Source organism: Streptomyces sp. ISL-100, from assembly GCF_018614615.1.
Lineage (GTDB): Bacteria > Actinomycetota > Actinomycetes > Streptomycetales > Streptomycetaceae > Streptomyces.
Map to the genome: position 1 here is coordinate 1 of NZ_JAGGOK010000079.1, position 41,164 is coordinate 41,164.

Annotated in this window: 32 protein-coding genes, 1 tRNA gene and 2 pseudogenes; 17 read left to right on the top strand and 18 right to left on the bottom strand. The window is 69.4% G+C overall.

What is annotated here, in order from left to right:
• The first annotated feature begins 419 nt into the window (after positions 1 to 419).
• Positions 420 to 878 carry a nuclear transport factor 2 family protein gene (locus J7E89_RS32460; protein WP_214978614.1) on the top strand — a complete coding sequence of 153 codons (459 nt, stop codon included), beginning with the start codon at positions 420 to 422 and terminating at the stop codon, positions 876 to 878.
• A gap of 413 nt (positions 879 to 1,291) precedes the next feature.
• On the opposite strand, the gene J7E89_RS32470 is transcribed toward J7E89_RS32460, so the two are convergent.
• A complete protein-coding gene (locus tag J7E89_RS32470; RefSeq protein ID WP_251061401.1) occupies positions 1,292 to 1,915 on the bottom strand; it encodes a TetR/AcrR family transcriptional regulator in 624 nt (207 codons plus the stop codon).
• A 92-nt stretch (positions 1,916 to 2,007) separates the two neighbouring features.
• On the opposite strand from J7E89_RS32470, the gene J7E89_RS32475 reads away from it, so the two are divergent.
• A complete protein-coding gene (locus tag J7E89_RS32475; protein WP_214978616.1) occupies positions 2,008 to 2,421 on the top strand; it encodes a nuclear transport factor 2 family protein in 414 nt (137 codons plus the stop codon).
• A gap of 5 nt (positions 2,422 to 2,426) precedes the next feature.
• Positions 2,427 to 2,912 (top strand): DUF1772 domain-containing protein, encoded by a 486-nt coding sequence (locus J7E89_RS32480; RefSeq protein WP_214978618.1) that lies wholly within the window; start codon positions 2,427 to 2,429, stop codon positions 2,910 to 2,912.
• Positions 2,913 to 3,410: 498 nt separating this feature from the next.
• Here J7E89_RS32480 and J7E89_RS32485 read toward each other — a convergent pair whose 3' ends face one another.
• Complete coding sequence (locus J7E89_RS32485; RefSeq protein ID WP_214978621.1) at positions 3,411 to 4,367, bottom strand: EamA family transporter; 957 nt, start codon at positions 4,365 to 4,367, stop codon at positions 3,411 to 3,413.
• A gap of 113 nt (positions 4,368 to 4,480) precedes the next feature.
• On the opposite strand from J7E89_RS32485, the gene J7E89_RS32490 reads away from it, so the two are divergent.
• Entirely contained in the window at positions 4,481 to 5,014 is a 534-nt protein-coding gene (locus J7E89_RS32490; protein WP_214978623.1) for a MarR family winged helix-turn-helix transcriptional regulator, read from the top strand.
• Between the two features lie 372 nt (positions 5,015 to 5,386).
• Entirely contained in the window at positions 5,387 to 5,899 is a 513-nt protein-coding gene (locus J7E89_RS32495) for a hypothetical protein (protein WP_214978625.1), read from the top strand.
• Here the strand turns inward: J7E89_RS32495 and J7E89_RS32500 are convergent.
• A complete protein-coding gene (locus J7E89_RS32500) occupies positions 5,840 to 6,280 on the bottom strand; it encodes a hypothetical protein (RefSeq protein WP_214978627.1) in 441 nt (146 codons plus the stop codon). The genes J7E89_RS32495 and J7E89_RS32500 overlap by 60 nt on opposite strands.
• A gap of 296 nt (positions 6,281 to 6,576) precedes the next feature.
• On the opposite strand from J7E89_RS32500, the pseudogene J7E89_RS41355 reads away from it, so the two are divergent.
• Positions 6,577 to 7,266 (top strand): annotated as a pseudogene (locus tag J7E89_RS41355) (IS5 family transposase); the annotation flags it as partial.
• Between the two features lie 39 nt (positions 7,267 to 7,305).
• Here the strand turns inward: J7E89_RS41355 and J7E89_RS41360 are convergent.
• The gene (locus tag J7E89_RS41360; RefSeq protein ID WP_251061402.1) at positions 7,306 to 8,817 is read right to left on the bottom strand and encodes a hypothetical protein; all 1,512 of its coding nucleotides are present in this window, start codon (positions 8,815 to 8,817) and stop codon (positions 7,306 to 7,308) included.
• A gap of 513 nt (positions 8,818 to 9,330) precedes the next feature.
• On the opposite strand from J7E89_RS41360, the gene J7E89_RS32515 reads away from it, so the two are divergent.
• Positions 9,331 to 9,807, top strand: a complete 477-nt coding sequence (locus J7E89_RS32515; RefSeq protein WP_214978631.1) for a hypothetical protein — start codon at positions 9,331 to 9,333, stop codon at positions 9,805 to 9,807.
• Positions 9,808 to 10,260: 453 nt separating this feature from the next.
• On the opposite strand, the gene J7E89_RS32520 is transcribed toward J7E89_RS32515, so the two are convergent.
• Genes J7E89_RS32520 through J7E89_RS32530 form a run of 3 tightly spaced genes read right to left on the bottom strand, consistent with a single transcriptional unit; the run spans position 10,261 to position 14,248 of the window.
• Positions 10,261 to 11,526, bottom strand: a complete 1,266-nt coding sequence (locus J7E89_RS32520; protein ID WP_308315674.1) for a VWA-like domain-containing protein — start codon at positions 11,524 to 11,526, stop codon at positions 10,261 to 10,263.
• Complete coding sequence (locus J7E89_RS32525; protein ID WP_214978633.1) at positions 11,523 to 12,785, bottom strand: AAA family ATPase; 1,263 nt, start codon at positions 12,783 to 12,785, stop codon at positions 11,523 to 11,525. Before J7E89_RS32525 ends, J7E89_RS32520 begins: the two co-directional genes overlap by 4 nt.
• A 59-nt stretch (positions 12,786 to 12,844) precedes the next feature.
• Entirely contained in the window at positions 12,845 to 14,248 is a 1,404-nt protein-coding gene (locus tag J7E89_RS32530) for a hypothetical protein (RefSeq protein WP_214978635.1), read from the bottom strand.
• 197 nt (positions 14,249 to 14,445) lie between these two features.
• Between J7E89_RS32530 and J7E89_RS32535 the strand changes: the two genes are divergently transcribed.
• A tRNA-Met gene (locus J7E89_RS32535) sits at positions 14,446 to 14,519 on the top strand.
• Between the two features lie 220 nt (positions 14,520 to 14,739).
• Here J7E89_RS32535 and J7E89_RS32540 read toward each other — a convergent pair.
• The 4 genes from J7E89_RS32540 to J7E89_RS32555 all read right to left on the bottom strand — a co-directional run bounded on the left by J7E89_RS32540 (position 14,740) and on the right by J7E89_RS32555 (position 19,233).
• A complete protein-coding gene (locus tag J7E89_RS32540) occupies positions 14,740 to 15,486 on the bottom strand; it encodes a DUF4232 domain-containing protein (protein WP_214978637.1) in 747 nt (248 codons plus the stop codon).
• Positions 15,487 to 15,889: 403 nt separating this feature from the next.
• Entirely contained in the window at positions 15,890 to 17,113 is a 1,224-nt protein-coding gene (locus J7E89_RS32545) for a GDSL-type esterase/lipase family protein (protein ID WP_214978639.1), read from the bottom strand.
• Positions 17,114 to 17,461: 348 nt separating this feature from the next.
• Complete coding sequence (locus J7E89_RS32550; protein WP_214978641.1) at positions 17,462 to 18,325, bottom strand: ABC transporter permease subunit; 864 nt, start codon at positions 18,323 to 18,325, stop codon at positions 17,462 to 17,464.
• On the bottom strand, positions 18,322 to 19,233 hold the full coding sequence (locus tag J7E89_RS32555; RefSeq protein ID WP_214978643.1) for an ATP-binding cassette domain-containing protein: 912 nt from the start codon (positions 19,231 to 19,233) through the stop codon (positions 18,322 to 18,324). Before J7E89_RS32555 ends, J7E89_RS32550 begins: the two co-directional genes overlap by 4 nt.
• A 133-nt stretch (positions 19,234 to 19,366) precedes the next feature.
• Here J7E89_RS32555 and J7E89_RS32560 point away from each other — a divergent pair, with 133 nt between their 5' ends.
• From J7E89_RS32560 to J7E89_RS32575, 4 genes are all read left to right on the top strand, one after another.
• Entirely contained in the window at positions 19,367 to 20,602 is a 1,236-nt protein-coding gene (locus tag J7E89_RS32560) for a sensor histidine kinase (RefSeq protein ID WP_308315675.1), read from the top strand.
• The gene (locus tag J7E89_RS32565; RefSeq protein WP_214978645.1) at positions 20,599 to 21,255 is read left to right on the top strand and encodes a response regulator transcription factor; all 657 of its coding nucleotides are present in this window, start codon (positions 20,599 to 20,601) and stop codon (positions 21,253 to 21,255) included. The genes J7E89_RS32560 and J7E89_RS32565 overlap by 4 nt, the downstream gene beginning before the upstream one ends.
• Positions 21,256 to 21,531: 276 nt before the next feature.
• A complete protein-coding gene (locus J7E89_RS32570; protein ID WP_214978675.1) occupies positions 21,532 to 22,542 on the top strand; it encodes a M20/M25/M40 family metallo-hydrolase in 1,011 nt (336 codons plus the stop codon).
• A gap of 153 nt (positions 22,543 to 22,695) precedes the next feature.
• Complete coding sequence (locus J7E89_RS32575; RefSeq protein ID WP_214978647.1) at positions 22,696 to 23,133, top strand: hypothetical protein; 438 nt, start codon at positions 22,696 to 22,698, stop codon at positions 23,131 to 23,133.
• 150 nt (positions 23,134 to 23,283) lie between these two features.
• On the opposite strand, the gene J7E89_RS32580 is transcribed toward J7E89_RS32575, so the two are convergent.
• The 5 genes and pseudogenes from J7E89_RS32580 to J7E89_RS32600 all read right to left on the bottom strand — a co-directional run bounded on the left by J7E89_RS32580 (position 23,284) and on the right by J7E89_RS32600 (position 30,632).
• Complete coding sequence (locus J7E89_RS32580; protein WP_214978649.1) at positions 23,284 to 26,085, bottom strand: DUF5682 family protein; 2,802 nt, start codon at positions 26,083 to 26,085, stop codon at positions 23,284 to 23,286.
• Positions 26,082 to 27,194: an AAA family ATPase gene (locus tag J7E89_RS32585; protein ID WP_214978651.1), complete on the bottom strand. Its 1,113-nt coding sequence runs from the start codon at positions 27,192 to 27,194 to the stop codon at positions 26,082 to 26,084. The genes J7E89_RS32580 and J7E89_RS32585 overlap by 4 nt, the downstream gene beginning before the upstream one ends.
• Positions 27,195 to 27,227: 33 nt before the next feature.
• Positions 27,228 to 28,700: a VWA domain-containing protein gene (locus J7E89_RS32590; RefSeq protein WP_251061403.1), complete on the bottom strand. Its 1,473-nt coding sequence runs from the start codon at positions 28,698 to 28,700 to the stop codon at positions 27,228 to 27,230.
• A 1-nt stretch (position 28,701) separates the two neighbouring features.
• A pseudogene (locus J7E89_RS32595) lies at positions 28,702 to 30,117 on the bottom strand (hypothetical protein); the annotation flags it as partial.
• A complete protein-coding gene (locus J7E89_RS32600; RefSeq protein ID WP_214978677.1) occupies positions 30,087 to 30,632 on the bottom strand; it encodes a hypothetical protein in 546 nt (181 codons plus the stop codon). The gene J7E89_RS32600 and the pseudogene J7E89_RS32595, both read right to left, overlap by 31 nt.
• Positions 30,633 to 31,001: 369 nt before the next feature.
• Between J7E89_RS32600 and J7E89_RS32605 the strand changes: the two genes are divergently transcribed.
• The 3 genes from J7E89_RS32605 to J7E89_RS32615 all read left to right on the top strand — a co-directional run bounded on the left by J7E89_RS32605 (position 31,002) and on the right by J7E89_RS32615 (position 36,313).
• Positions 31,002 to 31,934 (top strand): serine/threonine protein kinase, encoded by a 933-nt coding sequence (locus J7E89_RS32605; RefSeq protein WP_251061404.1) that lies wholly within the window; start codon positions 31,002 to 31,004, stop codon positions 31,932 to 31,934.
• A gap of 4 nt (positions 31,935 to 31,938) precedes the next feature.
• Positions 31,939 to 34,134 carry a PQQ-binding-like beta-propeller repeat protein gene (locus tag J7E89_RS32610; protein WP_214978655.1) on the top strand — a complete coding sequence of 732 codons (2,196 nt, stop codon included), beginning with the start codon at positions 31,939 to 31,941 and terminating at the stop codon, positions 34,132 to 34,134.
• Positions 34,135 to 34,231: 97 nt separating this feature from the next.
• Positions 34,232 to 36,313 (top strand): PQQ-binding-like beta-propeller repeat protein, encoded by a 2,082-nt coding sequence (locus J7E89_RS32615; RefSeq protein WP_214978657.1) that lies wholly within the window; start codon positions 34,232 to 34,234, stop codon positions 36,311 to 36,313.
• Positions 36,314 to 36,529: 216 nt separating this feature from the next.
• On the opposite strand, the gene J7E89_RS32620 is transcribed toward J7E89_RS32615, so the two are convergent.
• The gene (locus tag J7E89_RS32620; protein ID WP_214978659.1) at positions 36,530 to 37,024 is read right to left on the bottom strand and encodes a cupin domain-containing protein; all 495 of its coding nucleotides are present in this window, start codon (positions 37,022 to 37,024) and stop codon (positions 36,530 to 36,532) included.
• A gap of 245 nt (positions 37,025 to 37,269) precedes the next feature.
• Here J7E89_RS32620 and J7E89_RS32625 point away from each other — a divergent pair, with 245 nt between their 5' ends.
• Positions 37,270 to 38,157, top strand: coding sequence for a DUF817 domain-containing protein (locus tag J7E89_RS32625; protein WP_251061405.1), 888 nt, complete (start codon positions 37,270 to 37,272; stop codon positions 38,155 to 38,157).
• A gap of 81 nt (positions 38,158 to 38,238) precedes the next feature.
• Here J7E89_RS32625 and J7E89_RS32630 read toward each other — a convergent pair whose 3' ends face one another.
• A complete protein-coding gene (locus J7E89_RS32630) occupies positions 38,239 to 38,670 on the bottom strand; it encodes a VOC family protein (RefSeq protein WP_214978662.1) in 432 nt (143 codons plus the stop codon).
• A gap of 321 nt (positions 38,671 to 38,991) precedes the next feature.
• Here J7E89_RS32630 and J7E89_RS32635 point away from each other — a divergent pair, with 321 nt between their 5' ends.
• Positions 38,992 to 41,073 carry a SpoIIE family protein phosphatase gene (locus J7E89_RS32635; protein ID WP_214978665.1) on the top strand — a complete coding sequence of 694 codons (2,082 nt, stop codon included), beginning with the start codon at positions 38,992 to 38,994 and terminating at the stop codon, positions 41,071 to 41,073.
• The last annotated feature ends 91 nt before the right edge of the window (positions 41,074 to 41,164 follow it).

A 41,164-nucleotide genomic window follows, 5' to 3' on the forward strand; every position in this document is an offset into this window, starting at 1 on the left:
CTTCACGAGCCTTCTAGGGCCCGCCCGGTGATCCAAACGAAACCGCCCAGCCGAGATGCGGCACCAGCTGAAAGCCCCGCTCCTCCCACGCGGGGCCGCCCCACGTCAGTCAGATGACCGGCCGGCTTGAGTCGTCGGGCAGGTAGGAAACCCGGCTGCTGGTGTTGAGTCGGGACTGCGGGTCGGAATGACCGGCCCGCCTTCAGCTCCGTCCTGGGCCGCCCGGCGTGATGATCGTGACGCACGCCAGGAGCCCCGTGGCGACAGGCACCCTCCCCGACCAACCGGAAGTGGATACACCCTCGGCTCAGCCGCTCATTACCCCCGGGGTAATCGACCGCTCTCCCCTCCCCCGGCAGGATCAAGCACATCGACGGGAACCCCCGCCGGGATCCGGCCGCAGCCGCGAGGAGAGCACCATGTCCGTCAAGTCCACTGCCACCCCTGTCAGTTCCGCCACCACCGGGAGTTCCGTCGCCGAGGCCACCCGGGCCGTCGTGCAGGAGTTCCTTGCCGCCCGGATGGCCGGGGACACCGGGCGGCTCGTCGCGCTCTTCGCCGACGAGGTCGACTGGCTGCTCGCCGAGAACCCCGTCGTCCCGTGGATCCGCCCGCGGTCCACCGCCGCAGAATGCGCCGCCCAGTTCACGGCGTTGATGGAGCACACCGTGCCCGAGGACGCGCGCGCCTCCGTCGACAGCTTCCTCGTCGAGGGCACCGGCGCCGTTCTGATGGGGCACCTGTCGGGGACCGTACGCGCGACGGGAAAGTCCTTCGAGGGCCCGTTCGCGCTGCACCTCACCGTCGAAGACGGCCGGATCACCAGGCACCACCTCTACGAGAACAGCCTGTCGATCGCCGAGGCCTGCGCCCCATGAGGGAGCGGGCGACCGAGCCCCGAAGGGCTGTCCTGCGGCCGCTCGGGTCGCGGGCAGCCGCAGGCGGGTTCCGGTCAGCCGCGTAGTGTGCGGCCGCTCTGCAAAGCGTCGACCGGCCTGCGGGGCAGCCGCGGTCACTGCGGAGCGGGTCGTTCTCGACCTCAAGCACGTTCACGACCCGTACGAAGGCAGCGAACGCCAATCGCGTCGTAAAGAGCGTCAGCAGCCGAGGACCCTCCGGTAGTTCGGGCCGTGAGGCCCGCCGACGCGGCATCCGGGCAGTGATCCCCGTACCGGCAGACCAGCGACGCCACCGTCTACGCCGAGGCAGCCAGGGCGGCAGGCCACCCGCCCGTCGACCCGCACGTTGCGGACATCTACCTCTGAGCTGCCCGGTGATCCACGCGAACCGCCTATGGCGCCGAGTTCCGTAGCCTGACCCCCAGGAGGGCGAGTGTGGAAGTCCGTAGCCAGGTTGCCGCCTCTTCCACTGACATGCGGTCCGCCCCGACTTCGTCGCCTGCCGCGTGGCCGAGAGCGGTGACTGCGGCCACCAGCCAGGGAGCCGACGGTGCGGAATCGAACTCGCCTGACGCCTGCCCCTTCTCGATCAGCCGGGTGAGCCGGGCTGCGACGGGCTCATGCCGAGCCCGGTCAACATCGGCGCCGGCGCGGGTGCTTCCGAGCTGAAGGAGCACCGGGTTACGTTCGAACAGTCGCCAGCCGATGTCCTGCAGCCGCAGAATCGCGTCCAGGGCGGTACTGCCGTCCTCTTCCGCCTCGTCCATCGCAGCCATGGCCTCGCCCGTGATCCGGTCGGCGACGGCCTCCAGAAGACCGTCCCGGGTGCCGAAGTGCGCGTAGACGGTCTGGCGGGTGACGTTGGCCGCGCCGGCGATGGCGGCCATGCCGGCATCGGGGCGCTCGGCCAGCAGCCGGACCGCGGCGTCCAGGACGGCGGTCCTGCTCCTCTCGGCGTCGGCGCGGCGGCGAGGCCGAACCCGCGTCGAGTCGCCCGGGGTCTCGAAAGCAGTCAACTCTTACACCCTTGTCAGAAATAGATGCCTTCGCTATATCTTACAGACACGTAAGAGATCGTTGTGGTGCAGTCCGCCTACAGGGCAGGAGCATGGTGAAACCTCTCGACACGAAGTCTCCCGAGCAGTTCGTCGCCGACTTCTTCACGCCCTTCACCCAGGCCGTGGTCCATGGCTCGGAAGACGCCTCGGATGTGATGGCCAGGTACTACACCCGTGACGTCGTCCAGGTGGCCGACGGTGTACGTCTCGACTGGGACCGCCTCGTCGCTCACCTCCGCCCGGTACGCAAAAACCAGCGAGAGTTCCGGTTCGACGTGCACGAGGCGTTCGCGGACGGCGACAGGATCGCGGCCCGTTTCACGATTCACGCCCGGATGCGCAAGGGCGGACCGGTGGTCACACGAATCCACATGTTCGCGGACTTCACCCCGGACGGCCTGCTGCGACGAGCCGAACAGCTCACGCGGACCGTGGCTCCCGCCGAACCGGAGACCTGGGAGTGATCCGCATGCGCATCCGACTCGTACAGGGCGCCGCACTGCTGTCCACCGGCGCCCTGGCAGGCGCATTTGGCTACGGAGCGGCCAACCTCGTCCCCACCTTCAACGCCGTACCGCTCGACATGCGGCTGTCCTTCCACGCCCAGTTGATGCAGATGAACGGCATCACCATGCAAGGCGCTATGGGCATATCCGCGCTGAGCGCCCTCGTGCTTGCCGCCGTGACGCGTGGCGCCTCGCGGTGGCTGGCCGGAGGAGCGGGGCTTCTTGCCCTGGCGTCCTTCCTGATCACCCGTCTTGGCAACGTTCCCATCAACGGCCGTATCAAGCAGTGGGCAGCCACCTCGGCACCCGCCGATCACGCCGAGATCCTGGCTCGCTGGGAGGCGTTCAACTACGCCCGTACAGGCACCGCGTTCGCTGCTTTCGCGCTGCTGATTCTCCTTTCCCTGCGCCGAAGCCACTCTGCCCACGATCCAAACGCCAGACCATAGGCGACGTTCGGGCTCCAGCCCCTCGATGCCGTTCCCGCCGATTCCGGCGCCGGCAGCTTCGCCCTCGAAACCCCTGAACCGCATCGTGATCGAGCGGCAATGAGCCATTTCCAACCTCACGCTGACGCGCGGTGAAGGACGGCCTTCACGAAGTCGGTGATGCGGCTAGTGGCTTCCATCGCCTCACGAGGCACCCCCGGAAGGGAACCGGACCGGGCGGGCCGGCACCCCTGATACGCCTTGTCCGCCAGCAGCGCATGACCGCCCGGCGTGACACGCCGCCATCGGTGCCGATCTCACGACGGCAAGCGGTCAAGTGCCGGCCCGGACTGCCGCCTCCGCCTTCCGGGCGGCCGCCACATTGTCCGAATGCGCCAAGCCGTGGGCTATGACGTTGGATTCCACGCGCTCACCACTCTGGCCAGCGGCAATGGCACTCGAAATCTTTACACTGAACACCGATTGAACGCGAACGCTTCAGGTGTTGCTCACGAGTCATCATGAACGCCTCCCTTCGGCTGTCGACGGTGACTTCGGTTCGGGTACTGCGGGGTGTTGGCTGTTAGGGGAATCATGGGGGCGGTGCCCTCGCGGGTTGACCGGTCGCGGTTGCGCGAGCAGCACGGCGCTGATAATCACCAGGATTCCGACCAGCTGCAGCATCGACAATGTCTGACGCAGAAACAGATATCCGAGGAGGGTTGCGACGATCGGACTGCCCAAGGCAAGGAAGGAGACCGCCAGTGCCGGCAACCTCTCTATCCCGCGGAACCATATTGCATAGCTGATGACAGCACCCAGGGAGACGAGATAGCCAAACCCGATGATGTTCGTTCCACTGATGGTGGTCGGTAGCCCCTCGATGGACAGTGTGAAAGGCAACGACACGAGGCCGCCTGCGGTTAGCTGCCAGCCGGTGAAGGGAAGTAGCCCCACTCCGTCTGGGCGCCCCCACAGTTTGGTCAGTGTGATGCCGACAGCCATGCTGACTGCTGCGGCCACCGCCGCCGCCACACCGACATAATCCAGTGCCGCTGCCCCCTTGAACACAAGCAAAACGACACCGCCTGCGCCGAGCGCGCAGGCCGCCACGTGCGTGTACCGAATCCTGTCCCCGATGAGCAGCGCCGCCAAGAGCAGCACAAGCATCGGCTGTACCGCCATGATCATTGCCGCTATGCCACCCGGTAGACGATAGGCCGCGACGAACAACAGGAAGTTGAACGCGCCGATGTTGAGCGTTCCGAGCACCAGGGCGCGCCACAGCCATACCCCGGTTGGCAGCGTGCGGGCGAAGGTCAGCAGAATCAGGCCCGCGGGGAGCGCCCGCACGGTGCTGGCCAGTAGCGGGCGGTCCGGCGGCAACCACTCAGTCGTGACCAGATAGGTGCTTCCCCAGATCGCCGGTGCCAGCGCCGTCACACCTGAGGTGAGGAATTGCCGGCCGCTCTTCATGGCGCACCGCCGTCCGTACCGAAGTGCCGGTCACCAAATTTCGCTAACAACAGGCAACATGCGATAGTTTCCATGGAAGGTAGATTAGTTTCCATGGAAGAGATGGTCAAGTCATGCCTCAGGACGTCGACTCCGTCGCCTCGCCCTCCGACGCCGACGCCGACGCGGTAGATCTCATCGTCGGCCAGTGGCGCGGGGAGCGGCCCGACCTCGACCCCAGCCCCATGCACGTGGTCGGACGCATCACCCGTTTGCACTGGGCGCTGGACGAGCGGCTGTGCCGGGTCTTCGAGCGCTACGACCTGGGCAGGGGCGAGTTCGACATGCTCGCCACTCTGCGCCGCTCCGGCGCTCCTTTCGAGCTGACCGCCGGTGAGCTGCGCGGGTCGACGATGGTCACCTCGGGCGCGGTGACCAAGCGGGTCGACCGGCTGGAACGCGCCGGGTTGGTCAACCGCCGAGCGGCCGAGGACGACGCGCGAGGCCGACTGATTCGGCTCACCGACCGGGGGCGAGAGCTCATCGACGAAGCGGTCGAACAGCACGTCCGCAACGAGACGCGACTACTCGCCGGACTGACCGCCGATGAGCGGAGCGCCCTGACCGATCTACTGCGCAAGCTGGGCCAGACGTTGCCGAGCGAATAGGGCTGGTGGTGTTGAGGATGGTCCCGGATTTACGAACGCCTTCGTCCGGGCCATCTCCATCGCCTCGGCCAAGTCCGGCGCGAGGGCGGCCCGTACGTCGAAGGCCTCACGAATGTCGCGGTAGACGATCGCGATTCCAACGCCGAACCCGCCGGCGAGTTACCTGACCGGACTCCACATCGCAGGCACCTTCCTGTGATCTGCACGCTGACTTGAAGTCGCCGTCGGAGCAGAACGATCGCATGCTCCCGCCTCGACTACTGGCACGAGGCTGGAGCGCCCCCCTTCCGAGGCCCCGCCCCCGTACGAGGACCCGTATTTCGACGACTACCTGCCCGGCAGCCGCGAGGCGCCTTCTGGCACGATCGAGGTGTGGAAGAGCCCTACCGCTACCCGCCCGTGGAAGCCGACCGTATCGACCCGTTGGACGGTGAGGGCGATGGGGAGACGGCGCCATACCTGATCTACGGCTGGCGCCGGACCACGTACGCGTTCGCCGATCCTGACAAGGACTACGGCGGACATCTGGTCCAGTGGATTCCCATGGGCTACATGGTTCTTCGCCACGCCCAGAAGGTCGCCGCGTACAGGGACGGCGAGAGGGTGCGAGAGTGGCCGGTGCCGCAGGGCGAGCCGCTCGTGGATCCGCCGCGGCGCACGTCGAGCGATCCGTACTACGACGCTCTGCTGAGCAGTTCGGCCGCCTCCCACGCAGCGTGGCAGCGCAGCGCGTGCGGGTACCTGGTCATGACACGGTCCGTGCCGGACAGGAAGCCTCAAGATCCCTACGATCGGGCCGAGGCCTTGGCCATGACGGCCGAGGCCTCACGGACGGAAGGCCTGGCGGCACTCTGGTACGTCTACCGGGCCGAGAACTGGCACTGACCGACGGTCACGAGTCCGGGCCGGCCGCGCAGGGCTGGATCTCGACGCCCGCCGCGGCGAAGGGCCGCAGGAGCACTGGTAGTGCTCCTGCGCGAGGCTTTCGCGGTGGTAAACCGCCCGTGCGGCAATGACGTACGCGGACTTGGCGCCCGAGAGCAGGCCGGAGCGGAACGCGTTCAGTTCGTCGGCACGCGGCAGCAGGGTCGACCTAACCTTGGCCTGCAACTCGGACTCGTGCGAAGCGGAGAGCTTGAGCGCGCGGCTTGCCTCGCGGCCGCCCTGGCCGCGGAGGCGCACCATGTGGTCGTAGACGGCGGCGAGCGCGTCGGGGGCCAGCTTCGCCGCGGTCCCGATGAACCGGATGGTCACCGCGTCCAACATGTGCTCCTCCTCGCACCGGAACCGGCCGAGGGGGCAGCCTATCCTCCGATGTGCAGGACGAGTACGACTGCATGCTCGCCCCTCTCCTCCAGCGGCTCCGTGGTGGCGCTGACCATACGGAGATCGGTGAGTTCCTGCGGCACGAGCTGGAGGATCATTTCGGTCTCGACCCTCTGGGCCTGCGGTCGGACGTGAAGGCCGCCCGAGTGGTGGCTTGGCGGACAGCTGCAGGCGAGGCCGATGGCACCGGCTGCCTGTAGCCGCTCCCTCCAGATCATCTGATCGTTTGTCCTGGTGTGCCGTTGACTGACGCGCAGTGGGCGCGGATCCAGCCGTTGCTTCCGGACCGGACACCGAAGAGGGGTGGCCGGTGGCGGGATCACCGAGAGGTGATCGACGCCATCGCGTGGAAGTTTCGGACAGGGGCACAGTGGGTGCAGCTGCCAGAGAAGTACGGCAACGGGCGGGGCGTCTACAACCGGCTTCGGATGTGGTCCGCCGACCGGCACTTGGGAGCGGGTATTCACCGGGCTTCTGGCACAGGCGGACGCCGACGAGGACCTGAACTGGGTCATCTCGGTGGACTCCACGATCGTGCGAGCCCACCAGCACGCGGCCGGAGCCCGAAAAAAAGCGGCTCCGGCCGACGAGCCGGACGACCACGCCATCGGCCGATCCCCCGGTGGGCTGACCACGAAGATCCATGTCGCGGCCGACGGCAACTGCCGGTCCCTGGCCTTCCACCTCACCGCCGGACAGGCCGGTGAGCACTTGCCTTCGCTGACGTGATGGCCGGCCTGCGTGTTCCCCAAGGGCGTGGGCGGCCCCGGACCCGGCCAGAGGCCGTCCTGGCAGACAAGGCGTATTCGTCACGGGCTATCCGCGAACACCTCCGGCGGCGCGGCATCAGGGCGGTCATCGCCGTTCCGGCCGATCAATGCGGCCACCGCCTGCGGCGCGGCAGCCGGGGTGGCAGGCCGGCTTCACCCCGGGCGGGGGGCCGATCACCGATCCGCTCGGTTCGCTCAGCGCAGTTCCAGGCCGAGTTCCTTCTCCAGCACAGCGGCCTGTTCGGGCGTGGCGAAAACGAAGTAAGTCTCGTAGTTGGCGTCCCTGAGGCGCACGAACTGCACCACGTAAAACCGGCGCGTGTCGTGGCCCGGGTCGGGGTCGACGTGGTCGATGAACTCCACGATCGCCAGGTGGTCGAGGTAGTCGTCCGACGTGTGCTCGGTCTGTTGGGTCACCAAGACGCCGTTGCGCGCAAACTCCAGGACCTCGCCGTTCACCTCGTCCTCACGCAGCCGGACGTCGGTGATGGTGACCGCGCCATCGGTGAGTGCCGCGGCCTCCTTCAGGATGCCCGCATAGCTCTCCTCCAGATCGTCGACATCGTCCCCGTGAGCTGAGATCGCCACACCGAACGCTTCCAGCGCGTCAGGCACTTCATGGGGTGGCAACTCTTGGTATGCGAACTCGGCGTACTTCGCGAGGACGCTGTCGACTTTCTCCCGAGACACCATGGCCAACCGCTGGAGTAGCGCCCCCACGTGTGCGTACGAGGACGACCTGAAGCAGAACAACACGTCGGACAGCCCATCCTTCCCCTTCCCATCGTCCTCCTTGGGGAGCAGCTCACGCAGGCTCTCCAGCGGAACCGCCGCGCCCCCGACCCGCTTGTCCGGCTGATCCACGAACGGCACCTCGGTCCACACGCTCTCCCGCGACCCCGGGACCCCGGGGTCGGCGTCAGAATCGAATGGGATGTACTGCCACACCGCCCCCTTGTTCCGCCGGATCACCTCGCCCATGTACCAGCAGGCGCCCTGCACGAACGGCTCGTCCCGTGAGGCGTCGAATTCCTCCACCGTGGCGAACCGCTGCCTCACCACGGCTTCCAGCCAGTCCAACGTGTCGGGGTGGAAATTCCACCTCCACGCTCCGTCGAACGCGTTCTCGGCCCAGGCAGGGAGCGCCTCCGTCCGCTCGGCCAGCCACGCCGTCAGCGCCGGATCCTCCGGCAGCGGCGCCCTGGGGTCCACGCGCGGCGTGTGCTCCTTGACCGGCTCCCACCCCGGAACGGAGTGCTGTCGCTCCGCCACGGCCTGCCGCAGCCGCTCGATCTCCTTGGCGAACGCTGTCCCGGTGCGGATGCGGAGGGCGTACGAGATCAGCAACATCGGTGCGACGGGCGAGAGTTCCAGTTCCGCGTCCGGCCAGACGACAGGCTGCCCCGGGAGATCGTCGACCGGCCGAGTGTTCCAGCCCCAGGCACCGCCGGCGATGCCGAGCAGGACTTCGCCGAGATAGGCCATCGCGCTCTCGACGAACTCGGTCCGCTTCTTGGTGTCTTGGACGGAGTCGTAGTGCTCCAGCAGGCGGGCCTCCAGAGTGTCCAGCGACTTGGGGGTGTAGTCGAAGGAGAAGCCCTCGAGGAGGAGCACCTTCTCCAGGAGTAGCAGTTGGTACGGCAGGTCGCCCATCCACTTCTGAAGCAGATGTTGTGGCGAGTTCTCCGGCTGTGTCTCAGTGCCCATGCGGAAACTGTAGGGGCGCACACTGACAGCGTCCCATTCGGCAAGTGGGGCCGCGCCGACGGCAGCTGAACTGCCGGACAACAGGCGCAGGTGGCGTGGTCTCAGTGGGGTTGCGCTGTGATCGCACGCCGACCTCCAAGACCTCGGCTACCGCGGCAGCCACCAGACGATCAGCGCAGGTCACTGGGTGGATGATGCGACATCCTGAGCACCTGAGCACTCCATGGACACGTCCGTGCTTTCCAGCATCTGAAAGTCTGGATCTCTGGCACTTGCGCCGACGATCTGCCAGGGCTCCACACCTTCGCCTCAAGGGAGGACTGGGACGCGGCGTTCAGGGCACGACACCTGCTCGAACTCCGGTCCGGCGGAAGGCCGGGGCAAACTCCCACGCCTCCGCAAGCGCGTCCTGCTCACCGCCACCCGCCCCCCGGCACAGCCAGCAACCGCGTGACGTGTCCGGTGATTGAGGGAAATAGAGTGAGTCCCTCGACGACTCGGCGGGGGTACGCCATGGAAATCACCGTCCAGTGGATACGGACGTCCTGGACGAAGGAGTCCCGGGGAGAGGAAGCTGCCTCGCGCAGGAACGCGGCCCCGGGCGGCTTCGCTCTCCCGCACGATGCGGCCCCCTTCGCGCATGTAATTCGCATGCATGAGTGTGACGGCTTCGAGCCGCATTACAGCCGGGAGGACCTGAGCAAGGTCGATGTCCAGTTCCGCGAGGCAGATGGTCTTCGGCTGCGCGTGTTTCCCCGAGTGCAGCCCTTGTTTGGCCTGCCACCTCGGCAGCGGCGGCCTCCCGGTGTCCGGCTCGTCCCTGGCCAGTGGGTGCGCTGGCAGCTCAACTACCGCTTCAGCAGTGCACTGGGGATCCGGGGCTGGTCGTACTGGCTGGACACGTTCAACATCGCCTACGGCCCCGTGAACACCGATGTGTTCCTGTCCACGCCCCCCGTGTTCATCGACGAACACGGACCGCTCCGATAACCCCGTCCTGAACGTCGACCACGGTGCCAGATGGCGTTGCGTCACCGAGGCCGACACCATCGATCGTCCTCACGGAATTTGCGCCTGATCCGATTCCTGGTGCCGCGCGTCAACCAGCCCGGTCTGGTTTCCAGAGATGTGATAACGGACTGGGGGCGGAGCCCTTCAGCGAGGTGCGCCATTTCCACGCACGTGCAGCGCCACGCACGGGCCGTTCAGGACTCGTACGGGCTGTGCCGGCAAGCCGGGCGTGAGCCCCCGGTACGTCGCGATCGTTGGCACCGCAAGCATCCCCAGCACGGCTCGCCGCTATAGCAGTTGAAACAGCCCCGCTCCTCGGAGTACTCGCCACCCCCGCCAGCGCGCCGACCCTTAATCCGGGCGGCGCACCCATCCCTGAGAAGAAGGCCAACCACAAAGCGCAGGGCTCTTGTCCATGCCGTCCTGAGGGGCTCACCGAGCCGCAGAGGACGGCCCGATGTCAACCACTCGCGCCCACGCGGGCGGCGAGTCCGGAACGTACTCGGGATCGTCCTCGTCCCACGACCGGGCCGCATGCTGCCGAGGAAACAGACCCACCACCGTCCGGCACGGTGGTCGCATGCCCGGCCAGGGCGTCTGGCCGTCGGTCAGCACCACGATGACATCGGGGCGGGACTGCGCTCGGAGCGCCTTGGCGAAGCCGGTTCGCAGATCCGTGCCCCCGCCGCCCACCAGCGGTATTCCTTCGGCACGGCACAGCGGGTGCACGATCCGGGCCGCCGCGTCGCACGGCAGCACGGTGACCAGGTCGCGACGGCCGCCCACGGCACGGGAGATCGCGGCAACCTCGAGGAGTGCGCTGCCCAGTTCGGTGTCGCTGACCGAGCCGGATGTGTCTATGACCACGGAGACCCGAGGCGGCCTGCGCCGCAGGCTCGGCAGAACAACGCCGGGCAACCCGGCCGAGCGCCGCGACGGCCGGCCGTACGTGTAGTCCTCGCCCGCGCCGGAGCCCGAAGCCGCCGAGCGGATCGCCGCTCCCAGCAAATCCCGCCACGGTTGCGGCGGGTGGAAAGCCTCCTCCGCCCACCGCTGCCACCCCTTCGCGGCGTTCCCCGGACGGGCGGTGATGCCCTGCGCCACCCGGAACCGGACCGCGTCCTGTTCCTGCTCGCTGAGGCCGTACGCACCGTCCGGTCCCAGCTCCCACTCCCGTTCCAGTCCGTCGGCGCCGCTGCCGCAGTCCAGCCAGGTCATGCTCTGCGTACGCGGCCCGAGCCGGAACTGGCGCAGGTAGTCCTCCATGAGCTCCCCCTCGGGCAGCCCCAAGGAGGCCGGTACGACGGCGCCTTCGGGCCGGACCAACCCGTCACCGAACACGTCGTCGTTGATCTCGCAGTCCGCGGCGATGTTCATCCGCAGCCGCTCCCCCGGGCCCATCAGCCCACGCTCCCGGGCGACCCGGTCGCTGCGCCCGTGGTGGTCGCGCAACAGGTGTGACACCTCGTGCACCCATACGCCGGCCAGTTCCTCCACCGGTGTGTGATCCACGAAGGCCGGCGAGACGTAGCACCGCCAGTGCCGGTCGACAGCCATCGTCGGTACCCGCCGGGACTCGACGGTGTGCAGGGCGAAAAGGGCTGTCGCGAGGTAGAGCCGGACCCGGGCGGCGTGCAGTCGGGCGGCGAAGAGCTTGTCGAGGTCCAGAGCCCCGGTCCCCGGTGCGTCTGGGGTCACCGGCCCGCCTTCGCGGCGACCGCGACCCGCGCGGCAGCGTCGTCCGCTCGCCGGGACAGGGACACCGCTCCGGCGAGCCCCTCGATCGATGCCGGAACGTCCCAGTCCTCCTGGCGCAGCGTGGCGAGGGTGGTCGCGGGCACGACCACCAGGTCCGCGGCTCCGGTCTCCACCGCCCGGACCAGGAGCGCCCACGCCGCGTCCCAACGAGACTTTTCCGGGCGCCGGCGGACCGCCGCCACCACGCCGTCGAGCACTGCTTGGCGTCGATCCCCCCGCTCGGGCAGGACGGCAGCCGCGGGATCGGCGAGAAGCACCTCGGGGTCCGGGAGGTCCATCCGGTCCAGGGCGGCCAGCATCTCCAGCCCCGGACCGTCTCCCACGGTGCCCCTGACCAGCAAGGAAAGCACTTCCCGGGAGGAGCCGGCCGCGGTCGCGAAGGCGATCAGGCACAGTGTCATCTCCCAGCTGCGGGGAGACGGCCAGGGGCCGCCCCGGCGAGTCTCACTGCTGGGCAGCCGGTGCACGAGCGCCGGGCGGGCGGTGAGGAGCCCGCACACCGCGCGGCGGGCGAAGCTCACCGCCTCCGACAACTTCTCGGGGTCGAGCCGTGGCAGTGTCGCCCGGGGCCAGGTCCCGCCGAGGCCGCGCACCACGACCTCGTGGTCATGGGTCCACTGCAGATGAACGAACCGGTTGGCCAGGGGCGGGCTCAACTCCCAGCCGTCGGAGGCGGAGGACCGCGGATTGGCGGCAGCTACGATCCGTACGCCTGGCGGCAGTTGCAGGGAGCCGATCCGCCGCTCGAGCACGAGGCGGAGCAGGGCGGACTGAACGGCCGGCGGCGCCGTGGACAGCTCGTCCAGGAACAGCAGCCCCCGGCCGGCCCGTACCAGACGGACTGCCCAGTCCGGCGGGGCCATCGGGACACCCTGTTCCGCGGGATCGTCTCCGACGATGGGCAGGCCCGAGAAGTCGGACGGCTCATGCACACTGGCGATCACTGTGGTCAGCGGAAGGTCCAGGGCCGCTGCAAGCTGTGTCAGTGCCGCGGTCTTGCCGATCCCCGGCTCACCCCACAGGAGCACGGGCAGGTCGGCAGCCACGGACAGAGTCAGGGCCTCCAGTTGTGTGTCGGGGCGCGGTTCGGTGGTCGTGTCGCGCAGCAGGGTCAGCAACTCGCCGGCGAGGTCGAGCTGCGAGGGGTTGGCTGGGTCGGAGAGGGTGCGGGTGGCAGCGAACGGGGTGTATGTGGGCATGTTTGATCACCTATGGGTTCGTGTAAGTCGAGTGGATGGCAGGGGACGGAGGTCCCCGGTCAGCGAGAGGTCGCCTGGCGCGGGTGTGAGCGGCGGTCACGGGGACGGCGACGATCCGGGCGAGTGGGGCCAGGTCCGCGTCCGATCAGACCTGACCTGTACAGCCCGTATGTGATCCGCCGCAGCGCGGCCCTCTCCAGTTCGTCCCGCAGAGCACCGGCGCGCAGCAGTGCGTCGGGGCCCAGCAGACCCTCGACGACGGCCAGCGCACCTGCTGTGTCGCCGTGATCAAGGCGTTCGCGGACGCCGGTGAGGCAGTCCGGATGACGGTGCGCCTCGTCGATTGCCCGCAGGCAGGGCAGCGGAGTGCCGGTCAGTGCGATCAGCAGTTCCTCCCGGCGGATCTCGGCCGGGTCGTGATCCAGCGGGGCCAGTACTCCGTCGACCAGGGCGATCCGGTGCTGAGCTCCCCGGCACTCCACGAGGCGCGGTTGTCCTGCCCGGTCCGGACTCTGGGACGGACCGGCCGGCGAATGATCCGGTACGAGCGCCGAGGCGACCAGCGGGTGCAGCCGATCGGCCTCGATCGAACCAGTGCGGACCAGTTCCAGGTCGGGCAGCACCCAGGTCGCCGCGTCGGGCAGGACGGGCAGCCCGAAGGCGCCGCCATCTGTTGACGCCGCCGCGATCCTCAATGCGGGCGGCCGTACGCCGTCGCTCTCCGCGACCAGGTCCAGGACCAGCCGATGCCGGGCCCCGAACCGCACGGTGACGGCACCGGTGGACCGTCCTTCGGCGCGGAGGAGAATCCCAGCCTCGGCCGCCCACCGGTCAACGGCGCAGCGGTGCCCCTGAGGCACCGTCTTCAGCAGCTCCGGGGCCGGCACAGGGCGGCCGTCGGCGGGCAGCCGATCGGCCCCGGACCGGATCCGCAGCTCATCGGTCCTGCGCGCGTCCCACAGGTGGCGGTGCAGGTCGAGGCGGAACCGCTGGTTGGGACGGGGGTGCGGATGGCGGGAGGCGCCGGCCTCGGAGTGGGATCCGTCCCACAACGCGAGGCTGATCCGCTGACCCGCATCCGCCCAAGCCGGCGGAGTCCGGGCCACCAGGTGCAACGCGCTTGCGCCGTCGCACTCAGCGGTGTCGTACCGAGCCAGAGCGATGGTCAGACCTGGGCGCAGCAGCCCATCAGGAGCGATCCTCGGCATGTGCCAGCGCAACAGGTCAGGCGCCAGATGACGGAGATCGGCCCGGATGTGGGCTGCGAGCTCCTGGCCATGGGTACGCGCCACGGAACGAAGATTGAGGTCGACATCGATGCCTGCGGCGGCGCACGCCCCCGCCCAGTCCCCGGCACAACGGCGGGCGGTCGCAGTCTCGATCATGGATGGCGGCACGGCGAATTCACGCACGCGCTGCCAGAAGGAAAGGCGGGAATCCCTGTTCGCGGTCTGAGTGAGCATCAGCACTCACCTTGCGCGGACGGGACCCCCAATCTGTCAACAGTATGAGTCGTCATCGCGGCGATCATAACGCTCCTCATCTCGATCGGCCAGGCCAATTGGCGTGCCTAGTGGCCGAGTACAGCGCTAAGTCCCTACGCCGTCCGGAAAAAGGAGCCGTTGCCTGCCCCACAGTGCCGTAGGGTGGTGTTTACCGACGCGGGGTGGAGCAGCTCGGTAGCTCGCTGGGCTCATAACCCAGAGGTCGCAGGTTCAAATCCTGTCCCCGCTACTGCCCAGAAGGGCCCGGATCCTGGTGGATCCGGGCCCTTCTGCCGTGCGGTCGGCGAGCGTGCTGCGCGCGCTCGGCCTTTTCGTCCGAATCCGCATCCAGCTCGCCAGCGCACTGGGCGGTTTCCGGGCTCACCGCACCGAGGTTTTTGAGGCCATGCCCCGACCGAGGTCGGGGCATGGCCTTGTGCGCATTCGGGTCAGTGCGCGAGTGCGCCGGCTTAGAAGTCGTCGGCGCCGTTGCGCAGCTCGTACGTCCAGTAGCCCGTCTTCGCGACCGCGTCGTTGACTGCGATGCCGCCCTTGGGCGCGGTGACTGTCTTGCTGCCCTCGGCGGGGCCGTCGGCGGCGAAGAGGTTCACGTAGAAGGAGCTGACAGCGTGGTTCTTCTCGTCGACGCCGCCCTGGTTGATGCGTACGGCCGCGTACGCCGGGGCGCCTGCGCTCAGCACGATGGGAGCGCCGGGCTTGCTCTTGGCGACGGACGGGACGTCCTTGGCGGTCTGGGGTACGTCGCTGAACGCGATCAGCGGGTACTGGAGCAGCGTGCAGTCCTGGCCCGAGACGTTCGTCGCGGTCAGCGTGATGTGCGTGGTGGGTACGCCGTCCTGCTTGGCCGCGGAGATCCTCACGTCGTCGACGGTGCAGGCCGGGGTCTTTGCGCTGGGCTTCTTGTTGGAACCGGCCTGCGTGGCGGAGCCGGTGGAGCCGGAGGTACCCGAACCGGAGGTGCTCGTGCCGGAGCTACCCGAACCGGAGGTGCTCGTGCCGGAGGTGCCCGTGCCCGCCTTGCTGCCGGCGGCTGTGTCCTGCTTCTCGGCGCCGTCCCCGACGGACTTCGAGACCGAGGCGGACTCGGCGGCCCCGTCGCCCTTGGCGCTGCCGTCACCGCAGGCGGTGAGCGTCAGGCTGAGGGCGGCTGCGGTGGTCGCGGCGAGTACGGCAGGGCGGTGGATGAAGGTACGCATGTGGGGCTCCCCGTGTGATGCGGTCGGTGCGGTCGATGCCATGTGCTGACAACTGATCTGCTCACAGCTTCGGTCCCTGCCCTGCCGTTCCGCTGACGTACCACTGACGTGCCGGTAACGCCGCCCGCTCGTGACGGCAGCGTCGGCTCGGCTCGGTGCGTCCCTCGGCGGCTCGTGGTGAGTTGGCCGGGCCCTGGGCGTGAACCGTGGCCCTTGCATCCCGTTGGAGGGCGGCACGGCGGTCAACGAGACGTCCAGGCGCAACCGTACGAAGGGCAGCAGACGACGCAAGTACCCATGCCGATGGTGGTGTCAACGCTGATCTCGGCGACGAGGTCGAGGGTGTCGTGGATGCCCCGCTGGTGGGGACCGGACGCGGGCGAACCGTCACCGCCGTTACGGTTTAGCCCCGCTGGGCGGCGAACGGGCCGCCGGAGCCGAAGGCCAGGGCGGCGAAGCGTTCGCCGATGCGGCGGTGTGTGGCGGCGTCCGGGTGGAGCTGGTCCGGCAGCGGCAGTTCGGCGAAGTCCGCCTCGCCGTAGAGGTCGCGGCCGTCGAGGTAGTGCAGGTGCGGGTCGTCGGCTGACCGCTGCTTCACGAGGCGGGTCAGTTCGTCCCGGATAACGTTGAGGGTCAGCTTCCCGCCGGCCCGTTCGCTGGGGTCGCCCATGGCCAGGAACTGGAGTCGTCCCGCAGCGAGGTTGCTGAAGTCCGGGGCGCTCGGGCCGGGAGTGTCCTCGTGGATGGGGCACAGGATGGGCGAGACGACCAGGAGTGGAGTGGTGGGGTGGCCCTCGCGGATGGTGTCGAGGAAGCCGTGCACCGCGGGGCCGAAGGCGCGCAGGCGCATCAGGTCGGTGTTGACGAGGTTGATGCCGATCTTGACGCTGATCAGGTCCGCGGGGGTGTCGCGCAGAGCGCGGGCGGTGAACGGGTCGAGCAGGGCGCTGCCGCCGAGGCCCAGGTTGGTCAGTTCCACACCGCCGAGGGAGCCGGCCAGCGCGGGCCAGGTTGTGCTCGGGCTCGCGGCGTCGGAGCCATGGCTGATCGAACTGCCGTGGTGCAGCCACTTCTTGCGGCCCCCGTCCGGTAGGGGCTCGACGGGGGCGTCGGTGCGCAGGGCGACCAGCTCGGTGATCTCGTTGTACGGCAGCCAGATCTCGACGTCCTTGACACGGTCCGAGAGGCCGGAGAACCGTACCGTGCCGACCGGGCCGGGCCGGGTTTCCGCGGACCCGGTGGTCATGTCCACCATCAGGACGTTGCCACCGGTCACACTGGCCTGGCCGGCCGGCCGCCCGTCGACGAGCAGGTCGTACACGCCGTCGGGGCGGGGTGGGGCGCCCTGGTAGGCGTTCTTGGTGCGGAGCGCATCCAGTTCGACGGCGGTGGCCCGCGTGCGGAACACCAGCCGTACGCCGGAGGGCTGGGCCTCCGCCATGGCCAGCTGCCCGTCGGCGCACTGTGCACGAGCCCGGGCGGGCAGCCGGTGCGGTAGCACCCCGTGTTCGGTGTGCTCCAGATCCAGGGCGCCGCGCAGGAGGTCCGTGGTGATGGGCGTGGTGATCCAGTCCGTCGCCCGGGCGGCCCTGGGGGCGCCGGGGACGTCGTCGAGACGGTCGTTCATGGTTGCCATTCTGCCGGTCGGATGCATGGCCCACCCAATGATTTTCCGCCCATTCCCCTCGTGGAGACCGGCCCTTCACAACGCCCCGGCCGACCGGCGCAGTCGGCTATCAGCGTCGTACCGGCCATGGATGCCCACTGCTCAAAAATGGCTCAGCTACAGGAGGAGGGCCGCACCGCCGCTGCCCAGGACGTCGCGCACATCTCGCCGTACCTGACGGAGTGCACATCCGCCGGTATGGCGAAGTACTGCGCCCACCAACTCGGCCTCCAGACCGAGGCGTACGCCCCGCAGGCCGCAGGGCGTACGCAGCCAGTCCCCCGCCGCCATGGCGAGGCGGGCGTACGTTCACACATCACGCCGCCGCACGGCGAGCACGGTGAGCACTGTCGCGGCGAGCGGCCAGAGCGCGAAGGCCGTCCACGATTCGGCCACCGTGGGCAGGGCGGAGCCGGTACGGGACTGAAGTTGGGACAGGCAGGTGCGCCACGCGTAGTAGGGGAACATGCCGTACAGGTCGTTCGCCCACTGGTGAACGCTCGGTTTGAAGAAGCCCGGCAGGACGACGAGGACGGCACAGGCCGTGACGACGGTGGTGGCGGTGTGCCGCAGGAGCGCTCCGATGCCCATGCCGACCAGGGCCGCCACCGGCGCGAGCAGCGCGTTCGCCACGAGCACGCGTGGGACTCCGGGATCGCCCATCGAGAGGCCGATGCCGCGGCCGGACAGGATGGCCTGGCTCACGCTGAACGTACCCACCGAGACGACCACGCCGACGGTGAGCATGACGCCCGCGACGACCACTGCCTTGGCCACCACCACCCGTTGGCGGGCCGGTACCGCGGTCAACGTGGTGCGGATCAGGCCGGAGGCGTACTCGCCGACGATCGTCAGGGCCCCGACGCTGCCCGCACCGATCATGAGGAGGGCCACGCCGACACCGCTGAGCGCCTCGGTCATCGGGTCGTAGTGGAACTTCTCCTGCGGTCCGAAGTCCGGCCAGTTGCCGTACGTGTCGAGGCTGCTCTGCGCGGCGAGCCCGATCAGGACCAGGACGCCGAGCCCGAGCACCCAGTAGGTCGAGCGGAGCGACCACAGCTTGATCCACTCGGCGGCGATGAGGTCGCTCATACGGATGCGCGGTTCCACCGGCGGCACGGACCGGGCGGTCGTGGCCGGCCGGGGCGTTGTCAGCGGGGCCGCCCCGGTCATCGGCGATCACCCGCGAGGTAGTCGGCGCGGTCGGCGGTCAGTTCCATGAACGCTTCCTCCAGCGAGGCGCTGCGCGAGGCGAGTTCACGCAGCAGGATCCGGTGTTCGAAGGCCAGCTCGCCGATGCGGGCCGCGGTCAGCCCCGTTACCGTGAGCGACTCGGCTCCGTCCGTTCGTACGCCCGCACCCTCGGGGGTCAGGACGCCCGCGAGCCGGGTGGGGTCGGGCGTGCGCACGGTGACGCGGGTACGGGTGCCGCGCGCGGCGAACGCGGTGACGGTCTCTTCCGCGATCAGCTCGCCGCGGCCGATGACGACGAGATGGTCGGCGGTGTTCTCCATCTCACTCATCAGATGGCTCGATACGAGCACCGTGCGCCCCTCGGCGGCCAGCCGCTTGAAGAGGTCGCGCACCCACCGCACGCCCTCCGGGTCAAGGCCGTTGACCGGCTCGTCGAAGAGCAGCACGGGCGGATCGCCAAGGAGGGCGGTCGCGATGCCCAGCCGCTGCCGCATCCCCAGGGAGAACCCGCCGACGCGGCGGCGCGCAGCGGCGGCCAGACCCACCTCCTCCAGGACTTCCCGCACCCGGCGGCGGGGCAGACCGTTGCTGCGGGCCAGCGCAGACAGATGGGCGGCGGCGCTTCGGCCGGGGTGGACATCCCCGGCGTCCAGCAGCGCACCGACGTGGTGCAGTCCGGCCTGCCGGTGGGCGAACGGGCTCCCGTCGATGGTGGCGGTTCCGGCGGTGGGCCGGTTCAGCCCGAGGATCATGCGCAGGGTGGTGCTCTTGCCGGCGCCGTTCGGTCCGAGGAACCCGGTGACGTTCCCGGGCCGTACCGTGAAAGTCAGCTCGTTGACGGCGAGAACGTCGCCGAAGCGTTTGCTCAGTCCATTGACTTCGATCATGCGGTCCACGTTGCCGCCGGCCAGGCCCGTGCCACATCGGTCCACGGGCAGGAATCGAAGGTGCCGCATCTGCCTGAAGGCATACGCCTGCAGGCTGATGCCGGGGCATGGGTGGCAACCTACGATCGCAAGCGTGCCCGACATCACGCCCCACCGGCCTCCCGCTCCACGGCTTCAGCGACTGCTGATCTGTTTCGGCGTGGCTGCGCTGGGTCTGGCGCTGTACGCCACGATGGCGGGCGGCCCGGTACCGGGCAGTGGGCAGGAGAGCCAGGGCGCCGCCCTCGCCGCGGTGGCGTTCGCGATGGCCGCGCCGCTCGGGTGGGTACGGCGACAGCCGTGGCCGGTCCTGGCGGTTCTCCTGGCTGAGGCGGCCGGCGCGGCGGCTCTGGGGCTGCGGGCCGAGCAGTTCTGGCCCCTCTTTCCAGCCGGGCACCTCCTGGTCGGCCTGCTCGCGGCCACGCGCGCGCCCCGTGCCGGTCTCGCCGCGGCAGTCGTCACGCTCGCCGTCCAGGAGACAGTCCTGCAGCTGGACCTCTTCAGGGACGGCGGCTGGGCCCGCGTACTGGCTCCGGGTTATCTCGGCCTGACGACCTGCCTCGCCCTCGCGGTCCTCTTCGCCTGGTTGACAGGCACATCTGTCCGCCAACGGCGCGAGTACGGCGAGGCGTTGCGCGACCAAGCCTCCGCCCAGGCCGTTACGGCCGAGCGGCTGCGCATCGCGCGCGAACTGCACGACATGGTCGCCCACAGCATCGGCGTCATCGCGATCCAGGCCGGCGCCGGCAGCCGGGTCATCGGCAGCGCGCCCGAGCAGGCGCGGAGCTCGCTGCAAGCAATCGAGGCCACCAGCCGGGAGACCCTGCGGGGACTGCGGCACATGCTCGATCTACTCCGCCAGACGGATCCGGAGCGGGAGCCGTCCCCGGAACCGGCCCCGTTCGCGGGGCTCACAAACCTCGACCGGCTGGTCTCGACGACGGCGGACGCCGGAGTCGAGGTGGAGGTACGGCGCCGGGGGGAGCAGCGCCCGCTGCCCACCGCCGTCGACCAGTCCGCCTTCCGCATCATCCAGGAGTCGGTGACCAACGTGGTACGGCACGCGGCCACCCAGCACTGCCGGGCGACAATCGACTACCGGCCCCGCGAACTTCTGGTCGAGGTCGTCGACAACGGGCCCGGCCGCACAGCCACCGCCAACTCCGGCTACGGCATCCGCGGCATGCGCGAGCGGGTCGCGCTCCTCGGCGGCAGCTTCACCGCCGGGCCACGGCCCGAAGGCGGCTTCCTGGTCGCGGCACGCCTGCCCCTGCCCCCCGCCGCGGCGGCCCCGACGACTTCGACAACTGCGACGGCCGAGGCCCCATGACGATCCGCGTCGTACTCGCCGACGACCAGGCGCTGGTGCGCGCCGGGCTGCGCATGGTCATTGACCACAGCCCGGACATCGACGTCGTCGGCGAGGCCGAGACCGGCACCCAGGCGGTCGGTCTGGCCAGGGAACTGCGCCCCGACGTCGTCGTCATGGACATCCGCATGCCCGGCATGGACGGCATCGAGGCAACCCAGATGATCACAGCCGATTCCCCGGGAACCCGTGTCGTCATCCTCACCACCTTTGACAGCGACACCAACATCTACGCCTCGCTGCGCGCCGGTGCGAGCGGCTTCCTCGTCAAGGACATGGCCCTGGAGGACATCCTCACAGCCATCCACGTAGTCGCGGCGGGCGACGCCCTGATCGCGCCTAACGTCACCCGCCGCCTCATCGCGGAGTTCGCCGGCCGCCCCGAACCTGCCCCACCGCCGGCGGAGCTCGCCGGTGTCACCGCGCGGGAACGCGAGGTACTGACCCTCGTGGGGCGGGGCATGTCCAATGGCGAGCTCGCGGCTCACCTCCACATCAGCCCGGGTACCGCCAAGACTCACGTTGCAAGCCTGCTCTCCAAGCTCGGCGTCCGCGACCGGGTCAAACTCGTCATCATCGCCTACGAGGTGGGACTGGTGTCGCCGTCCCGATGACGGACGGTCCCGGCAGACGGGCCATTGGCGTGCGACGACGGCGGGCGGGGGTACCGGGCCCTCCTGTCCTGTACGACGCGACAACGTCGAGCGGCGCCCTGCCCCAGGTGTGCGGCTGAGCCCGGCTCACCGTGCCGCTCGCGCGGCGGTGCCTGCACCGGAATGCACTGTCGGACCACCTCTGACGGTGCCCCCGACGCCCCGGCGGCTGAATCGAGTTGACGTAGGCGGCACCCAGCAACAGCACGGCGTACCAAGTACCCTGGCAACGTGACGATGCACAGGACCGTCGACGTGAGTGTTGACGCGATGATTGAGGACCTCAGGACGCTCGTCGAAATCGAGTCTCCATCGCGCGATCTCGACGCTTTGACGGCCTCGGCCAAAGCTGTCGCCGCTGTCATCGAGAGCCGCCTTGGCGGGCAGGCCCTCCTCATCGAGAGCGAAGCCGGGCCGCACGTCCACTGGTCAGCTGGTGGCGACCCCAAAGTACTGATCCTCGGTCACCATGACACGGTGTTTCCGCTCGGGACCCTTGAACGCCGTCCGTTCATGGTCGAGGACGGGCATGCGACCGGCCCCGGGGTCTTCGACATGCTTGGCGGTTTCGTACAGGGCGTTCATGGCCTGGCGACGCTCGATGACCTGTCAGGTGTCGAGATCCTGATGAATGCCGACGAAGAGGTCGGCTCCCGCTCCTCTCGAGCTCTCATCGAAGAACGAGCCATTGCTTGCGGCGCCGTACTTGTGCTCGAGGGCGCCGCGGACGGCGGAGCCCTGAAGACCGGCCGTAAAGGCTGCGGCACGTTCCAAGTATCCGTCGCGGCGCTCGGTCGACCCGACATCGGCACGACTGTTACCCCGACCGTCGCGTCGGCAGGATCCATGGGCAAGGTTGTTCCCGCAGAAGCGACCGTCATCGTGGACGTCCGGGTCGAGTCGGCCGGCGAAAGGGAACGAGTTGAATCTGCGTTCGCAGCACTGGCTCCCCATCTCGATGAGGCGGAGATCTCGGTTCAGGGAGCCATCAGCCGGCCTCCGATGCCCGAGTCGGCGTCCGCCGAGCTCTTCGCGGTGGCCAAGCAGTTGCTTCCTGGCCTGGAAGGCAAGTCAGTCGGCGGCGGAAGCGACGGCAACTTCACGGCCGCACTAGGAGTTCCAACACTCGATGGCCTTGGAGCAGTCGGGGGCGGCGCCCACGCCGACCACGAGTACGTGGTGATCGAAGCGATGGCCGAGCGGGCGAACCTTGTCGCTGGATTGGTGAAAGCGATTCAGAACAGATAGGAGACCGGGAGCATGCGCGACCTTTGAGCGATCACGGGGAGGCCGCGACCGGTGATCACCGGGATTCGCACCACCGTTACGGCTGCGAGGGCAGCCCTCTTCGCCTCATCGGCGACAATGCGGGGCCGCTGATCGCCTCACTCAGGAGTCTCCGTGTCGTCCAGGAACTCGGACATCGACTTCACGTTCAGGCACGAGGTCCCGGTCCGGGCCACCGTCGATGCCCTGGCCGCCGCAGGGTGGTCGCTGGAGGAGCCTCTTGGCCTCTCGTACGTGGTGAACGACAACGACTTGTATGACTGGCAGTCCACCACAGGCGATCGTACCGAAGAGGTCCTGACTCTCCTGGACGCGCCCGAGAACGCGGAGTACCACGTCGCCGTCTGCATCTACCACGCCCAAGCGGACACCGGCGGTCAGCTCCTTTTCTTCCCGCGCCGCACAGCCTGCAGTTTCATGCCGACCATCAACCGGCGCAACCTGCCCGGCTCGCGTCTCTTCACCGACGTGGCCTGGTACCTTCACGCGCTGGTGCCGCCCCTGCTGGCCGTTGGGCTGGATGGCTACGAAGCACGGGACATCGGCTTTTGAAGCGCGGGGGTCGGATACGCGCGGGCTTGCGGAACTAGTGGTGCTCACGCGGGAACTCGCTCGCAGATCGCTGTTCTGCCGCGAACCACGAGCGAGTTCGAGCGAGATCAGATGTCACCGGGTGCTGTGGGGGCTTTCACCCCGCCGAAGTCATACGCCGGCCAGCAGCACCTCCAGCGCCACAGCCGTGTCCGGGTAGCGACCTGCGAGTGCCGCGCCTGACGGGCCAGGATCCGCCGTCTCCCACGTCCCGTCGCAGCCCAGCAGGCTTGCCACCGCGTCGCACGCCGCGGGGTGGGCGGCCAGCAGCGTGCAACCGCTGCCGACGTCCGCGCGCTGCGCCTGACGCACGGCTTGCGGCTCCGGCTGCGCCCGCCACGGCGGCACCCACTCGTCCAACGCTGCGAGCCGCCCGGGGAAGATCCGCCCGGCCTCACGGATCAGCAGCGGGGCCAGCTCGGCGCCGCCCGACCGCAGGGTGGTGATCAGGGTCGGCAGCCACGGCAGGAGCACCGGGTCAGGCAGCCGTCCGAACGCGTTCGACACTGCCTCTACGACGAAGTCGGTGAGGCCCGGGACGGGCTCCAGGGCGTGCACGAAGCCGCTGAGGTAGCGCGGATAGGCGGGCACCGCCAAGGGGTTGCCCAGCAGTTCGTCGCACCTCGCCCGAAGCTCCGCGCGGGAGAGGTGCCCGACCTGCACCTGAGCCGCCCACAGCAGCGCCGTCCTCGGCGGGTCCGAGGGATGCGACTGGGCGACCGCCAGCTCCAGTTGGGTCCGGTCGCAGCCCAGCGACAGCGCCAGACTCTCCATGCTGAACAGGAAGCCCAGCATCGCCGCCACTTGGCGAACGGTGGCGTCCTCGTCCGTGAACGCCGTCGGCAGCAGGGTGCAGTAGTGCGCGTATCCGGTCTTGGCGAAGGCCTCGATCCACGGCGGCAGCACCGGCTCGCTGGTGCGGTAGTACGCCAGCAGCCGCCGCACCCGGCGCAGCACCTCCGGTGCGCCGTCGACGCTGCGTTCGGCCGACAGTACCTCAAGGGCGCGTGTGCCCAGCTCGTCGGCGAGCCGGCGGCTGCGCAGGTACCGCGTCGCGTCCTCGACGGCTTCCAGGACGGTCGCCGCGGTGGCGTGCGGGCCGTACGCCGTGCGGCGCAGCCGCTGCTCCAGGACCTGCTCGATGCTGACGCCCTCGTAGCCGAGCTCGATGAGCGCACGCTGGTGAGTGCCCAGCGCCAGGTCCCACGACTCCTGGATGGGCCGCTCCCCCAGGCTCCGCTCGCCCATGATCGGCCGCGCGGCGCCCTGCGGCATCAGATGACCCAGCATCCACAGCACGTCGGAGCACTGCTCCAGTTCCGGCTGGGAGGCGATGTCAAGCAGCGCCCGTTGCACGCCGCGCTGCTGGAGCTTCAGGTTCAGGGGCGCGAGCCGGTCGTGCACGTCACGGGCCAGGGGTGGCAGCGCGTCGTACCCGACCTGGCCGGCCCGGTCGCCTCCCATCATGATCTCCACGAGGCGGCGCACGTCGCGCCGGCCGGGCACGGCGTCCTTCTCGATGCAAGTGACGGCCGCGTCCTGGAAGTCGTACGGCGTGGGCTTGGCCCGGTCGCGCATACCGGCCAGCAGGATCGACGTCTCGAACACCGCGATGGCGTCGGCGGTGGAGGCGAGGTAGCCGCTGCGGCGCGCGGCGCGCACGATCTCCACCGACCAGCCGAGCAGTTCGGCCTCGTCCAGCCGGTCCAGGACGGGTGGTTGCTGCAGGAAGCCGGTCAGCTTGTCCGAGGACGGGACCGCCGGTACGGGAGCCGCCGCTGCCGCGGTCTTCTTGGCCCTCGACTTCTTCGCGCCCACCTGCCCCACCAGGCCGTACGGCTCCACGCGCGTGCGCCTGACGTTCTTCGCCCAGACCGTCGCGGCGATCGACACGGAGCCTGCGGCGAGGCCGAATTGCGCTTCGATCGCCGCGTGGCTGGACGGAATCAGGCCGTGCAGCCACTTGGTGGCGCTGCGCGGGCTGATCTCGAAGGTGTCCGCGCCGTGTACGCCGAACTCCGCGACCCGGCTGGCCGCGTGGAAGGCGCCGCAGACGTAGAGGCAGTCCGTGGGATCGGTGCCGGTCGCGGCCAGGTGTTCGCGCATCCTGGTCCACATGTAGCGTTCGCGGTCCTCGTCCACGCTTACCCGGTGGGGGTCGCCGGGGGCGAGGCGCCGGAAGAGGCTGCCTATCAGGAGCATGACCTGGCGGTACGTGTCGTGGTCGCTGTCGCCGAGCGGCACTTCGACGTACTGGTGCCACCACTCCGACCAGTGCCGCACCCTGCCGTGGCGCAGCAGGTGTTCCTCCAGTTCGGCGAAGCGCGGCCGCAGGTCGCCGATCTCCACGCCGACCGCGTCGCCGTGCAGCGCGGCCTCTTCTTCGGCGGGCGGCGCGTCGCGATCGGCCGGCTCGGCGCCGTGCGTTCCGCGTGCGTCCCACTGGAAGACGTGGTCCGAGGAACGGTCGACGAGGACCAGTTCGACGCCCGGCGTGTCCAGTGCGTACGCGATTGCCTGGTACTCCGCGGAAGCCTCGGTGATCGGTGCGACCACCGACAGCGGAGCCCACTCGGCCGGGAAGCCGTCGATGTCGGTCGCGTACGACTGGACCGCCACGGGGAGCTTGCAGTTGCGCAGTTCGGTCAGCAGCGGCGCCATGTCCTCGCACAGCTCCAGGTACACGACCTTCGGCTGCTTCTCCCGCAGGCGGCGTGCCATCGCGATGGCCGAGGCGGGCGAGTGGTGGCAGACGGGGAAGATCTCCAGTGGCTCGCGCACCGCGCGGTCGACGTCGTCGACGATGCCGAGGAGGATGTCTTCCAGGGCGTCGGGCCCGTCGGCGAACGTCGCGGCGGCCTCCTGGAGCTGCCCGCGCAGTGCTTCGAAGGTCCCCTCGTGCGTGCTGCTCATGACAGGGTGGCGATCGCGTCGCGGCCGCCCTCCAGGAACTCCGGCCAGGAGCCGCCCTCTTCCTTGCTGCGCGGCTCCACGACACCGTGCAGGTACTTGTTGAGGATGGCCAGGTCCTCCGGCTCGCGCCGGGCCAGTGACCCGACGAGCGAGGAGGCCAGAGTGTGAGCGGTCAGGGCGCGCTCGCCGAAGAAGTTGCTGTGCAGTATCGCGTCCTCCAGTACGCCGATCTGCTCGGCGGTGGACAGGGCGGACTCCAGCTTCTCGTCGTCACTGCCGGCCGCGGCCGCCGAGGCGCGCAGGTCGGCGAAGCTCTGCAGCAGCACGTCGAGCAGCGTCGGCGGCACGTCCAGTTCGAGCTGGTGGCGGCGCAGCAGTTCCTCGGTGCGGAAGCGGACGATCTCCACCTCGCTCTTCTTGTTCGTCACCATCGGGATGCGGACGAAGTTGAAACGGCGCTTGAGCGCCGAGGACAGGTCGTTGACACCTCGGTCGCGGCTGTTGGCAGTCGCGATGATCGAGAAGCCGGGCTTGGCGAAGACGATGTTGTCGCTGTCCAGCTCGGGAACCGAGATGTACTTCTCGGACAGGATCGAGATCAGCGCGTCCTGGACGTCGCTGGTGGAGCGGGTGAGTTCCTCGATACGGCCGATGCCTCCGGTCTCCATCGCCGTCATGATCGGCGAGGGGATCATCGACTCCCGCGACTGGCCCTTGGCGATGACCATGGACACGTTCCAGGAGTACTTGATGTGGTCCTCGGTGGTTCCGGCGGTGCCCTGCACGACCAGCGTGGAGTTGCGGCAGATCGCGGCGGACAGCAGCTCGGCCAGCCAGCTCTTGCCGGTGCCGGGGTCGCCGATGAGCAGCAGGCCGCGGTCGGAGGCCAGCGTGACGACGGAGCGCTCGACGAAACTGCGGTCCCCGTACCACTTCTGCGAGATCTCGCGGTCCAGGCCGTCGGAGCGCTCGGAGCCCAGGATGAACAAGCGGACCATCTTCGGGGACAGGCGCCAGGAGAAGGGCTTGGGATTGTCGTCGATGGACTCCAGCCAGTCCAGTTCCTCGGCGTACTTGATCTCGGCGGGGGCGCGCAACATGTCGGACATAACAGGGGGCCTTTCTGAGCGAGGAAGGTCTTGCTAAGCGAGGAAAGTCTTGAGTTCGTGCACGAGCTTGCGGATGTGGCCGGAGAGCACCGGCGTACCGAGGTCCTTGAAGCGCTCCCGGAACCACGGGTTGACACTGCCGCGGCCGGAGCTGGTCACCGAGCCGACCGGGATGAACTTGGCTCCCGAGCGGTGAACGGCGGCCATGCTCTCGAACAGCGGCTCGGCCTGCCATTCGTAGAAGTCGGAGATCCACACCACGACGGTGTTGCGGGGCTCGGTGATCTTCGGCTGGGCCAGGGCCATGGCGACCGTGCCGTCGGTGCCGCCGCCGAGGTTGGTGCGCAGCAGGGTCTCGAAGGGGTCGTGCACCCAGGGCGTGAGGTCGAGCGCCTGCGTGTCGTACGCGATCAGGTGTACGTCCACCTTCGGCAGCCCGGCGAAGATCGACGCCAGGATGGTGCAGTTCACCATCGAATCGACCATCGAGCCCGACTGGTCCACGACGACGATCAGCCGCTGGGGCATCGTCTTGCGGGCGGTGTGCCGGTAGTAGAGACGGTCGACGTACAGCCGCTCCTCCTCCGGGCTCCAGTTGGTGAGGTTCTTCCAGATCGTGCGGTCGAGGTCGAGGTTGCGAAACACCCGCTTGGGCGGCACGGAGCGGTCCAGGGCACCTACCGTGGCTTTCTCCACCTGGGTGCGCAGCACTTCGGCGACCTCGTCGACGAAACGGCGGATCAGGGCCTTGGCGTTGGCCAGGGCCACGCCCGAGAGGTTGTTCTTGTCCCGCAGCAGCTGCTCGATCAGCGACATGCTCGGGGTCAGCTGCGCGGCGAGTTTGGGGTCGGCCAGCACCTCGCGCAGGTGCATCCGCTTGACGAGGTCGGCCTCGATGGCTCCAAGCTCCGGGCCGATCGCCGGAATCAGCCGGCTGAGATCTGGCGTCGTGCCCCGGCCGCCGGTGCCGGTCGGGCTGACGCCCGGTCCTGCTGCGCCCCGCCCGGCCGCTCCGCCGGCGCGACCGCCGCGCAGCTCGCCCGGCTTGCAGCCGAGCGCGCGCTCCAGCCAGCCCGCGTCGGACTGCCAGCGCGCCAGCTGTCCGGCGGTGACCGTGCCGGACCCGGAGGAGAAGACGTTGAGCAACACCTTCGACACCAGCGCCGCGCGCCGGACTTCGGCAGGGCGATCATGTCCGCCGTCATCGTCGGGCTCGGGCGCCATCAGACCGTCGAACTCGGCGGCCAGCTCCGGGTGCCGCTGGACGATCGAGTCGACGGAGGCCTGCGGGTCAAGCAGTGGGGACGGCAGGCCGATGTCCTCGACGACGGCGAGGCTCGCCGATTCCAGCGTGGCGTGCTCCTCGTGGTCGAAGAGGCGGGCGAGGAGCCGCCAGTAGAGGACCTGACGGCGGTTGTCGTGGGCGTCCACCTCGGGGTGCTGTGGGGTCGCGTACTCGGCCGACTGTGTGGTTTCGGTCGTCTGTCCGGTCTCCTGCTCCGTCATTGCGCAGCAGCCTTCCGGCACGTTCCCGCAGCACGGCCACGGCGTCGGTGGCGGCCTTCTCAGCCTTGACACCGGCCTTGTCCGTCGTGCCCCCGGCCCACCCCCCGGCCTGGATCGCGACAGCCTTCTTCCGTACGGTCTTCTCGACGGCCAGTGGCTGGACGTTGAATGTCCCGGCGTCCCAGCGGAGCAGTCCGATGCACGCACTGGAGGCCGCGACGGCTTCGGGGGTGAGCGGTCCGGCGGTCGCGATGCGGTCGGTGTCGACAACGAGAGGGTGTCCGGCGACGGTGAACGTCACTGCGTCGTCGTCATCCTTCTGGGCGGCGTAGCCCTCCAGGAACACGGGTACGGCGATGCGCACCGGGTGCCGGTCCAGGGGTGCGGTCGCCGGGTCGGTCGCGGTGGGCAGGGCGACGCGGGCAGTGGCAAAGGCGTCGGCGGGTTCCCCCGGGCGTGCGTGCTCGTCGCTCCAGATCAGGTTGCCCTCGGCGGTGATGGGCATGTCGGCGACATCCATCGAGTGGCCTTCGCTGACGGCTGCCAGGAGCGACATGTGCGGACGGAGCAGCTGCCAGAGGCCGGCTCCGACCACCGTGTCGGGCTTCGGTACCGACACGCCGGCACGCACCAGGCGGGACGCAGCGCCGTCCGCAGGCTCGAACACCGCGTGGACCTGGGCCTGTACGGCGGTCGCGTGTTCGTGTACGTCGACACCGAGGGGCAGGAGGCGGCCGGTGACCGTACCGGTCATCGGCACATCGGCCGCACCGGGCAGCGTCAGCAGCATGGCGCGCGACCACACGTCGGCCCAGCGGCGTGCCGGAATGCGTTCCAGGGCCGCGCCCGGGCAGGATGCCGCGAGTTCGACGGCGAAGCCGTCGAGGAGCGTCGCCAGGCGGCGCAGGGCCGGGTCCGGAAGCATCGCGGAGACGATTTGCGCCGACCCTGAGACCACGTCGTGGTCGATGCCCTGCCACCCGGTGCGCGCCAGATCGGACAGCCAGGAGCGGGCGGCGGCAAGCAGGTTCACCGCTTCTTGCCCGCCGGGCGCCGGGACGGTCTCCTCGCTGCTGGAGCGACCGGTCGCCTCCTGGACGCGGGTCATCAGTGCGTCGTGGACGGAGCCGAGCAGTGCGGTGCGGGCGGCGGCGAGGGCGACGAAGTGCTCTTCGCTCGCGGCTCCGGCCGCCGCCTTCTCCGCCGCCTCGGCGACCCTGGCGGCCAGCGGCGTCCCCGCGACGGCGTGGGTGAGCTCTGTCAGGCCGGCGGCCTGAGCGGGCTGGGGACGGAGCAGGCCGGCGACGAGAGCCCGGTCAAAGGCGTCGACGGCCGCCAGAGCTTCGTCGAGCCCCGTGATGGTTTCGGAGAGCAGGTCGGCGCGCATCACGCCACCGCCCTGGTCGGCGGGAACCACTGCATCTCCGGCAACGGTGCGGTGGTCGGGGCGAGTTCCAGGTAGGCCAGGTGGCGCAGGAACCGGCTGAAGACGGGCGCGGCGGCCTTGGCGTCCCCCTGCGGTGGACGTGTGCCGCTCATGCCGGCGGTGATGGTCTGCGCGCTCGGCTCCCCGTCCACGACGTCAACCCTCAGGTAACGGCTGACGCGCGCGGCGCCGTACTGCAGCACCGCCTCGTTGATCAGAGCCCGAATGTGATTGCAGAACGCGCCCCGCGCGCCGCCACAGGGCCGGTTGTTGTTGGTGCTGCAAGCGAATGCGTAGGTGCCGGCAGCGACCGACGAGACATAGACCCGCTCGATGTCCGAACCGCTGGACACCACACCCTGCAAGCGTCCGTCGGCCAGTTCGACGAACGGGACCTTGGCGAGCTTGCGCGGCCGTGCGGGTGTCACCACCCGTGCCGTACTCGACCTCTCCCAATCAGACAACGCGCCATCTCCTATGCACCAGGGGGGACTTCCGCGCCACATCGGCGGGACACGACTGAACATAGTTGCGACCACTGACAACGCCGATCGCGGACGCACGACCGCGTCACACACTGCTCGCGGAGCCGGTTCCTTGACCCGTTGTCAGTGGCCACTGCGAAGATCCAGGGACGGCAACGTGAGGAGATCACCATGGGCACCTGGGACATCGGCCCCTTCGAGCGATCATCGATCCCCAGCCCAAGCCCACGCCCATCGTCGGCCAGGCCACGACCAGCGTCGTCACCAGCCTCGCGTACAGCTGACCGCGCGCATCCACTTCAGCATGCGCGCTCAACCCGCCCGCCTGGCCCCGCCTGCCGCATGAGTAGGCTCTTGTTGCTCTGATAACAGCTGAGGGGGGATTCGCACATGGAACGGCCACGCCCGGAGGCCTACGGCCCCGCCGTGCCTGCCCCCGCTCCCACCCCCGCCTCCGCGACCACGTCGCGGCAGATCGGCCCGTACCACCTGATCACCCGGCTCGACCCGCCACACAGCGCGCCGTACACGCCGTGGCGCCGCTTTGTCGCCCGTAGCGCCGACGGCGAGCGTACGGTCCTGCTCAACGCCCCGCTCCCGGGTGCCGATCCCGCCCGCTTCGCCGTCGAGGCGGACGCGGCCCGCAGGCTGCTCGGACCCTGGGTGGCGCCCGTGACGGAGCTGGCCGGCCCCGGTGAGGCGCCCTGGTACGCGACGCCGTACCTGCCCGCGCTCCCGCTGCCCGTCGCGCTCGCCGTGCACGGCGAGCCGTTGCCGGAGCGCACGGTACGCGCCCTGGGCGCAGCCCTCGCCGAGACGCTGGAGGCCGCCCACGCTCAGGGCCTGACGCATGCGGGCCTGTCCCCCGCGGCCGTGCTGCTGACGGGCGACGGGCCGCGGCTGAGCTGTTTCGGCGCTGTACGGGCCGCGGCACCCGACGGTGAACAGCGGACCGGCCTGGCGGGCATCGATCCGGGCAGCCTCGCCCCCGAGCAGGCCTCCGGCGGCCGGCCCCGGCCGCCGGGTGACGTCTACGCGCTGGGCTCGGTCCTCGCGTACGCCTCGACCGGCCACACCGTCCCGGACCGGGATGAACTCCCGCCCTCCCTGGGCCGGTTGATTTCATCCTGCCTGTCCCGCGACCCGGCGGACCGCCCCACGGCAGCCACTGTCCTCGCCGGGCTGGCCCCGCACGACACCGTCCTCAACTCGGCGGGCTCCCTCCTCACCGCCGGCTGGCTCCCCGGCCGCGTCGTCGCGGCGATCGCCCACCAGTCGGCCTCGGTCCTGGCCGCCGAACCGCGTACTCCCACCTGGAACTGACACGATGCTGTCCCCTCTCACCCACGACGACCCGGCCGCGCTCGACGGGTACCGGCTGATCGCACGCCTGGGCAGCGGCGGCATGGGCACGGTCTATCTGGCCCGCGCCGCCACGGGCCGTACGGTCGCGCTCAAGACGATGCACGCGCGGATCGCCACCGACCCCACGTTCCGTAGCCGCTTCCGCCTCGAGACGGATGCGGCCCGCATCATCGGCGACCGCCATGGCGCGGCGGTCTTCGACGCGGATCCGCAGGCCGAAACTCCCTGGCTGGCAACGGAATACGTGCTCGGACCGCCGCTGGACGACGCCGTAGAGCTGTGCGGCCCACTGCCCGAGCCGTCGGTACGGGCGCTGGGCGCCGCCCTCGCCGGCGCGCTGGCCCAGCTCCACTCCTCGAACGTCGTCCACCGGGACCTGAAGCCGTCCAACGTGATGATCACGGCGTACGGCCCGAAGGTCATCGACTTCGGCATCGCCCGCGCGGCCGGCGACGACCGTCTGACGCGTACGGGCGCGGCGGCCGGGACCCCCGCCTTCATGTCCCCCGAGCAGGCGACCGGCCAGGAACACACCCCGGCCGGTGATGTCTTCGCCCTCGCGGGCGTCCTGGTCTTCGCGGCGACGGGCCACGGCCCGTTCGGCGGCGGCCAGGCGGCGGACCTCCTCTACCGCGTCCGCTACGCCGAGCCGGATCTTCTCGACGTACCGCCGTCCCTGCTCCCACTCCTCACCGCCTGCCTCTCGAAGGACCCGTCCCAGCGCCCCACGACACACCGGATCGGTTCCGAACTCCACGACGGTCACGGCGACTTCGCCGACCACCTCCCGGACCTGCTGCTGGCGGAGATCGCGCGCCGCGCGACAGAGGTCTGGCACCACCAGCCCTACCGTCTCCCCGCCCCGGCCGAGTCGTCTCTCGCCCCGACAACCCCGGACGCCCCCCGCTCCCTGTCCCGACGCAGGCTCCTGACGGTCGGCGGCGGGTCGGTACTGGGAGTAAGCGCGGCGGGAGTGGGGGCGTGGGCATGGCTGGCTCCCGGTGCTGAGAAGACGCAACAAGGCGGCGGTACGGCCTCGCCGGCTCCCTCGTCGGTCAAGAACGCTCCCGGCGATGACCGGCAACCGCTGTGGAAGACGGAGGCGTTCGACCGGGAGGAGTCGCTCACACCGCTCCTCGCCGGTGACGTGGTGGGCTTCATGGAGACCGCCAAGTTCAGGGTCCTCGACCCGAAGGACGGCAAGGAGCTCTGGACCAGCGATCTGCACACGGATCCCCAGGAGATCGCTTCAGACGGCACGAATTTCTACGGATCGCGGTCGAACACCGCCCAGAACGCGTTGGCGATCCACACGTTCGCCCCCCGCAGCGGCAGCGCACCGGCCCGCGTCATCGAACTCAAGGGGTTCGAGGGGGCCGGGTTCGGCACCCAACTCCTGACGGCGGCAGGCAACCTGCTGTTCGCCGCGTCGAGACTCGGCAAGAGCGACGACTCGTTCGAGAAGAAGGAGACCGGCTGGCACCTGGTGGCCGTGAACCTCCGTACGGGCAAAGAGGCCTGGCGCCGCCCCATCGCGAGGCACCTGCCCGACAACGAGTCGCGCCTCTACCTCGCGAAGGTCGTCGGCAGCCGGCTGATCCTCGGCAAACTCAACGGCGAACGCACCGACTTCGAGATGGAGGCCAGGGACACCCGTACCGGGATCAGGCTCTGGCAGCGGAGCATCCCCATGAAGCCCGAAGACTACTTCCTCATCCCCGGCCAGCTCGCCACGGACCGCCGGCACGTCTACGTCGGCGGCGGCCGGCTCCGAGCGCTGCGCCTGACCGACGGCAGCAGCGCCTGGGAGGTCGGCCAGGGCAAGGCCCTCTACGGCGTACCGACGGTGGCGGGCGGCCTCGTGTACGCCACCGAAGGCAATCGCGGGCTCATCGCCGTGAGCGCGAACAAGGGGGAGCGGAAGTGGGAGGAGGCGCCTGCCGCACGGGACTTGACTCCCGTCCTGAACACCGTTCCGGTCGTGGGGAAGAAGTATGTCTACGCCCCGGTCATGGGTGGCCTCAGCGCGGTCGACCTCGCGACGCGCAAGTCGGAATGGGTCTTCCCGACCGATGCCACTCGGTACGTCGTGGACAAGGGAAGGAAGCGGATCATCGGCGCGGGTGAGACGTCGGCGGTCGCGTTCCCACTGGCGTGACCGCTGCTCCACTTCGCGGAATTACCAAATCGCCGGACCGTCGGAGTGTCGGGCCGTCAGACCTCGAATCAAGTCGAATCAGAAGGCAGCGCAGAGCATGAAGCCCCTCGCCACAGGCGACCCAGTCCGCCTCGGCCCCTACCGCCTGGCCGGGGTGCTGGGTGAAGGCGGCATGGGCAAGGTGTACTTCGGCCAAGACGGTGACGGCCGCACCGCCGCCGTCAAGGTCCTGCGCCCCGAACTGGCCCACGACCAGCACCTCGCCCAGCGCTTCGTCCGCGAGGCCCAGATGGCGGCGGCCGTCACCGGCAAGGGTGTGGCGCGGGTCCTGAGCACGCAGACGGAGGGCGGCCGGCCGTGGATCGCCACGGAGTTCCTCGCAGGCCCTACGCTCGAGGAGGCGATCGGCGCGTACGGGCCGATGGGTGATCCGGCAGTCAGGGCACTGGCCGCCGCCCTCGCTCGTACCCTTCACGACATCCACAGCGCCGGACTCGTACACCGGGACCTCAAACCGGCCAATATCGTGCTGACGTCGTCCGGTCCGCGCGTCATCGACTTCGGCATCGCCCGCCCCGAGCACGGCCTGACCCTCACCACGACGGGCCAGATTCCGGTCACACCGGGGTACGGGGCTCCCGAGCAGGTTCTCGGGCAGCGGGTCGGCCCGCCCTCGGACCTCTTCTCGCTGGGAGCCGTACTCGTGTACGCGGCCACCGGACAGCGCGCGTTCGACGGCGGGCATGTCGCGGCGGTCCAGTACGAAGTCGTGCACGGCTCACCGGACGTGAGCCGGGTGCCGCGGGCCCTCCTGCAACTGATCGGCCCGTGTCTGTCGAAGGACCCGGCGCTGCGGCCCGTAAGCACTCAGATCGCTGCGGCTTTCGCCCCGCCGAAGGGCGCGGACCGGGCCTGGCGCCGCGGCCCGCTGGCGGACGACATCGCCCAGCGGGAGGCGGCCGCGAAGAGGCTGGTCGCGACAGACGACACAGCCGTGCCGGGTGCCCCCACCCGGCGGCGCTTCCTCGTCGCGGCCGGCGCAGCGGGTGCAGGCCTCCTCGCGGCGGGCGGCGCAAGCGCCTGGTGGGTGACCCGGAGCCCCGACGTCGCGGTCCCGGCTGCCGTGACGACGCCCGTGGCTGCCTTCGCCTCCTTGATCGACTCCAAGCCGGGTGAGGCGCCTGCCCCGCTGTGGGGCCCGATCGACGTAACGACAACCAACACGCCTCGCGCGCCGCTTCCCGTGCGCGACGTACTGCTCCTCGACGCCAAGGAGGGCGGCCTGGTCGCGCACGGGGTGACGGACGGCCGCGAACGGTGGCGCGCACCTGACGCCTACGCGCCGGCGGGTTATGTCTCTGTCGCGGACCGCCTCGTCGCCGCGGCCGATATAAACGGCGTACTGCACGCCTTCATCGCTTCCACGGGACAACTCGCTTGGAAGGCCGACGTATCCGCCGAGTATGTGCTGGCCGCCGACGACACCACCGTGTATGTGACGACAGAGGACAACCGCCTGCTCGCCCTCGATGCCTGGTCCCGGAAGACCTCCTGGTCCGTCCCCCTGCCTTGGGACCCCGCCGACAACCCGGCCACAGCAGCTGTGGGCAGCGGCCGCCTCGTTCTCTTCCCCGGCGACGGCCATGTGAGAACCGTCGACACCAAGACGGGCAAGGATGTCTGGGACCTCCCCGACCAGGGAACACAAGGCACCACCCCCGCCATCGCCGGCGGCATCGTCTACCTGGGCGGCCGGACTCTGACGGCCCGCTCACTGAAGACCGGGACCGAACTCTGGACCGAGAAGGCGAAGTCGTCCCTCGCCCACGGCGGCTGGAGCAACCCGCGCGCCGAAAAGGACCGGGTGTTCGCGATGGAAGGCTGGGTGGGCCGCCGATACCACACCATCCCCGACGTCGACTTCGCGGCGTCGGACTGGGGCTATTACGAACTGGAACCCACAGGCTCCTCCACCACGGCACCCGCGGTGCAAGGGGCGACCGTCTGGCTCCCCGAAATCAAGGGCAGAGCGCTGGCTGTCGTGCACAAGACGACGGGCAGGAGTCTCTTCTCCTACAAGGCCCGCGGCACCGGCAACTACCGGCTCGCGGCGGACGGAAACCGGGTCTTCATCTCACGCGGGGGAAGCGTCACCGCGATGCCGGTCTACTCGGAATGACGAACGGCCGCCCACAAGTGGCGTCCAGCCGAGTGCTTCGCTACGAGGAATGGCGCAGCCTTCGGGGGCCGCCGGGCGACGGCGGCGGGAGTTACTGATCGACGTACACTCCGACCCGGCCGTTGCGTCCACCCCGGCCTCAGCCGAAGTCGGGCGCTGAACCGGGGCACGAACGGGATTCAGGTCCACGTTCGGGGCCGCGTGTCGTGGAGCCGGTCACGCCGAGGCCTCCAGGGCGGCACGCCACACCGGGCTGTCGACGTAGTGGTTGTCGAAGCGCTCGGAGGAGTCCTTGATTTCCTGCGGGCTCGCCTCGCCCCGCATCACCCGGCCCAGCAGCCGCAGGTAGTCGAAACGCGGCATGCCCGGCGTGAAGACGAACAGCACGTCGGCTTCGGCTCCAGGAGCCGCCGCGAAGGCGTGCGGAGTGTGCGGCGGTACGAGCAGCAAGTCACCCTCGTCCAGGATCTTGACCTCGTCGTCGATGACCACCTGCAGCGAGCCGCCGATGACGAAGAAGAGCTCGGATGCCCGGGTGTGGAAGTGAGCCGGGGCGCCCACCGCTCCCCTGGCGAACTGCGAGCGGTAGCTGGTGAGCGAGCTGCCGTCGGTGCCGCAGTCGGCCAGCAGGGTCATGACACTGCTGGGGTCGCTGGTGGTCTCGGCGGAGGCGGCGCGGGTGAGAACCGGCATCAGTGCGGCGGCGTTCATAGTCGTACTCCCTGTGCTGAACCTCGGCCGCCGGCGTCTCCGGCGGCCCTTGTGACTACGACTTTAAGGAGCCAAGAGACCTGGCACAGGGTGCATTCCAATGCCTGAATCATGGGTCAATTCTGGTCCCGCCTTCTTGTCAGGGCCGCCTTGTACGGGCGCTGGGGCGGTTGGAACCGGTGTGTGCTTCACGTCTCGTCATGCAACCGGCATCCCTGGTCAGGCGTCTTGCCGGTGTGACATCCATGCAGCACGCATTTCGGCAAGTTCTCCTCTTCGGGTGGCAGCAGGCGCGCTGCTGCGCCTTCGCGGTCGCGCTCGTCGGCGGTGTCGCCGTATCCGCTCTGTTGCCGGAGCTTCCCGTGGCGCGCTACGACCTGTTGCTCGGTTACGGAGTGCTCCTGACGGTCCTGGCCCGCCGTGTGGGCTGGGACACCGCCCGCGATACTGCGGTGATCGCCGCCTGTCATCTCATTGGGCTGCTGTTCGAGCTGGTCAAGGTCCAGTTGGGTTCCTGGAGCTATCCCGAGGACGCCGTCACCAAGTGCGCGGGCGTGCCGCTGTACGGCGGTTTCCTCTACTCGGCCGTCGGCAGCTACGTCTGCCGGGCGTGGCGGCTGATGTCACTCCAACTCACCGGTTACCGGCCGCGCGTGATGGTGCCGCTGGCCGCTGCCGTGTACGTCAACTTCTTCAGCCACCACTGGCTGCCTGACGCCCGTTGGGTTCTCGCCGCCCTCATGCTGCTCGCCACCATCGGCACGTCGGTCGGCTACTCGGTGGGGCAGCGGCGATACCGTATGCCGCTCGCGTTGGGCTTCACCCTGATCGGGTTCTTTCTCTGGGTCGCGGAAAACGTGGCCACCTACGTCGGAGCATGGAGCTACCCGAATCAACTCCACGGATGGCAGCCGGTCTCCCTCATGAAGATCGCCGCCTGGTCTCTGCTGATCAGCGTCACATTCGTCATGGTCGCCGGACGCCGACGGGCAGCGGAAGGCACCTCTTCGCCGCCTCAGCAGCCCGCGTTCGTTTCCCCCGCCCCGTCCAGCGCTTCCTGCAGCCTGCCCGCACACCCCCAGACTGTGCTGCCGCGTGCCCGAGCAGGTGGCAGGCGGCTGCCGCCGGCGTGAGGCCGGCCGAGACGACGGGCGGGGCCGAAGCCAGGCGGCTGGTCTCCCGCCCCGCCCGTTACTGCTCAGCGCAGTGGCTGCTCAGCGTTCCGACAGCTCCGACGGGGCCTCCTGGACCACCCAGCCGTTGCCGTCCGGGTCCTCGAAGGTCATGAACGAGTTCCAGGTGTCACCCTTGCCGTCCTCCCAGCCCGTCGCGCCGACGTGACGGATCGGAGAGACATTTACGCCTCGGCCCAGCAGCTCCTCGCGGGCCGCCTCGATGTCCGTGACACAAATCTGCAGGCCTTGCAGCGTGCCCGGGGTCATCTCCTTCATATCTGGTGCCTCCGGCATCCCCTTGAGCATCGCGATCGAACACCGCGAGCCGGGCGGGGTCATCTGAATAATGCGCATACCGGGGGCGACCTCGTTGTCGAGGTCGACCTTGAAGCCGATCTTGTCGGCGTAGAAGTCCTTCGCCCGGTCCATATCGGTGACAGGGACCGGAACGACTTCGAGTGTCCAGTTCATGAAAGCCTCCTCAAAACAAAGCGGGTCCGGCCGAACGGCCGCCCTTGGCGAGGCCGAAGACCGTACGGGGCACGAACGCAAAAACCAGGGCGGGTCCACCGTCACCCACGATGAAGCCGCCGCGCACGTCGAAACGCCATTCCGGCCCGCACTTGTCCGACCCAGGACCGGCGCCGGTCCGAATCGGGCCACCAGGCCAAGGGGCGGTCCGGGACCGGCGGGACCAGGATGGGTATGTGAGGGAACGGCCGCCCTCCTGTTCGTACGCAGCGGCATGCTGCGGCGGCTGCCTGTGGCTGCCCGAGAGGGGGCAGGTTGCGGATGGATGAGCAGATACCGGTCAATGAGCTGATCAGCGGCGCCGCCCAGGACGCCGGCGGGTGGCTGGGTGCCCTGCAGGTGGCGCAGGTGGCCACGAGCGCCGACGGGACGATTGTGCGGTGGAACCACACCGCACAGGAACTGCTCGGCTACACACCGCCGCAGGTGGTGGGACGGCACATCGCCGACCTTCTGCACCCGGGGGCCGACAGCAGCCTGGGCCGGTCGCTCTGGGAGACCGCCGCCACCGGGCGCGGGGTGATGGGCACGGTGACCGTATGGCACCGCGACGGACACCCGCTGGAGCTCGAGATCTGGGCCTGTCCGGTACACAGTGGGCGGCACGGGGCCTCGGCGGTGCTGGTCTTCGCCGCCGACGCCCACGCGGCGCGCCGTATCCGAGGGTCGTCGGCGGTGTGGGACGGGCTGTTCTCCCGCTCACCCGTCGGCATCGCCGTACTCGACACACATCTGCGGTTCCTGCAGGTCAACCCGGCGCTCGAAGCGATGAACGGCCTCGCGGAGTCCGCACACGTGGGCCGTCGCCTGGCCGAGTTGCTGCCTGAGGTGAACGCGGGCGAGATGGAGGAGGCGATGCGGCAGGTGCTGGACACGGGGGAGCCGGTCCTTGACCGGCGACGCACCGGGCGAACGCCGGCCGATCCGGAGCACGACCGGGTGTGGTCGTGCTCGTATGTGCGGGTGGAAGATCCCGCTGGGCGGCCGATCGGCGTGATCGCCTCCCTGCTCGACATCACCGAGCAGCAGCGGGCCCACACCGAGGCGGAGGCGGGCCGCCGCAGGCTCGCCCTGCTCAGCGAAGCCAGCGTCCGCATGGGCGCCAGCCTGGAGCTGGAACGTACCGCACAGGAGCTGGCCGACCTCGCCGTCACGGACCTCGCAGATGCCGTCACCGTCGACATCCTGGACACCCTTGCCCGTGGCGACGAGCCGGACATGGGGCTGATCGGCGGCGTCGCGCTGCGGCGCCTGGGCAAGGCCCCGCTGACCGGCTCCCACATCACCGACATCCTCGCCCCGCTCGGCAGAACCCTCGGCTTCCCCGCAGCCGCTCCGTACACCCAGGCTCTCGCCGCCCGCCAGCCCTTCCTGATCTCCCGCCTCGACGAGCGGGCCATCGCCCCCGCGGCCCGCCACTCCACGGCACCGGCTCAGCTGCTCGAGGCGGGCGTGCACTCCTTCATGATGGTTCCGCTCGTCGCCCGCGACCTGGTCCTCGGCGTCGCCACCTTCTACCGCACCCGGCCCGTTGGCCCCTTCGGATCCGACGACGTCACCCTCGCCGGCGAACTCGCCGCCCGGGCCGCCGTCAGCATAGACAACGCGCGCCTCTACCACCGTGAGCACGAGACCGCGGTTGTCCTCCAGCGCAGCATGCTGCCGCAGCACATCACCCCGCCGCCCGGCATCGAAGTAGCCCACCGCTACCTGCCCGCCAGCGACGTCAACGAAGTCGGCGGCGACTGGTACGACGTCCTGCATCTCCCCGACGACAAAGCAGCCCTCCTCATCGGCGACGTCATGGGTCACGGCATCGCCGCGGCCGCGGTCATGGGGCGACTCTCCGCCACCGTCCGGGCCCTGGCCCGCCTCGACATGCCCGCGACCGAACTGCTGCACCATCTGGAAGCCACTCTCGCCGACCTGGCCGAGCCGATGCTCGCCACCTTCCTGTACGCCGTCTGCGACCCCACCACGGGTCGCTGCACCATCACCCGCGCCGGACACCCCCCGCCCGCCGCGGCGGAGCCCGACGGCACCGTCCACCTGATCAAGACCCCGCCCGGCGCCCCGCTCGGTGTCGGCGGCATCGACTTCACGACCACCGACATCACCCTGCCCCCCGGCAGCATCCTTGTTCTCTACACCGACGGTCTGATCGAAGCCCGCGGCCGTGACATCGACGAACGCCTCTCCGACCTCACCCGCCTGCTCACCGAACCCCAGCAACCGCTCGACCAACTCTGTGACTTGCTGATCACCCGTCTGGTCCCGGTATCCGCCGACGACGACATCGCCCTGCTCACCGCCCGCATCGGCAACACGCCACGCCCCGGCTAGTGCCGGCTGATGGTCTTCGGAGCAATAGCTCCGCTCCTGGCGTGCGTTCGGGGCGGTCGGCTGCCCGTCGGTTACGTGGCCGACCCCCCCC

Bases quoted from the DNA above. Each gene is read 5' to 3' on its own strand.
- J7E89_RS32550 (WP_214978641.1), bottom strand. From the start codon at position 18,325: ATGACCGGGGCGGCCCCGCTGACAACGCCCCGGCCGGCCACGACCGCC.
- J7E89_RS32615 (WP_214978657.1), top strand. From the start codon at position 34,232: ATGAAGCCCCTCGCCACAGGCGACCCAGTCCGCCTCGGCCCCTACCGC.
- J7E89_RS32555 (WP_214978643.1), bottom strand. From the start codon at position 19,233: ATGATCGAAGTCAATGGACTGAGCAAACGCTTCGGCGACGTTCTCGCC.
- J7E89_RS32635 (WP_214978665.1), top strand. From the start codon at position 38,992: ATGGATGAGCAGATACCGGTCAATGAGCTGATCAGCGGCGCCGCCCAG.
- J7E89_RS32620 (WP_214978659.1), bottom strand. From the start codon at position 37,024: ATGAACGCCGCCGCACTGATGCCGGTTCTCACCCGCGCCGCCTCCGCC.
- J7E89_RS32460 (WP_214978614.1), top strand. From the start codon at position 420: ATGTCCGTCAAGTCCACTGCCACCCCTGTCAGTTCCGCCACCACCGGG.
- J7E89_RS41360 (WP_251061402.1), bottom strand. From the start codon at position 8,817: ATGGGCACTGAGACACAGCCGGAGAACTCGCCACAACATCTGCTTCAG.
- J7E89_RS32500 (WP_214978627.1), bottom strand. From the start codon at position 6,280: ATGTTGGACGCGGTGACCATCCGGTTCATCGGGACCGCGGCGAAGCTG.
- J7E89_RS32530 (WP_214978635.1), bottom strand. From the start codon at position 14,248: ATGCTCACTCAGACCGCGAACAGGGATTCCCGCCTTTCCTTCTGGCAG.
- J7E89_RS32565 (WP_214978645.1), top strand. From the start codon at position 20,599: ATGACGATCCGCGTCGTACTCGCCGACGACCAGGCGCTGGTGCGCGCC.
- J7E89_RS32580 (WP_214978649.1), bottom strand. From the start codon at position 26,085: ATGAGCAGCACGCACGAGGGGACCTTCGAAGCACTGCGCGGGCAGCTC.
- J7E89_RS32590 (WP_251061403.1), bottom strand. From the start codon at position 28,700: ATGACGGAGCAGGAGACCGGACAGACGACCGAAACCACACAGTCGGCC.
- J7E89_RS32630 (WP_214978662.1), bottom strand. From the start codon at position 38,670: ATGAACTGGACACTCGAAGTCGTTCCGGTCCCTGTCACCGATATGGAC.
- J7E89_RS32480 (WP_214978618.1), top strand. From the start codon at position 2,427: ATGCGCATCCGACTCGTACAGGGCGCCGCACTGCTGTCCACCGGCGCC.
- J7E89_RS32545 (WP_214978639.1), bottom strand. From the start codon at position 17,113: ATGAACGACCGTCTCGACGACGTCCCCGGCGCCCCCAGGGCCGCCCGG.
- J7E89_RS32525 (WP_214978633.1), bottom strand. From the start codon at position 12,785: ATGCCCACATACACCCCGTTCGCTGCCACCCGCACCCTCTCCGACCCA.
- J7E89_RS32585 (WP_214978651.1), bottom strand. From the start codon at position 27,194: ATGTCCGACATGTTGCGCGCCCCCGCCGAGATCAAGTACGCCGAGGAA.
- J7E89_RS32625 (WP_251061405.1), top strand. From the start codon at position 37,270: ATGCAGCACGCATTTCGGCAAGTTCTCCTCTTCGGGTGGCAGCAGGCG.
- J7E89_RS32570 (WP_214978675.1), top strand. From the start codon at position 21,532: ATGCACAGGACCGTCGACGTGAGTGTTGACGCGATGATTGAGGACCTC.
- J7E89_RS32485 (WP_214978621.1), bottom strand. From the start codon at position 4,367: ATGAAGAGCGGCCGGCAATTCCTCACCTCAGGTGTGACGGCGCTGGCA.
- J7E89_RS32610 (WP_214978655.1), top strand. From the start codon at position 31,939: ATGCTGTCCCCTCTCACCCACGACGACCCGGCCGCGCTCGACGGGTAC.
- J7E89_RS32475 (WP_214978616.1), top strand. From the start codon at position 2,008: ATGGTGAAACCTCTCGACACGAAGTCTCCCGAGCAGTTCGTCGCCGAC.
- J7E89_RS32540 (WP_214978637.1), bottom strand. From the start codon at position 15,486: ATGCGTACCTTCATCCACCGCCCTGCCGTACTCGCCGCGACCACCGCA.
- J7E89_RS32605 (WP_251061404.1), top strand. From the start codon at position 31,002: ATGGAACGGCCACGCCCGGAGGCCTACGGCCCCGCCGTGCCTGCCCCC.
- J7E89_RS32600 (WP_214978677.1), bottom strand. From the start codon at position 30,632: ATGTGGCGCGGAAGTCCCCCCTGGTGCATAGGAGATGGCGCGTTGTCT.
- J7E89_RS32515 (WP_214978631.1), top strand. From the start codon at position 9,331: ATGGAAATCACCGTCCAGTGGATACGGACGTCCTGGACGAAGGAGTCC.
- J7E89_RS32490 (WP_214978623.1), top strand. From the start codon at position 4,481: ATGCCTCAGGACGTCGACTCCGTCGCCTCGCCCTCCGACGCCGACGCC.